We start from the raw sequence: 57,671 nt of genomic DNA on the forward strand, positions 1-57,671 counted from the left end.
AAAACCTACAGATCATTAAAGACAAGTTATCTGAAAATAGTATCTACTACGAAATGTACGCCAAGCACTTATATTATGACCGTGAAGAAGTGACAGTGCATTTAAGAGTTCTAGGTAATAAGTAAAACTAGAGACGAGATTAATAGATACGAGAGACGAAGAGTTTTTTATCGGTATTGTTATTCAGCATCGTTTATAACAATACTGGCTCTTAGTTTCTCGTTTCTAAAATAGGAGCCGTTGGCTCCTTTTTTATAACCTCTCTAACAACGCTTCGGTGAAGTCCGTAGTGCCATGTTCGCCGCCTAAGTCGCGAGTTGTACGATCGCCAGACTCAATCACATCAGTAATAGCATTTCTAATGGCTGTTGCCTTATCATTCATGCCCATGTATTCAAGCATTTGAATTGCAGCTAATATTACTGATGTTGGGTTAGCTAAGTTTTTGCCTGCAATGTCTGGAGCGCTGCCGTGAACCGCTTCAAAAATGGCACAGTCTTTGCCAATGTTCGCACCTGGCGCCATCCCTAAACCACCAACTAAACCTGCACATAAGTCAGATATAATATCACCGAACAAGTTAGTTGTTACAATGACGTCAAATTGTTCAGGATTCATGACAAGCTGCATACAACAGTTATCTACAATCATTTCTGTTGATTCAATTTCAGGATACCGAGCGGCAACTTCACGAGCTACTTTTAAAAATAAGCCTGAGGTAGACTTCAATATGTTCGCTTTATGAACGGCAGTAACCTTTTTGCGACCTTCTTTAATGGCTGTTTGATACGCAAACTCAACTATTCGTTCAGCGCCCTCACGAGTAACTAAACTCATTGCTTCTGCTGTTTCACCATCTGCTGATACCGTTTGACCAAGGCCCGAATACATACCTTCGGTATTTTCTCGTATTGTTAAAATATCAATGTGATCATAACGCGCACGAGTACCTTTGAATGAAATGACAGGGCGAAGGTTAGCGTATAATTTGAATTTTTTACGAAGAGTAACGTTAATTGATGTGAAGCCTTCACCAACAGGAGTTGTAAGAGGGCCTTTTAAGCTAATTTTATTTTTTTCAATAAGGCGTAATGTCTCTGTCGGAACTAGTTCACCGTGCTTTTCAAAAGCCGCTAAACCAGCATCAGCAAACTCGTAATTAAAGTTACAACCAGCTTTATCTAATACTTTAATGCATGAGTCGATAATACTTGGGCCGATGCCATCGCCAGGAATAACGGTGATCGTTTGCTTAGTCATGAAGGTTGCCTATTAATAATATGTGTTCTAAATAGTGTTTAATTAAACTATGAACATAAAAAAAACGCCATTAAAGTGTGGCGTTTTTATATCATGGCTCTACTTTCATATCTAGTTGCTTTACTTGTAATAGTCGTTATTTCGGCTAATTTAAAGTCAAACTAGACTAAAGTATGAGGGGGTACGACGAAATTTTAAATTTAAACAGTTAGATTTAAAATTTCAAATGACAATTACTCAATCGCTTTTAACTGTTTATAATCTGAATATGCACTGTCGCCGATGCCTACCAAAATATCATCTTTAAATAGAAGCGGGGTGCATTCATCTTGAGTCGTTATGCCATCAGAATGTTTATGTTGGGTTCGAAAAAACATGACTTGGTAATTGCCGGTGCTAACTTTTTTCGCTTCAGTTAAATCTGGGCTACCAATATCAATAATTATTTTATCAAGGTTGGCACTATCTAGTTTTAATTTAGCGATATACTGGCGGTTGAAGCCCTCGCGTTCATCCCACTCCATTTTTACCGGAGTATCTTTATAAAAGTGCATTACCGCAGCTGAAAAAATAGCATAAATAATAACTGCAATAACAATGCGAGAGACAACTTTGGTGTTCATAACAATCCTTGAAAGATATAGATTATATATATTTTTTTAATTATAAAAATGTGATTATAAAGTATCTATAAGATACATGGTTAAAAAATTGTAACAAATTTTTAATTAATACCAATCGGTATAAGTACGTGGTTTATTTCTGAGTGAGGAAAAATGGATAAATACAAGGCATGAAATTTTATAAGTAGTTATCCTACATAAAAATTTTATAACGCAGTAGTTATTCGTTTTAACCATTCAAAATGATCAGGTATTTATGCCGGTTGGTATAACCTCTTCATGTAAGCGAATATCTTTAAGGTTAAAGCCTAAAGGTATATCTTTTTTCAAATTAAGCAGTTGTTGGCTTAATTCAAATTGCAATTGAGTATCAGCAAATTTTTTGGCAACCGATTTTTTCAAATCAGTAGCGGCAAGTATAGCTTTTAAAGAGCCGTAAGTATTTAACAGCTCTGATGCGGTAACTTGTCCTATACCCGCTACTCCAGGGATCTTATTCGTGGTATCCCCAGTTAACGTCCAAAAGTCGATAAGTTGTGCGGTTTTTACATTGAATTTTTGTTGTACATATTCATCATCAAAATAACGTTTTTTGAAGTAATCATAAACTTGTACGTGGTGTCCAAGTAAGGGCAAAAAGCCTTTATCAGTTGATATTATGGTTGTGTTTTGGCCATTAAGTGCCATTTTTACCGCTAAAGTTGCAATTAAGTCATCAGCTTCATCATGCTCTGACTCCAATGAATCAACACCTAATGCTAAAAACCCATCCTGCATATCGGACAAGCTTTCAGCTAGGTGCTCAGGCATTTTCTTTCGACCCTTTTTATAATCGGGAAATATTTTATAACGCCAGCACAAACCTTGACAGTCAAATACAGCTAAAGCATGACTTGGCTCATGCTCTTGAATGATTTTTTGTAACGCTTTAGTTGCCGCTGTTTTGGTGTTGTGGATGATTTGTTGTTTGGTTTTATCTGACAAGTCGCCATTTAACGGGTACAACCGTTCTTGAGCCGCGTATATTCTGCGGATCAAATTCATGGCATCAATAAGAACTAAGTGAGCTTGCATCGTCTATATTTATTATTTTAGTTATATTTATTCGGAAACGATTTTATAACAAGGCGTATATTTACCTTGTAACTTCATCCGTCCCTGTTTAACAAAAGATGATAGCAGGTTATCCATGTGAGTCATAATCTCTTTATCGCCAGATATCTCATATGGACCATTTTTTCGAATGCTTTTAACCCATTCAGGTTTCACATTGCCAGCGACAATACCTGAAAATATTTTACGTAAATTTGCTGCTAACTCATTTACCGGTAAATCCTTATTTAGATTAATTTGAGCCATATTTTTATGACTGGGCTCAAAAGGCTGTTGAAATTGAGCTTCGATTTCTAGGGTCCAGTTATAGTGATAGGCATCGCCAACCGCTTTACGATAACTAATTACCGAACTTATATGTTCTTTTAAGTATTTAGCTACCGCTTCGGTATCATCAATGATTATGGTATAGAGTTGTTGCGCCTCTGCTCCTAAAATTTCACCAATAAATGTATCTAATGCTTTAAAATATTGCTCCGCGTCTTTGGGACCGGTGAGAACTATAGGGAGTTTTTGCAGTTTATTTTCCGGATGTAATAATATTCCTATTACAAATAGTAATTCTTCAGCGGTTCCTGCACCACCTGGAAATATTATTAAACCATGGCTTAAACGAACGAACGCTTCTAAGCGTTTTTCAATATCAGGCATGATCACCAATTCATTTACTATGGTATTTGGCGGCTCGGCAGCAATAATACTGGGTTCAGTTAAACCAATATAACGGCCAATGCCACTACGCTGCTTTGCATGACCAAATGTTGCGCCTTTCATTGGTCCCTTCATCGCACCCGGGCCACAACCTGTACATATGTTGATATTACGTAAACCTAGCTGGTAACCTGTTTCTTTAGTGTATTTGTATTCTTCATGTTTAATCGAGTGGCCGCCCCAGCAGGTTATAACTCCTGGTTCACTATCTAACTTTATCGCACCTGCATTGCGAATAATATCAAAAACTATATGGGTAATAAGTCCAGCAGGACGTGGTGGTGGGCTACTTAAATATCGACTTGAGATAAACAAAATATCTCGTAAAACAGCTGATAGTTGCTCTTGAATACCTTTAATTATTTTCCCGTCAACAAAAGCATGAGCAGGAGGGTTGATCAACCGTAACTTTACTCCTCTTTCACGTTTTAATACTTGGATATTAAAATCTTTGTAAGTTTCATAAATTGCTTCTGCATCATCTGTGGTACTCCCTACATTTAATACAGCAAGTGAGCAGTTACGGTAAAGTTGATAAAGTTCACTATTAGCTGAGTGTTGAAGTTGATCAACCTCAAGAGGGGAAAGTAGGCACATGTTGCCTACAGGGTTTAATTCAATTTGCATAAGCCACCTCGAAAATGAATACAGATAATTAAAATTTTTATAAGGAAAATAACAACTTAGACCAGGATTCGATATCTATAGTTTGAGTGTAGTCTATAAAAGAGCAGATAAAAAGGTGAGCTGGGAGAAACGAAGAACAATAGACGAGAAACAAGCCCGCTGTTCGTTTCTCGAAGTTATATAAACGAAGAATGAGTTTATATAACTGTTCTAGTTTCTAGTTTCTAGCATTATTGTCTTAGTGTTCTATTTTGTGGCGCAAAAATATCTTCACTGCTTCTAAAAGGATTAATATCTAGTCCTCCTCTTCGCGTATAACGAGCAAATACAGTAAGTGATTCAGGTTGGCAAAATTCCATAATGTCAGTGAATATACGCTCTACACATTGTTCATGAAACTCATTATGCTGGCGAAATGAAATTAAATATTTAAGCAATAACGCATGATCAATTTGTTTACCAGTATAAGTAATATAAACACTACCCCAATCAGGTTGGTTGGTAATTAAGCAATTAGATTTTAATAAATGGCTTACTAAATATTCGCTCACGTCCTTACCTGCAGTAATTGCTGCCGCTTGCGATAAAATAGTTCGATCAAATTCATAGCTATCAATGCTAATGTCTATATCATCAATTTTTACTGCGTCGATATTACTAATAGCAAGGGCAGGGCAGTTATCAACCGCAAATAATGTAACCTTTACTGGAGCTTTAGCCGTTTCAGATAAATCTTTAATAAGGGCATTTTCAACATCTTGCCATGAATCAAAACAAGTTTGATTGAAACTATTCAAGTACAACTTGAATGATTTTGATTCAACTAAATTTTCACTTGTACAAGGCACACGAAACTCAGCCACCGCAACTACTGGCTTACCATTAGGCTCAAGCCAAGAAAGTTCATAACCATACCAGACATCTTCACCATAAAAGGGCAAAGAGTCTTGCAGGTTTAAATCATCTCTATTTAATGATCTTGGTACACCTTGTAAAAGATCTGGTGCATATATACTTTTGTACTCAGTACTTTTTCCAAGTAACAAAGACTTTAATTCTGATGCATTGTTGTAGTGAGTCATATTCTCTTTTTACTTACTTTCCAATATACTGTAGCAGTATAAGTATTATTTAAATTTAAGGCGTATTTTACCTGATGAATACCACAGCGCAAAGCATTGACTTAGCTATTAACCAGTTTACAGAACAGTACAAGCAACATTGCATTAAACAAACAGGTAAATTACCTAGTGTTGAGCATGATGATAGCTGGCCATCTCCTTGTGAAACAGGTGCTATTGATGCTGACGGTTTTGTTAATTGGCAACCGGTAGCTATTGATGAAACCCTTGATTTCAACAATGTTGAGCAGGCACTTGGTTTTACTATTCACCAAGACGTACATACTTATTTTAGTCAAATATATTCTGAAGCAATCCCTGCAAGCTGCAGTGAAGGTAACTTAGAGTTATTATTTGCTTGGAATAAAGAAGATTATGAACGTTTACAGCAAAATATTATTGGTCATGTGATGATGAAGCAAAAATTAAAGCAAGAAGTGACCATATTTTTTGCTGTAACCGATGAAGATGACATTAATTTAGTCATTAAAAACAATAATGGCGAAGTTTGGGTAGAGCCCGTAGGCTGCGAACCATCTAAGTTTATTGCGGCGAGTTTAACTGAGTTTATTAATGGTTTAAGTTTTCAAAGTTAATACCAATTTCGTTCAATAATTGCTCACTTGTGCTGGTTTAAATACTCCATGACTGCGTTGCTCTCAATTCCGATAGCCTGCTATCGGTAAATCGAGAGTCTTGCCCTGATTTATTCACTTAATTTAGCTTTCAGCAGTTCTATCTCTGCCTGTAGTGGTGCAATCGCTTGTTTAATTAACAATTCAACGTCTGTTAATGTAAATGGCTTCTCATTGCTGTTTTTTTGAATTTTAATTTCTGGTTTACTTGTTTCTGCAATTTTTGGATTGTTTTGCCAAGTCTGTAAGCCTTTAATAACTCTAGCTAATGGTAAGCTTTGGCTTAACCTTGCTTTAATTAAGGCAACAGTTGGAGTTTTATTTTCTGCAGCTAGTTGCGCGGCTATTTGGTAAATTTCGTGATCAGAGCTCATTTTTTGCACATATGTTGTTAAATTGCGTAAATAGTAGCGAAATTAACTAATTAAGTCATCATGTATTTTGAATGTTTTGAATAAAACCTATATATAACAATTAGTTATAAAGTTGGCAACGTATTTGCTTTATAACGTATAGCTTTTATCAAGTAATAAAATTAACTAATAATTTAAAATAACTAACTTTAAAAAGGGAATCCCATGAAAAAATCTTTAGCAACCTTACTGCTTCTTGCCCCACTTACCTTAGGTTTAACCGGTTGTATTATTGTTGCAGACGGTAATGGCGAGCATGGTAGTTTTGTCACTGATCATGAAGATCGTGAATTTGAAAACCGTAAAAAAATTGCCCGCTTAGAAAGTGGCATGGCTTATTTGGCTGCACAAGATCACTTAGGTGTACCTGACTTTAATGAAAGCTATGATAAAGATGGTGAGACGATTCAAGTATTGTTTTATCGTACTAACAGAGTTCACTCAGACAGCATGACTACCAAAGATGAATGTACACCACTTATATTTAAAGCTGGAAAGTTAACTAGCTGGGGCGAAAGCGCTTATAAAGAGCTTTAATAAAACGTTCTAATTATATTGGCTAATATTGGTTTCTCCCCTAATATTAGCCAATTGTCTATTTATTTCTAGCAAAGTTATTAGCGAAGTAAAGCATCCAACACATCTACTATTTCACTCCAATCAGAATCCAATTTAATTGCATCAGATAAAAAGCTACCCTGTGATTGATTCCAAAAACTTGCATCTGCTAACTTAGTGTTTGCATCTAAACCTTTATTGATAGCAATAAAATCTTTTATGCCATTATCTGTTGTATCTAAACCAAGTTGGGCAAACAAGCCTTCTAGGTTATGTAATGATAAGTCCAAAGTAATAATTCCCAAAAAATTCGTCCGTTATTTCAGTATAGCTACATTATTTGTTTAGCGTAATTTAGAATAAAAAACCAACAACTTTAATTGACTTAAATTCAAATTAATTGATATGGTGGTTTTCCAGCGAAAAAAGTACCTAAAAAACAAGCCTCAAAATAGTGGTATTGGTACATCAATAATAACAACTAATATGCTGGAAATATTAAAGACAAAAGTTTAAAAAAGGGCGAGTTATGAATGATGTAAAAATCGCTACTGATTGTGAGATCAGAGCTGCTTATTTAACTGCACCAGAGCTAAAACTTGCTGCGTCACTTATTTACCAGGCTTATCATGATGACCCTGTATTCATCGATATTTTTTCTGGTTCAGGTGATTATGAGCAAAAACTCAGAGCTTCTATTAGAGAAGAGTTAGCGGCTTTTTGGCAGGCCAAACAACCAATTTTAGGTATATACCTTGGGGAAGCATTGGTTGGTGTTGCATGCTTACACAGTCCTGCTGAAGGTTTTGGCTCAAATCGTTTCTGGCATTGGCGTTTGAAAATGATGTTAAGTGCTGGTTATGTTAGCACTAAGCAAATGATCCAAAAAGAAGAGCAAATTATTGAAGCTGTACCAATGGACTGCTTCCATATTCTATCTTTTATTGCGATTCATCCACTGCATCAGCACCATGGTTTTGGTCACTACTTAATGGCTGCGGTTAATGCTGTGTTTGAAGATGAGACTGAAAGTGAAGGTGTCGCTATTTACGTAACTTCCGATAAATATAAAGAATTTTTCAAAGAATGTGATTACGACATAATTAAAGAAATTACAGTGGGAAATGTTACGGGCCCATTAATGGTTCACTATAAAGATTCTTAAATAACCTAGTTTAGAAATTATGAAAGAAAAACAATTTAAGTCATTTAAAGAGTTTTACCCATTTTATTTAAGCCAGCACAATAATACTGTCTGTCGTAACTTACATTACATTGGCAGTATTTTAGTGTTGGTTATGCTTTCATACAGCCTACTATCTCAACAATATATACTACTGTGGAGTTTACCTTTAATTGGTTATAGCTTTGCTTGGATAGGGCACTTCTTTTTTGAAAAAAATAAACCTGCTACCTTTATCTACCCTTGGTATAGCTTTGTTGGTGACTGGGTGATGTTGTTCGATTTTTTACGCGGTAAAAAACATTCCTAAAGTAAACGAAGCTAAAGTCAGCACGAATTCTCTGATCAATTAAATTACTTGATCTAAATTAACTTTATTCTATCTATTCCCAATTAAGTTTGAATTTCCATTCTTAAAGATGTATTTTAAATGCATCTTTATTTCTTCGCTCGTGGTCAATATAAATGCACATAACTAGATACACAGATTATTCATTGCGAGTATTAATATATTTAGCGATAAACACTGAGCACCTAGCCACAATTAATGAGATTGCTAAAAGTTACAATATTTCTAAAAACCACTTAATGAAAATTGTTCAGCAACTTAACTTAAAAGGCTATTTGCTAGCCATACGTGGCAAAAATGGTGGTATTAAATTAAACAAATCCCCAGAGCTAATAAACATCGGTATGTTGGTGCGAGAATTGGAAGACTCAAACAAACTCGTGGAGTGCTTTGGTGATAACAATCAATGTGTAATTACTTCAAGCTGCAAGCTAAAACAGGTTTTTGCACAAGCGCAACAAAGCTTTTATCAAACATTGGATAAATTTACTTTAGCCGATTTGGTAGGTAGCGATGAACAGAGCCAATTAGGCAACATACTTGCGTTGAAGGCTGTATAAACTTCCAATTGCAAATTACTTTCCTTTAACAGGACTATAACTATGATTAACATAGACAACGCTAAAAATTCTTCATCTGCAAATAAAGGCGAACCTACAGCTTTTCTCGAATTGGCATTTCGTCCATTTTTTTTATGTGCTTCACTTTTTAGCATGATCAGTTTGCTTATTTGGGGGGCAATACTTAATGGCAGTGTAACCATTGATGTATATGGTGGGGCACTTTGGTGGCATAAACATGAAATGATGTTTGGTTTTGTTACAGCAATCATCGTGGGCTTTTTATTAACCGCAGTGCAAAATTGGACTGGTGTACGTAGTATCAATGGTAAAAGTTTGTTAGCACTATTCATACTCTGGTTGCTAGGAAGAGTGTTATTTTTAATGCCGGGTATCATTTCTCCATGGTTTGTTGCCCTTGTTGATATTGCCTTTTTACCCATTGCTGCTGCCGCTCTTGCTTACCCTATAATTCAAGTGAAGTTGTGGCGAAACCTAATGTTTATCCCAATTTTGCTAGTGATGACATTAATCAATATTGCAACGCATTACTCTTTAGCTGCCGAGTCGCCGCAGTTAATGACAGTAGCAAGTACAAATATGGTGCTACTAATCACCTTGATAATGACCATTATGGGTGGGCGAGTATTTCCTATGTTTACTGCTAACGGCACTCAAACTCAGCGTGTTAATGCTATTCCTTGGCTAGAAAAGCTTGTGATTGTTTCAACCCTGTTGGCATTAGTTATTAGTTTCAACATAATTGAATTATCGGTTGCGGCAAAAGCTGGTATCTTTTTTATCGCGGCATTGGCGCACGCCATTCGAGCATTTCGTTGGAAAATATGGGTAACAATCAAAACCCCTCTAGTGTGGTCATTGCATTGCAGTTATTGGAGTATAGCCATAGGATTGTTCTTATTTGGTGTAGCAGAAACTAGTGCATGGGTAAGTCAATCACAAGCAGTTCATTTACTTACTGTTGGTGCTATGGGAACTATGATTTTGTCGATGATATCACGCGTATCCTTAGGACATACAGGTAGAGCGATAGTTGCAAGTAAGGTGATGACGTTTGCTTTTATAGCAATTATTTTAGCCACCATTATTAGAGTGTTTGGTAGTTACTTTCTTGTAGATTACAGTCTGGTTCTCAACTCGGCAATTGTGTTGTGGCTGCTTGCTTATGGTTGCTTTGTTGCCATTTATTTCCCAATACTGACCAAAGTAAAAGCAGGTTGATATGACTTCTGTAGAGCAAAACAATTCATTGGCTATTTTCCCAAAAAGGATGAGTGAGCAAGAAGCTGGCAGAGTACCCGGCAATATTCCTATCTGGGTGGGTATTCTTTCAGAGTTAACTGAGTTTGGTATATTTTTTATTGCCTACTTCATTGCTAAGTTCAACTACCCTGAAGCTTTTGCCAGTGGACCACTCAGCTTGAATACACCTATTGGCGTGTGTAACACCGTCATTTTATTGACTAGCAGTTACTTTATGGCGAAAGCGATGAGTAATGTTCGTAAAGATAACCTGAAAAAGTGTGAGCGTTACCTGTGGTACACATTTATCTGTGCATGCATGTATTTATCTTTAAAAAGCTATGAATTTCATTGGAATGACCTGCAAGGATTCAGCACCAAAACCAATGAGTTTTTTACTGTTTACTATTACATGACATTTAATCATTTTTTACATGTAGGTTGGGCTGCTTGCGCCATTTTATGGGTTATTTTTAGATTACGTAATGGCGCATATTCGGCTAAAGAAAATTCTGGTTTAGAAGCCTTGGCTGTTTATTGGCACATGATCGATTTGATGTGGATTTTGATTTTTCCACTGTTATACGTATTACATTAGGAGTGATTCGATGAGACGTTTTGGCAAACTTGAATATTACTGGGTCGCGTTAATAGCGATAACGTTCAGTAACACTATTTTAGGGGAAGGCTTTGACTCCACCGTGTTTATAACTACTTTCATTGCATTAACGGTAATGTATAAAGGGTTGGTTGTTATTGATCATTTTATGGAATTAAAAGACGCTAATAAATATCTAAGATTAATGATGCGTACCTATTTTTTCATTTTTCCTTCGTTGATTATTGTCTCTGGTTTCTTTTAATTTTAAGTAATAGCAAAAGTTGTAGGATTAAATTTAATCATTATGACTTTTGCTAATATTTATTGTGCGGTGTTAGCGCATGGAAAATGCCATGATTTATATATTATTTCCCCCGCTAAAAGCATCTATTTCTTCAATTTGTGTAATTAACTCAAGACTATTGCCGCGAAAACAACGATAATTCCCGCAATTAAGATCAATTCGCTAATTGTTAGCTTTTTAACCTCCTGTATGAACAGGGTTAAAAAGCTTCCTTTTACAGCGCACAACTGTGGAATACATTTAATGGAAATCAAAGTTAATTTTCTCGACAACCTTCGACTTGAAGCTAAATTTGATGACTTTACGGTCATTGCTGATCAGCCTATTCGCTACAAAGGTGATGGCTCAGCACCTAGCCCTTTTGATTACTTCCTAGCTTCTTCAGCTCTTTGTGCTGCCTACTTTGTAAAGGTGTATTGTAAGGCTCGAGACATTCCTACTGAAAATATTAGGTTGTCACAGAACAATATTGTTGATCCGCAAGATCGCTACAATCAAATTTTTCAAATTGATGTAGAGCTACCAGAAAGTATTTCTGATAAAGATAGACAAGGTATCTTAAGATCGATTGATCGCTGTACTGTTAAAAAAGTTGTGCAAACAGGGCCCGAGTTTAAAATTGAACACGTAGAAAATCTCGACGAAGATGCACAAGCCATGATTATGGGGCAGCCGGATGGTGATTCCTCAACTTTCATCTTAGGTAAAGACTTACCACTTGAACAAACTATCAAGAATATGACTGGTATATTGGCAGATCTTGGCATGAAGATAGAGATTTCTTCATGGCGCAATATCGTTCCTAATGTGTGGTCTTTACATATTCGTGATGCAGCTTCGCCTATGTGTTTTACTAATGGTAAAGGTTCAACCAAAGAAAGTGCACTTTGTTCTGCATTAGGTGAGTTTATTGAGCGACTTAACTGTAATTTCTTTTATAACGATCAATTTCTAGGCGAAGATATTGCCAATAGCGACTTTGTTCATTACCCAAATGAAAAGTGGTTTAAACCTGGGGCAAATGATGAACTGCCATCAGGAATTTTGGATGAATATTGTTTAGATATTTATAATCCAGACGACGAACTTCAAGGTTCACACCTGATTGATACCAACTCAGGAATGAAAGAACGCGGAATATGCTCTATACCATATGTACGCCAGTCTGATGGTGAAACCGTATATTTTCCATCTAATTTAATTGAGAATTTATTCTTAAGCAACGGTATGAGTGCGGGCAATAACTTGCATGAAGCCGAGGTGCAATGTTTATCTGAGATTTTCGAACGTGCGGTTAAGAGACAGATCATAGAACAAGAAATTATTTTGCCAGACGTTCCACAACACGTAATAGAAAAGTATCCAAGCATATTAGCGGGTATTAAAGGCTTAGAAGAACAAGGTTTTCCTGTAGTAGTTAAAGATGCGTCATTAGGAGGTCAATTCCCTGTGATGTGTGTCACGTTAATGAACCCAAGAACAGGAGGTGTTTTTGCATCATTTGGGGCTCACCCAAGCTTTGAAGTAGCGTTAGAGCGCAGCCTTACAGAACTATTACAAGGTCGAAGCTTCGAAGGATTAAATGACGTACCTAAGCCAACTTTTGACAGTTTAGCTGTGTCAGAGCCAGAAAACTTTGTCGAGCATTTTATTGATTCAACAGGTGTTATTTCTTGGAAATTCTTTAGCAGCAATCATGATTATGAATTCTGCGAATGGGATTTCTCTGGCAGCAATGAAGAAGAAAATAATAGCTTAATGGCTATTCTAGAAGATCTTGGTAAAGAAGCTTATATCGCTGTTTTTGATGGTCATGGAGCCACTGCTTGTCGTATCTTGGTACCTGATTATTCAGAAGTATATCCGGTTGAAGATCTTATTTGGGACAATACCAATAAGGCGCTTAATTACCGCGAAGATATACTAAATCTTCATGCTTTGAGTGATGATGAGCTTGCAGGTTTATTAGAGCGTTTAGAGGAAAGTCAGCTAGATATCTATATTGATATCAGAACTTTGATCGGTATAGAGTTCGATGAAAATACTGTTTGGGGTCAACTAACCATTCTTGAACTTAAATTACTTATTTATTTAGCCCTAGGTGCTCTTGAAGAAGCACAAGAGTTAGTTGGCGAGTTCTTGCAGTATAACGACAATACAGTACAACGAGGCTTGTTTTATCAAGCAGTTAATACCGTACTAGAGATTGCTTTAGATGACGATTTAGAATTTGAGCATTATATTGCTAATTTAAATAGAATGTTTGGCGAAGAAACCATGGAAAACGTGATCGGTTCGATCAACGGTAATGTGAGGTTCTTTGGTTTAACCAAAACTAGCATGCAGCTAGAAGGATTAGACAAACACCAAAGATTAATTGAAAGCTATAAAAAGCTTCATCAAGCCCGTGCGTTGAAAGCGGCAAATTAAACACTACGCTGTACAAAAAAAAGCTATCTTCTGATTTCAGTAGATAGCTTTTTTTACTTCCGGGAAATGAAAGAAAATTCTCAAGAGTCATTAGCTTCTGGGAATCTACTTCCTGGGATATATCATTGCTTAAGAGAATCTCTTTCATCCAAATGTCAGGAGGGGGAGGGAGTATAAATTTTCTAGAAATTTTTTGCTGTCTTTGGATATGAGATTTTGCTGCATTTATTTCCTTACTAAAGAGGCTAGAAGAACTAGCCCCGATAGTAATCGTTTCATAATGTAACGTTATTTAGCTTTTTGAATGTCCGGTAAGAGCCAAGTACGGTCTTGAACTTCTTGTTTAGGAGAGTAGAAGCGGAAGTATGGGAACCAAGCTTTATCATCCATAGTTTTAACCCAATTGGCAGCGTTCACACCATCTGGTTTAACAGGTGAGAAGTACATGTCAACAGAACCATCGTCGTTGTATGTTAAGTTCATACGACCATCGATACCTACTTTGTCAGTGCCGTTAAGAATCAAGCAGCGTTGTTCGACATCATAGATAGAGATAGACCAAAATGTATCAACAGGTGGCGGTGTATCAAGATGTAACACATAAGCATTCTTACCATTTAAGTAATCACCATCAGTATCAGTGTAAGTAGATAGGTAAGCTTGACCCCAACCAGTAGTCATAGCATGCATTGCAGTATCAGCAGTGATTGCTTCATAGAACCAAGCAGCACGACCATCTAGCGCATCACTGTTCTCAAAGCGTTGGTCAGATGGGCTAGTAGTAGCAATCTCCCATTGAGAACCATCAGAGTAATGAGCTAGTTCTAAGCGATCTGTACCTGCAAAGTCCAAAGCTTTAGCCATTGACTCTCCAACTATTGAAGCATCTTCAAGCATAGCTTTTTGCTCTTTGGTAGGGTTATAAGTGAGACCACGACCAATACCAAAAGTACGAAGACCATCAACAATCAAGCGGTCACGTTCATGGATTTCTCCACCATTATTTAAGCCTTTAGCAAGTAAGCGGAAGAAGTCTTCACCATGAGGACTATGACCCTCCCAATTTTCAGTAGGGATAACTAGTGGCTTCATAGTAGGGTTAAGGTGGTCAGTGACAGAGTAGAACTTAATTGAAGCTAAAGTCTTCTTCTGTTCTTCCATGTCAGGAGCCATTACACGAATGATAACTAGAGCTCGGTTAGTGTCAGACTCCATAACAGTTACATCAGTCATGTCGAAGTCAGCAGGGATAGTACCACCTTTAGGCATAAGCAAGTATTTACCTGCCTCAGTTAATTGACCTAAACCAATTTGCCACATGCTATGAGCAGCACCACGAACACCATCAGGAATCTCAATAACCATTGGAGAATCAGTAAGGTCGACAGTAGTAACAGCGTAAGGTGTTGTATGGTTAGCTGTTAAACCACCAGAACGAGCCACCCTATCAGGCATGTAAAGCAATTGCCCATCAGTCATACCTTGAGCTTGCATACCCTCTTCAAAAGCTAAGAAACTAACGTAAGGTATAGCCCAAAGGTAAGCTTGAGTAGCACGTTGTCTGTCCATGTCTTTGAACAGTTTCTCAGCAGTAGCAGCAGTAGGATAACCTGCTTCGAATGAGTGAGTGAATTCGAGTTTACCAACAGAAGTATCGATAGTGTCAGCCATTACAGTAGTTGAAAGTAAAGCCGTAGTAGCTAGAGCAAGTAATGTTTTAGTGAATGCTTTCATAATAAGTTCTCTTTAGTAAGTAGGTCTTAATTAAATTGTAGTAGCTCAGACCTGATCTGACAGTTACCAACTTTTCATAAGATATCTGTCAGTTTAATTTTGAGCCAAATTCTTTTCAGCCCAAATCGTTTTTCCATCAAGTAATGTTTGCGGCGCTGAAGCAAATTCTGTCTGGCTGCCAACAACTGCAATTGCCAATAATGTTTTAATAAATTTACCTTTCATCATAATGTTTACTCGTACTTGATTTAAGTTAACGCAAGCTTATCTGAAACATTCAGGCTAGGTAATGGCAGAGCCGAATAGTGTTTATATCAAAAATGAATAATGACTTTAAACAGACTTAAAGATTTACAGCTACAGTTAATACAACTGGTATAAGTATTTACGGAGGCTATGTGTCGACAAGAGATTTTGATTTAAATTTATTAAAAGTGCTTATTGCCTTATTACAAGAAAAAAATACGTCTCGGGCAGCTGAGGTACTTGATACTAGCCAGCCTTCGGTGAGCCGAGCTCTGGCAAAATTGAGAACACAGCTCAATGATCCTTTGTTTTACCGAGACAAGCAGGGCTTAAAGTTGTCTCCCAGAGCACAGTCGCTTGCTGAATCCTTACCTGCCAGTTATCAAAGCCTGTTAGATACTTTTGAAGAAAGTATTTTTCAGCCTGAAAACTATAACGGTAAAATAAAAATTGCCATGAATGCTTATATATCAGAAATATTTGGTTCAAAAATCTATTTACAGCTTAAAAAAACAATGCCTAAGCTGACTATTGAAATATTAAGCTGGAATGAACGTTCCACCCAGCAAATTTTAGAAGATCAGGTTGATATGGCAATCAGTTTTTTGCCGATGAATTTATTAAAAGGTATCTATGAAAAACACATTACAACATTAAATTTTGGTTTTATCGTAAATAAACGTTTGTTTGGTGATTTATCTTCTATTGATATCACCGAGGCCGTCACGCATCCATTATGCACAGTTCTGATCCCTGAATATAATACCCAATCCTTACGCTTTGAAAATCAAGCAAAAACGAAATTAGGTAAGCTCAATATTATTTTAAAATGCCATAGCATTACCCCTATTCTAGATTTAGTGGAAAAGTCAGACGCTTTATTTGTTGCGCCTAAAAAATTATTTAAGCTTATCGATCAAAATCTGTTTCATTATATCGACATCGATAATTTAAATGCCAACGTCACCAACGCAAATATTGGTTTAATGTACCATGCAAAAAAACGGACTTCACCGGTGTTTAAATGGTTTGAACAAGAGATCACAACGTCTCTTCAAGAGGAAAATAAAGAATAACATACTGAATAGGATCTCTGTGTGGGGCTGGCGAAATGAGGGCAGATTATGTCGTTACTGTTTTGCTTATTAGCCTTGTAAACAGTGATAGTCGAATCCATCAAATCAGGCTGGCACTAGATATCACGTCTATTTATTTTTCAATGTTGGCCAAACAAAGGGAGCGGGCCTGGTGGAAGTCGTTTCTGCTGCTACTGCTGTTTTCTGAGCGAGTATCGACCTGATTAATTTCCCCGTTGCCTTATGCTTACTACAAAATGTTTTAAGGTATAAAATTTCAACTCTACTGCGTGCCCAAGGGGTTGTACGCAGAAATTTTAAACTGGATTTAAGACGCGGTTTATTGGTGAAGCAACGAATATTAAGTAACTCACCCATCTTCTCCCAACCAATTTTCTTCTCAAGTTCGATTAGAATCTGTTCAAGTTTCACGCCGTGTAGCGGCTCATTACTATTATTCATAGGTTCCTTAAAATCAAAAATAGCATTGTAACAAGTTTCCTAAATATTAACAGACTTATAGGTTAACTCAGGTAAAGCCATAGGAGTGCTTATAGATGTTTGTTTTGTTAAGTTTGGCAGATACAAAATATAATCTGAACCACAATCTCAACTCAATTACTTAATGTCTCGAATGTGGCATTAGTTAAAACTAGCTAATGCCACAAACCATCATTACGCCTTTAACCTTTTATCTTCATTCTCCTAAAAATATTTCGAATGAAAGAGATTCTCTTCCCGAGTGACATATCCCATACCATTTTAGTGTTGTAGCTAAATGCCTCAAGGTATGTGCGACATATCTCACAATGTTGTGGGATAATCCCATTAGTTTTATCTTCTATTTCCTACACATAATCATAAGCCCTTATAAAACAAGGCATTCGAAGGAACTCAACATAATTCAATATTATTGCGATTAAATTATTTAACTTTATGGGTTATGAAATGTAACCAGTTTGTTAATATTTGTCTTGTCAGGAGACATCAGGTTTAGGATGAACCGGCAAGGATGCAATTATTTTTGTTAATACCATAGATGGTAATAACTTTATGGACAGCTCGCTATACAATATGGATATTGTTTTACATTAAATTGGACTTTAATGTGACATAGCTTAAAGCTCACAGGACTGAGTATTTCAGGATGAAAGCAAGGAGCAAAGGGAAATAAGGACTTTAAATCGCGTGGGGCGGTGATAAATGGATTATTTTAGGACCCAACTCAAGCTGGAAGCTTAAAGTTATTTTATAAATGAGACACTATGGTGTCTCATTTTTTTTTGCACAAGGATGCGCTTATCCTCCCAGGCCATGGATGGCGAATAGGGAGGGTTGTCAAGGTTTCAACCTCGCACTAAATTCTCACCTACCTGATTATTGAAATTGAAATTGAAAGAATGTTCAATAATTTTGGGTCTAAATTTGATCTATAGAATATATAAGCCATAATTTTATTTAAGGAATGAACGAGTAACTTTAGAGGGATTTTATGCAGAGGCACTTTTATCTTTGCGACGATATAGCTGATTTGAAGCTTATATCTTCAGAGCTTGAAAATAATGGCTTTTCAAAGCCACAGATACACCTTATCTCAAAAACTCAAGGTATTCAGCACCTTGATACCTTTATGCCAATTTCGGATGAAATTTTTAAGTCATTACTATTAGGTAACTATAACCTTTATTTTTCGGTATTCATTGCGGTGTTAATTACCATAATTTCTTATTTTTATGGATTTATTCTTTTTGGCCTTGTTTGGTTTTCATTAGCTGTTGTTGTGTTATTTTTTACTTTCTTTACCAATCAAACTCATAATTTATTTATAAATACTAACAATACTGTTGACCCTGACATGATTAAAAGTGAAATTGAGTCTGGTCGTTTTGCTTTATTAGTTGAACTAAGCCCTCGCCAAGAGCCACAACTTAGAAGCATAATAACCAAACACCCCGAACTTAAAGTAGCCGGAAATCATGAAGTGTTTCTTAATTGAATACTTCAGTCAAACAGCATAAAAAGCCTACCTTTTTTATTTAGTTTTTCTATATTGCTTTAAGTAATTGTTGAGCTTTTTCAAAATCATAATCACTTACTGCTGTTGCGATTAGCTTAAGTTGTTCAGTTATTGGATCAGCTAGTTGAAACGTTTGTAACTCAGTAAGTAAATCTTGAGCTTTAGTGTCACAGTTATCTAATAACTCATCTAATTCAACAAAACGTTTGTTTAATTCTTTATCTGTAATGTTAATTAAATTACTCGTTTGGTTCGGTGCAATTATTGGAAGTTGTTCAAGACTTTCTAATACTGGCAGTAGTTGTTCCATTAAATACTCTAAATGAGATTTTATGATGGCTTCATTTTCGTTATTCAAACAAGATATTTCTAATGTTTCAGCCGCCGATTGTACCTTTGTTGCGCCAACATTACCGGCAACTCCTTTTAAAGTATGTGCACAACGAGTTGCTTCGTCATCGTTATTGTTTGAAAGCAAATCTATTTGAGAAAAACGTGCCTCAAAGTCGAGGTTGGTGTCTCTAAATTTCACCAACAGGCTATGGTATAACTTAGTATTACCTTGTGTAATTGACAGGCCTTGTTGAATGTTTATACCGAATAATGAATCAGGAATTAACGATTGTGCTGAATCAATCTCATCGGAGCTAGTGTGTGTAATTTCTTTTTTCGGGGTGTTATTTTTAGGGGATATCCACTTCGCCATAGTAGTGAACATATCGCGTATATTAATAGGTTTTGAAATATGATCATTCATTCCTGCTGCGATAACTTTTTCTTTATCACCAGCCATAGCATTAGCTGTCATCGCTAATATTGGCAAATTTTTAAATCTTTCTTCTGCTCGAAGATTTCGAGTGGCTTGATAGCCGTCAAGAACTGGCATTTGGCAATCCATTAATACGCCATCAAATACTTGCTCTTGTAAAATATCAATTGCTTCTTGGCCATTATTTGCTACAACAACACTCATGCCATTGGTCGTAAGTATTTCAACAGCTAATTCTTGGTTTATTTCATTATCTTCAACCAAAAGCAGGTGAGCACCTTTTAAGTGTTCTAGCACTTTATTTGAAACTTCAGCCCGGCTTTGTTGCGATCTTTTTTTAATTTCATGACCTAGAGAAAGCATGATTGCTTCATATAAACTTGAAGCGGTAACTGGCTTTGACAGTACATTGTCGATATTTGCTTGCTCTGCTGCAATAATTGCTTCCTCTTTACCATAAGAGGTAGCCATAATAAAGCTTGGTTGATTACTGATGCCTTTATGGTTTTGTATTGCTTGTATTGCCGAAACGCCATCCATTCTAGGCATTTTCCAGTCCATAACGACTAATTGATAAGGGATGCTATCATTTGCATCTACTATTGCATTTATTGCTTTATTGCCACTATTAACACTGTCAACGATGAAACCAAAACTGCTTAGCATCGAAGACAATATTTCTCGGGCAGAGCTGTTATCATCAACCACCAAAACTTTTAAAGCTTCCAACTCTACTGTTGTATCTATTTGCTGATTTTGTTGCACCTGTTGTTTTGCAAAAACGGCGGTAAAGTGGAAAGTACTACCATGGCCTTCAATAGAATCAACACCTATTTCACCTTGCATTAATTCCGTTAACTTTTTACTTATGGCTAAGCCTAATCCTGTCCCGCCAAACTTGCGGGTAGTAGAGCTGTCTGCTTGTGAGAATGATTGGAAAAGCTTTTTCTGTTGCTGCTTATTAATACCTACGCCGGTATCGCTAATGGCAAAGCGTAACATCACTTTATTTTCATCTTCTTCGATAATACGCACACTAAAAATAACTTCACCTTCTTCGGTGAATTTAACGGCATTGTTACCAATGTTTACCAAAACTTGACCAAGTCTTAGTGGATCACCAATTAGCGCGGTTGGAATATCCGTTGGGATATCAAACAATAACTCCAAGCCTCTATCTTCGGCATTAAATCCGACTAAATTTGCGAGATTATCAAATACATCTTCTAATCGGAACTCAATTTTTTCCATATCAAGTTTGCCAGCTTCAATTTTAGAAAAATCTAGGATGTCATTAATAATGCCAAGTAATGATTCTGATGAACGATGCACTTTCTCAATATAGTTTCTTTGCTTATTATTAAGCTCTGTTTTTAACGCCAATTGCGACATACCAATAATGGCATTCATTGGTGTTCGTATTTCATGTGACATATTGGCAAGAAAATCACTCTTAGAAGCACTAGCTTGCTCAGCTAATAGCATAGCCTGTTCTAATTTATCTTTTGTTGTCTCAATTACTTGTTTTTGATTTTCAAGATCTTCTGCTTGTAATTGAGTTTTTTGTAATAAATTTTCTGTGTGGCTACGATGACGAGCACTGACTACTGCAATTGCTATGTTCTCATCTACAAGATCTAATAATTCTTTATGTTGTTCTGTAATTGGCGTTAAAGAAACAAGTTCGATAACAGCCAGTAACTTACTGTCGTAAATTAAAGGAAAAAGTATTAAATGATTAGCGTCAATATTGCCAGTTAAAGAAGCAACATTAAAATATTGTTCTGGTAAATCATTGACGATTAAAGTTTGTTTGTCGGCAAGAACTTGCCCAGCTAACCCTTGATTTTTTTCAACGACTTCATACTCACTAGCAGTTTTATTTAATGCATAGCCAGTTAAAAACTCAAGAGTATCGTTTGCGGTGTTATGACTATAATAAACACCGCCTCGCATGTTCATATGCTGACAAAGAGCACTTATAATGCTATTGGATAATTGCTCTTCCGAAAGGTTTCCCCGTGCCTCATCATTTACAATACTTTGGCCTGTTTTTAGCCAGTGTTCCATTGCTGATTTTTCAACGTTTTCTTGCAAAATTCTTGTCATTCGCGCTAGAGATTGCATGAGAATATCTTTATTCGAGCGAGGTATTATTTCTACATCATAATTACCACTGGCAATGATGTCGGCCTTTTCAGCAATTTCTCTCATATCGATGATCATTTTGTTCAGCATTAATGATAATTCATCTTCATCTGACTCAGCTTCAACATTAAAATCTACACTACCTAAACTGATTTCTTTTAACGCTTTTTCTTTACTTAATAAACTTTTAAGCATCATTTGGAAAGACTGGCCTAAAGAGTCCTTAGCTGATAATAATGATACTTTGGTTGATAAATTACCACGGGCAACATTTTTGGCTACTTCAGCTTTTACATCTAGGCTTTTTAAAAATCGATTAAAGGCATCAGAAATTAATCCAACTTCATCTTTATTATTATTTTCAAAACGTAACGATAAATCCCCGGTTTTTTGAACATTTTCTACTACTTTTACTAAGCCCTTAATCGGCTTAGTTATGGCGCGAATAATAATCCACCCCATGATAATTGTAAGTATTAATACAATTGAAGAAGTGAAAATAACCGTAACCACGCTTTCATCATTACGCTTTTGAACTTGCGGGCCTAAAGTATCTTGAGCTTTTTTTAAGGAAAGTTTAATTTTCTCTGATATTTCTGCAATTTTTTGATCATGAGGTAACATCTCTTGTGAGACCAATTCGTTACGAGAATAAATTATTTCTACCATTTGCTCAAAAGATTCAAGATAAAAAAGACGAGCATCAATAAATTCAGCTAGCAATAACTTGCGCTTAGGGTTATCAATATTGTCTATTATATCTTGCAGTGTTTCTTCAAAGCCTTTACCTAATTCACTTCGAACACGGTCCACATTAGCTTTTTTATTTTTGTCTAAGAACTTTAAAACGTAAAGGCGGCCAAGCAGTACACCTTCTAACGCTTTACCTGCATGATAGGATGCGGTTGCATCTTGATCCGCAAAGGCTGATATCATAATTGATTCAATATTTTTACGCATTTTGATCCCTTGTGGATCTAAGCGTTGAGTTAAAATGATGTCACGCTGGCGAAGAAGTTTGAATACTTGCAGTGAAGCGCTGCGATATTGGTCAATACTGTTTACTAAATCGATACTGAGTGCTTTACGGGTATCATCATTTAATACGTCTTGCTGTTCAACGGCGAAACGCTTTGCTTGTGCTATGCGATTTTGAAAAACATCATAATAATTCTCATCACGTGTTTTGAGAAAATTTCCTGCAGCTCTTGAGGCCATCAACATATTGGCCTGCACTCGACCTGAGAGCACACTTTTACGGGCAAAATCACGGTAAGACTTAAAATCTGCGCTACTCATTTGCAGGTCTTTTATCGATAGACCAACACTAAATAACATTATGATAAAAACTGTGGAGAAAACTAGCGTCATTTTTGCGCCAATATTTAATCTAGAAAGCATTGAGTATTACCTGAGACTGGAATACTTAAAAGATATACCCTTTTAACAAATTTATAAAGTTTGTAACGCATTGTTTTCGATAATGATTAAAATACGAAGAGAGTTTTATTTATAAAGACAAATTAACAGCTCAAGATTTTTGTCAATGCTTCGTTTTGAATTTAGGTGTACCTGACTGTACAAGGGGGATAAAGAGTAAGTTTTGTTGTGATGATTTTTGATGTCAGATATTCGTTTGGTATCAAAAATACGATTAATGATGCAGTGTATCATTAATCGTATATGGAAAAATAATTAGTCCCTTCGGTATTTTGTTGACGATGATTTACGTCTCATAATGCTACTATTTTATTTCTCTAACTTTAACGGAAAGTTCCTCTAATAAATTCTTAAGTGTGTTTATGGATTCAATGAAACTATTTTCATTTCTTTCATAATAAGATTTTTCGACCTCTGTACAGCAATTAAAAATAAATGTAAGGCATAAATTTCCAGATGTGCCTTTAATAGAATGAATATGTTCGTAGCAAGTGGTCCAATCTATGGGAATTGAAAATAACTTAGGATCAACACTAGGGTAAGCATCACAAAAGCCATTCAACAGGTCGAAGTAAAAATCAACATCATCTGTCATATCTATTGCTGCGGCCAAGTCAATTCCAGATAACGATGCCAGTTTTGTTTCTAATGATGTATGGGGCTTATCTGAAACTTCCTCACTTGTTGAGAGAGATAAATGATTAATATTGTTGTCTGTAATAATCCACTTTGCCATAGTTTCAAACATAACAGGTATATCAATGGGCTTATTAATAATATCATTCATTCCTACAGAGATGACTTTCTCTTTTTCGCCGACCATTGCATTAGCGGTCATGGCAATAATAGGAAGTTGTGAAAATTCTGGTTGTTCTCTGATAATTTTAGTTGCTTGATAACCATCCAGAACAGGCATCTGACAATCCATTAATACCCCGTCATAAATTTTCTCTTTGATCATGTTCACAGCCTCAATACCATTATTGGCAATATCAACATTTATCCGATGACGCTGTAATATATCTTTTGCAAGTTCTTGGTTAAGTAGATTATCTTCTACCAATAAAATATTAGCATTTAGCAGTTTATCCACCGCGGCTTTATTATTTTTTTCTGTTGACTCTTTTGATAACGAAATTCGTTTAAAATCGGTCTCTGATATTAAGCTTTTCTTTAGCTGTAAAGTGAACGTAAAGGTTGAACCGTGATTTACGGTGCTAGACACCGAAACATCTCCCCCCATAAGTTCGACGAGTCGTTTAGAGATAGCAAGACCCAGTCCAGTGCCACCATAGCGACGAGTTGTAGACATATCAGCTTGGGAGAACGATTGAAATAATTTGTTTAATTGTTGGGCACTCATACCAATGCCATTATCTACAATGTTAAACTCGAGTTCGACGTTATCTTCAGTTTGATGAGATAAGTTAATATTAATTGCAACTTCTCCCTGTTCACTAAATTTGATGGCATTACTGCTCAAGTTTAATAATATTTGCTTTAATCGTAATGGATCACCAATTAACTGTTGAGGTACGTTATTTTCAACACTAATCTTTAATTCGATCCCTTTTTCTTCTGTATCAATTTTCACTAGGTTAGCGACATCATCTAGTACTTGAGTTAATGAAAAGTCGATAGATTCTATTTTTATTTTATCTGCTTCTATTTTTGAAAAATCTAAAATGTCATTGATAATATTTAAAAGAGATTTCGCTGAATAGTTGACCTTGGTTATATAATTGCGTTGTTGCTTATCAAGCCCACTGTCTAACGCTAAATGGCTCATACCTATTATGGCGTTCATTGGTGTTCTAATTTCATGACTCATATTCGCTAGAAATTGTGATTTTGCTTGATTAGCCTTTTGTGCTTCGGTATGCGCTTGACTTGAAATCGATGTTAAATGAATTAATGCTAGCTGTGATTTACGTATTAAAAATATTAATAGTGTTATAGCGATAAAAAATAGAATTCCAGCGTACATCATATAATTTGCTACTCTTCTTTCTTCTGCCATCTCTTCAAATCGCTGCCCTCTGATTTCAAGCAAAGTATTACCTGCGTTTTCTGCAGATTTAACCATATTAGAAGCAATATCATCTAATTCAGATACAACAGCAACAACTGTATTAAAGTTTTCTAAGTAAGATTTTACATTGGTGTATACGGATAAAAATATTTGTTTTTCATCGTCTTCAATTAACATACTTTGAATTTTTTGAATATCTAAAAGTGAAGTGTTCAATGCTAGTTTTACTTGTACAGCGTAAGACTTTTTAACCTCCAAAGTTGGGGCTAGTGCAAAGTCACGATCTAGTTGTCGAGCAAAGCTTATTGTTTGTGAAAAGCCGGTTACTTCTTCAGACAAAGCTAATCGTTTCGCCATTAACTCTTCAATATCACTGACTTGTTGTTGAATACTTTCTAGCACTAACATTTCGTTATTACGTAAATCAAAAGATAATTGTGTTAGGGCGTCGGCCTTCTTAGATAAATTAAGGACAATGGGGTGTTCGGCAAATATTTCTTTTTCATTTTTTAACGCAAGTAAGTCTTGTAAAGATAGGCGGTATTTCTCTTTGGCTTTTTGTAAACGAGTTAGTAGACTTAAACTTCTTTCGTTTTTAATACTGCTAGATAACTTTAATATATTACTGTTTAATTTTCCTAATTCGACAATTAACTGTTCATAGTTACTTTGATTTCTAAATAGTAAATATTCTTTGCCATAATTTTTAATCGCACTAATTGATAAAGATAATTCATAAGACAGCGATGCATTTTTAGTGATTTCTTTCATTTTTTTGCGGTTTATTGATATTGAATCTTTATCTAAATTTATGTATTTAGACTGTAAATTCTGAATCGATTCAGCGCTTAGAGAGGCTTTTCTGGCTTGTTCAACCATCATTTCTCTGCTATGAGTTTTATTCTTATTAAGGGCTACATAACTTTCGAAGCCTTTTTGATATTGTTCTATCCAATTAACTAGTTTTGCCGTTTCATCACCATAAGCAAGGTCTTGAACATGAAAATCATTAACTAATCGTAGAGACTGGTTAATTGTTTCTCTTGATTTTTCTGCTTCGATAGAGGAGTTATCTCGGGTAAAGGTTAATTCGTGTAATCGAGCTTGGTCGAGGGTGATTAGAAGTTGTCCCGCTTTTGCATAACGATCAATTGATGTAAATAAATTACTTAAACTCCACCAAGCAACAAAACCAATGCAAAATAAAAATAGGGTAACGACTACAAAACCTTGCATAATGTTTTTAGATTTTTTCTGTGTGTTGTATTCGGTATTATTTTGAATATTATTCATAAGCTTTAAGGGTAGACTTAAATATATAAATCGAGAATACATTTTTTAAAATAAGCCAACAAGCCAAATACAATACGACTTAATATTGATAACTGGTTTTGAACTCAATGCTTTATAATTTATGATAAATATCAATAAGTAACAGGTGAGTTTAAGTATGCGTATTTTTGTAATTTAAATGTAACATATGTGCTATTTCGCTATTGTTTGTAAACCTGTAACTTCGTTTACACAGCCTTGAGTGACTTTTGCGAACATAAAACCATAAAAAGAATTCGACATTGAGAAGTTGCACTAAATTATTTGTTTGATTGAACACTCATGTAAATCCCTTTGGAAGATGGACTTCAAGTTAAGTCTCAATTTTTCCTGAAAAACGATATTCACAATGCCTTTCGACATCTGTGGTTTCAATATCAAGTTTTCTGCAATTATTTTCCTCTGCGGAGTTAGCTTACTGGTGAAACTTTACAGTAGTTGTTTGAATAATTTTAAGTGGGTACATATAAAATATTGCTCATATTAATCTAAGGGTAAAGAAACGGTGAAAACCGTGCCTTTATTTACATCACTATCGACTGATATGGTGCCTCCATGTTTTTCAACAATGCTTTGAGAAATAGATAATCCCAAACCGATGCCTTTGCCAATTTCTTTAGATGTATAAAATGGATCGAATATCTTCAATATATCGTCTTCAGTAATACCTAAGCCTGTATCCGCAACGCTTATATTAATTGCCATATCGGTTATTTCACTTGTTAAACTCACTTCACCTTTAACGCCTATCGCGTGACCAGCATTAAGCAAAAGGTTCATGATAACTTGCCCTAATTCACCAGGACGACACTTATACTTTGGCAATGGAGCCAATGATTTGTTCAACTTACATTTGTACTTCAACTCGCTCCACACTATACGAAGTGCAGTTTCTATTACTTCTTCATTCAAATCGACCCATTTTAGTCCCGTATCATCAACCCGGGAAAATTGTTTAAGATCCATCACTATTTTTTGAATTCGGACAGTGCCATTAATAGAATCATCTAGCAACTTGGGTATATCCGACAATATATAATCCAGATGCTGTTGCTGCTTTATTTCCAAAACATTATTTAATAATTCACCTATCTCTGACTCATTTAGTATTTCCTGATGTAGCATAAGCGCTTGTTCTAATTCGGAGTACACTTGAAAAACGGCGTTAATGCTGTTTTTGTAATCGGCTAATGCTTCTAAATTACTTTTAACAAATCCGTTAGGGTTATTAATTTCATGCGCCACACCCGCGGCTAACAGACCAACAGAAGCTAATTTTTCGGAATGCACCAGTTGCCTTTGCTTGTCTTTTAATTTTTGATGAGCTTTGATTAATTCGGCTTCATAGGTTTTACGTTCGGTTACATCCTCAACAATCGTAAGAATTCTCTGCCAAGTATCCTCATCACCACTGACAAGACGGGTGATCAGACGTACATCAAATATAGAACCATCCATGCGACTTTCTTTGAGTTCTTGATAGTTAATCTTATTAGTACTGGCGAGAGCTGAAATCTCAGATGCGTAAAGATTTTCCCATTCTTCATCCCACCAACCTTCAGCATTTTCCTCCGCCTTAAGAAATTCAGCCTCGGAATTCGCACCGTATATTTTCAGAATACTATCATTAACACAGTTAATTTTGATTGAATCTACTAGGCTGCGTAAAAAAAGTGGGTTATTTTTAAAATACAGAGGTAAATTTTCAATTTCTTCAGCATTTAATTTATCAATTTTCTTTTTAATCATTGACCAATCTTGCTCAATAACTCCAAGCGGCAATTCAGAAAACAGAGAATGGTGACGTTGTTCTCTTTTACTGATTAATTTACCTGATTCATTGTCACTCATATCATGGTTCTCCTATAGACATGATAGCAACGCCATATTTAATGGAAAATGTCACTCGTTTATTACAACCTCTAGTAGTAGCATCATATTTAATACTTATAACTCAATATAGCACACACAAAATATATACTTATGTTACCGCAGAGTTAAAAATAAACAATTTCAAGGCGGTACTGCTGACTTATAAGACATATTGAGGCTTGTTCAAATTTAAGAATAAGTTTTTTACTAATCGATAAATTCATTTACCCTAGGTAAAATTAGTACTCTAGCTAGGGCTTGTTGTAAATGGTTCCGACTCGGCTTTGGCATCCTGCGTCGCTCTACCTCCTGCATCCATGCAGTCGTGCCTAGGGATTGAGTCGAACTGCCGCTCTTATACTGGCTACTGATTCAATCAGTAGGCCTGTTCATATAATTATTTTAGACAAATAAAAAAGCCTCAACATTTCTGTTGAGGCTTGGTTATGAATGGTGATGAGTGCCTGGGGATTGAGCCGAACTATTTTTGTTCGACTTTATTGCAGACGAAAAAAAACCTTAGCGTTTAAACTAAGGTTTCTTAATGAATGGTGATGAGTGCCTGGGGATTGAACCGAACTATTTTTGTTCGACTTTATTGCAGACGAAAAAAAACCTTAGCGTTTAAACTAAGGTTTCTTAATGAATGGTGCCGACTGCCGGAGTCGAACTGCCGCTCTTATACTGGATACTGATTCAATCAGTAGGCCTGTTCATATAATTATTTTAGACAAATAAAAAAGCCCTAGCAAATGTTAGGGCTTTGATATGAATGGTGCCGACTGCCGGAGTCGAACTGCCGCTCTTATACTGGATACTGATTCAATCAGTAGGCCTGTTCATATAATTATTTTAGACAAATAAAAAAGCCCTAACAAATGTTAGGGCTTTGATATGAATGGTGCCGACTGCCGGAGTCGAACTGGCGACCTACTGATTACAAGTCAGTTGCTCTACCAACTGAGCTAAGTCGGCACACAAAACTGTGTGCGATATTCAAACCAAATCTAAAACTTGAGTTATCGTATCTTGGCACCGAAACAACAATAAATCATTGTCTCTGAAATTAATGGTGCCCCGACCCGGATTTGAACCAGGGACACGCGGATTTTCAATCCGCTGCTCTACCAACTGAGCTATCGGGGCGCTTCGTTGACTAAGCTTTTGGCTTTGCCTTGAAGACGGGCGCTATTAGACTGTTTTTCTGTTATTCAGTCAACTACTTTTTTCAAATAAATGTTTGTTTGGCTATTTTTAATTCAATCTAGTGGTTTATTGACCAAAATAAGACGATTAATTAGCGTTTTTTTTACAAAGCTTATTTTTTCTCTGGAGTATAACCTTCAATCTCTGGCTCTTTACCTTCAAATAAATAGGCAACCATAGTTGTTTCTAAAAAACTTCTATCTTCAGGATTCATCATTGATAGCTTATGTTCATTAATCAGCATGGTTTGTTTCTTTTGCCACAATCCCCAAGCTTCTTTACCAATGTTATCGAAAATGTTTTTTCCAATATCACCTGGGTAAAATTGAAAATCTAAACCATCATCTTCTTTATTGAAATGCTGACAGAATACTTTACGGCTCATAATTGCTTCTCTTTGATTGATTGTTCAATAATACTTTCATTGATTAATGATAATAACGTTTTACTTGATGCGGCTAATCCTACATTTGCTCCGCGTTGCAGATGGTACCAAAGCTGTTGATCATTTTCATTAATAATTATGTTATTTGCATTGTCATTAATATTCCCAATTACCACTTTTAGAGGCTTAATATCTAAGTGAAAATGGGAAAAGGTATGCCTAAAACCATTTAGTTCAGTTTGGCTGGTTATGCTAAAGCCTAGTTCAGTTGTAAGATCGGCTAATTGATTGATGTCTTGTATTTCAAAAAAGCTCCATAAACCACCCCAAATACCGGTTGGTGGGCGTTTATACATTAATACCGAATCTTCATTGGTAAATATCACCATGATTGTTTGCTTAACTGGCTTTTCTTTTTTAGGTTTTTTACCCGGAAATTCAGCTTGTTTTTCATGGAAAAATGCTTGGCAGTTTGCTTTTAGTGGGCATTCAGTGCAACTTGGTCTGCTGCGTGTACAGCGCATAGCGCCTAAATCCATCATTGCTTGATTAAAATTAGCAACGCCTTGCTCCGGAGTCAGTTTTTCTGATAACAGCCACAGCTGCTTATCAAAGGAACTTTGCCCAGGGTATCCGGATACCATATGGTAGCGAGCTAATACTCGTTTAACATTACCATCAAGAATAGGGTGGTGCTGATTAAGCGCCAGAGATAATATTGCGCCAGCGGTGCTTCTGCCAATTCCAGGTAAGGCAATAACGTCATCAATGTTATCAGGGAATATACCATTATAATCATCACGAATTATTTTTGCTGCTTTATGTAGGTTACGAGCTCGTGCGTAATAACCAAGTCCTGTCCAGTGGTGCAATACCAAGTCTTCATCAGCATTGGCTAGATCTGAAATAGCAGGAAAACTACTCATAAATCGTTGGTAAAAGGGGATAACAGTAGCCACTTGAGTTTGTTGGAGCATTACTTCTGAAATCCAAACACTATAAGGAGTTTTACTTTGCTGCCAAGGTAAGTGTTTGCGGCCTTGGCTTGCAAACCAAGTTAATACGTTTTCGCTAAAAGACATGATGATCATTATTGTTATTATATTGCTCTAACCGCGAGTGTAGCGCTTTTACATGCGTTGATCCACGACAAATATATTTGCAAATGTGACTAATAATACTTGGCAATTTATTCATTTAGCACTATTCTTCGCCCCATACAGTACATTATTCCTATTATTTAATTTGAAATAAGGAATTACTGAATTTTATTTCTACATTTATTAAGGTTTATCATGACAGAGAAAGTAAGTAATCGTAGCCGTCGTTTACGTAAAAAAATGCGAGTTGATGAGTTTCAAGAGTTAGGCTTTGACTTAGCTTGGCAATTTGCTGAAGGCACTACTGATGAAACGATTGATGAATTTATGGATAAATTCTTTGACGAAGTTATTGAGCCAAACGGTTTAGGTTTTGGTGGCGAAGGTGATTTAATTTGGCATGGCTTGGTATGTACTCAAAAGCTTGGTAAGTGTACTGAAGAAAATCGCAAAGCCGTTGAAGCATGGTTAACTAATGCTGGCGCTAAATCAGTAACAGTATCTGAACTATATGATGTTTGGTGGGCCTAGTTTCCATTAAGTATTAAAAAGGACTTTTATAAGTCCTTTTTTTTCCTCTACGATTCCATAGCTAGAATTGCTAAGCAATTAATGAACGTGGTATTATCCGCGACCTTATCTTCGGTATGAAGCATTTTTCGACCAAACTAAACGATTTTATGAGTAACTCTATGAGCAACGATACGCCAAACGACAACCAGCCTAAACAACAGCACAAAACCATTGAGCAAGCAGAAGCGGAAGGTAAATACATTCGTAAAGTGCGCAGTTTTGTTAAGCGTGAAGGTCGATTAACGAAAGCCCAAGCTCGTGCATTAGACACTCTGTGGGATACTATGGGCTTAAACCATAGCGACGGCATAATAGATGTTGAAACATTATTTGGTAATAATAATCCTATTACCTTGGAAATTGGCTTTGGTATGGGCAAGTCTTTAGTTGCCATGGCCAAAGCAGCACCAGAGCAAAACTTTATTGGAATTGAAGTACATCGTCCAGGTGTTGGTGCGTGTATAGCCGAAGCCGAGGCTGAAGGCGTAACAAACTTAAAAGTGTATGAGCATGATGCAATCGAAATATTAGCCGAGTGTATTCCAAAAGGCATTGTTGATACAGTGCAATTATTTTTCCCGGATCCTTGGCATAAAGCTAAGCATCATAAACGCCGCATTGTAAAACCTGAGTTTATTGAAAGCATTCGTGGTGCGTTAAAAGTTGACGGTGTATTCCATATGGCAACAGATTGGGAGAACTACGCTGAATGTATGTTAGAAGACATGAAAACGGCTCCTGGGTTTAATAACTTGTCTGACACTCAAGATTATGTGCCACGCCCTGATTCACGCCCATTAACTAAATTTGAAAATCGCGGTCAAAATTTAGGTCACGGTGTTTGGGATTTACAGTTTAATAAAATAGACTAGCCGTTCGAAAATGTCACAAATATAAAAAAGGCAGAGTTAATAACTATTTAACTCTGCCTTTTTTTACTTCAGGGATGAAGGAATGTCAATTTGCCATGGATGGCTGGTAATTGACTCACTTCAGCTGATTAAGTTTGTAATAACCATACAAGTTTAATTATGTATCCAGGTGTTAATTACGTTTTCAACAACTGGCGTGATTGAAAACGTGATCATGTAATCAGGAGTGTAAAGATCATTCTTTTCTACATAATAATCAAAGTCCATACCAAACTTCCAAGCACGACCACCTAAAATCGTGGTTTTACTGACCGTAAAGTTAACTGGTAATGTTAATTTGTCATCTTCAATCTCGTGATTATATTCAACTTTTGGTGCAGAGCCCCAAGTCCAACCACCTTGCTCAATGTTTATCCACATTAATTGTGAAGATGTTACGCTCATTTTACCGGCGTTACCTAACTCACCTTCATCGATACTTTCAAGGTGAGACGTATATGCACCGATTAAGCCCGTACCATCTGCTTTAAATTTACCTAAAAATAATGCAGGACCAACAGCTGTTACTTCACCACCACCAACATCAGAGCTGCCTGTTGGTAAAGAACCAACCATACCGAAAGCCATTAGAGACGTTGGGTCTTCTTGCTTTGGAGCGAACACTAAATCGAAACCAATATCACCAATTCCAGATTCATCAGAACGATTATCATGAATAATTGGAACTGCAGGCCGAAAAATAACTTTATCGCCACTGTCCATTGTAAACGGTAAAGACGGTTGGAATAACGTCAGTTTAACTTCGCTGCCATCATCATAGGATTTATATTGATTTTTAAATGTCATACTTGCCATTGCAGTATTTGGGTTAGCGAGCTCTTTTGCCGCTTCATCAGCACTTACTTCTTTAGCAATTGTATTGCCACTGGCAATTAAAGCAACCAATGTTGCTGCAGTTAATAGTTTGTTCATTTGCATAGGGGTTACCTGTAAACTTATCTAATTTATTAATTGGGCGTATCTTAGTTGTAAAAATAGACAAGTTCCATATCATTTTACGCCAAGACAATTTTTTACAGGTTGTTGATTTATATGTTAAATAATTGTAATTTTATGTTTTCAGGCTTGAGTGTGGTTAGAGTAGAGTTAACTAGTTTTAATATATTTAAACAAATAAACCAAAATTTAAAAGCGTTTTATTACATGGTAATACATGGAAAAGGGACGAACATCGTCCCTTTGTAAATCTATAAACATTTCAGGTATAGAACAATAATTAAAACCAATTATTAATTACATTTTCTACAACCGGGCCTACGGTAAATTCAATCATCCAATCTGGGCCAAACTCTTCGTTGTGTTCAACATAGTAGTTGATACCAACGCTGAATTTCCAAGCGCGATCGTTCAGCATTACGGTTTTACCTACAGAAAGGTTCACTGGAATTGTCCATTGGTCTGCTACGTGATCATAGGCAATATCAGGACTTGTACCAATATTGTAACCACCTCCAGGAAGGTAGACAGCAATCACCTTGGTATTCGTGCGACTTACATCGATATCACCACTTACATCCCATACGTGCGAAGAGTGAACACCCAAAACAGACGTTTTACCTAGTTGAGCTACAATAAACTCAGGACCGAAAGCTGTGGTTTCTCCCATACCTAAATCTTTATCACCAGTGGGCAATGAGGTAAGCGCACCTGCCCCCCAAATCATGCCTGTTTTAGTTGCACCGCCGTACATTAAATCGAAACTTATGTCACCAATACCAGTTTCAGATTGCCAGTTGCCATTACCATCAAGGCCTGTATGCAGGTCAACCATTAATGGGATTGCCGGACGGAAAAACATCATATCGCCGTTATCTAATGTAAATGGCATAGATGGTTGGAAAACAATAGTTTGATTTGCTTGCCCTGTTTTCATTTCCTGATATTGGTATTTAAAGTTTAATGTTGCATTTGGGTTGTTTGGATTAGCTAACTCTTTTGCCATTTCATCAGCTGATTTTTCATCAGAAGCCAATGCCGGTATTGAAGTTAAAGCCGCTACTAATGCGATTGCAGTAATTTTATTTACAAGTTTCATCTTTATTTCCTTGGAACATGTCTGCTAGACAAATTAATTGCAGGGATTATAGAGATATGAAATTGTAAATGTATATCATTTAACGCCATTACATGCGATTGCATACCATAACATTCTTTAATATCAAATCGTTGAAAATGCAGGTCATTTTGTTGTGTGTGGGCTAAATGGAGTGAGAAAGCAACCTGTTAATTAGAATTTAGCTATGCTGTTTTCTATATTGGCTTGGTGACATTGAGGTTGCAGCGCGAAAGGCACGGCTAAAATTATTATAGTGGCTATAATGCAAGTTCTCGGCAATCATTGAAATTGTATAGCGGCTTTCTTTAAGCAGTTGCTTCGCCATGTTTATACGTAATAACTCAATTAATTTTCGGTATGTAAGTCCTCTATCATGTAAATAGCGTTGTAAGCTGCGCTCACTTACACCTGTGATCAATGCCGCTTGTGGCAGGGTAGGTATAAAGTCCTGTAAGTATGGGGTTAAGACCAGGGTAAGCTCGCCAATAATATCATCGCGATAAACAGGTAAATCAGAACGCTTTATACCTGTCGCATTAGGAGCCTTGTTTAATACATCTTGTTCTACAAGTATCCGGTTACTGCTGTGATTTAAATACAACTGTGCCTTGCTAACATAGTCATGCTTAAGCAAACTAGGAATGTCTGAGGTTAGTCCAACCTCTTTTGGAAGCCATTCACTGGCAGTATAATAACGAACAATTTCGATGAAGGTTGCGATAAACATTTGTTCAAATGTATGAAATTGGGTATCAGAATATTGACGTTGACTAAAACAAAACCAAAGACCAGATGGAGACTTTTCATAATACATTTCAGCGTTATTGGCTGAATCGTTATTAAGTTCAATAAAACCTTTTAACGCATCTTCAACCGTAGCACTGCTGGCTGCAATATAGTTTAGATAATGGCTAATGTGATGGATTTTAACTTTAGTTATTAAGTCAAAACCAAAATCAACAATGCCAATTTCTTCTTCAATAATTCTAAACATTCGGCGAATACAAGCCCAACTGATCACAGCATCATCTTTTGATATGGCTGATTTGGGAAACATAGCTTTGTCAAATGTCTGTTTAATATCTATCTGATGCTCTTGCAGTAGATTTCTTACTGGCTTTAAAACCCAAGAGGACATAAAAAATACATTTTTCATGGAAAATACCTAGCGAGTTGTTAATTACTATAGTTATTAGAAAAATCTTCAACCATTTGCCAAACCCTAAATACATTGCCTGAAAGGATTTTTTCTATATCCTTCTCACTGTAACCTCGTTTTAATAAACCATCTATCAGGTTAGGGTAGCTAGATACATCTTTTAAACCAGTTGGTAAGCTGTCCCCAACACCGTCGTAATCTGAGCCAATCCCTACATGATCAATACCGATAAGGTTAACTACATGGTCAAAATGGTCGAGAACATCATCAGTTGAAGCAAATGGAAAGGGCGTGTTAACTAGGTATTCTTGTCTAAATGCTTTTACTTCATCGCTGTTAGGTGTAACCGTATTTTGCGCCATAAACTCATTCAACTTTAATTTATAAGCGTCTTTGTGCTCTATGGCCGCTTGCGAAATAAATGAAGAGCCAAAGTTTATTTGAATTACACCACCGTTTTCTTTTAACTTCAGCAACATATCATCACTCATATTTCGTTCAAAACCAGGAGTGAATTTTCGCGCAGAGGAATGAGATGCAATAACAGGAGCTTTAGATATACTCATGACTTGATAAAATGCATCATCAGAGATATGTGATACATCTATCATCATACCAATGTAGTTCATCTCTTTTACTAAACTTTTTCCAAAGTTAGTAAGGCCGCTCGCTGGGCGTAGGGGATCATATGATGAATCTGATATATGGTTCGTTTTTGAATGGGTCAAGGTTATGTAGCGCACACCACGGTCATAGAAATGTTTTAAATTTTCAATTTTACCTTCTATTGGGCTGCCGTTTTCCATACCCATAGGCAGTGATATTAAGCCTTGCTGAAAGTGTTTTTTTACATCGCTTACGCTGGTAGCTATTGCAAATTTTTCAGGTGCACTGTTTACAATAGACTCAACCGAATCAATTAATTTGTCGGCGACTTGTTTAGATCCACCACTAAGTTCAAAAGCAGGCGGAATATAAATAGACATAAATGGCGCGTTTAAGCCGCCGGATTTTGCTCTTGGGTAATCAAAATCTCCGCCATCAGTGGCTTTAGTAACATCAGCCCATTGCTCTTCCAGTCGGTAGGGGACGTCAATATGACCATCTATAATTATATACTTTTGCGCGATTTGTGCTCCATCCAGAACCATTTTTGTTTCATTTTTTGTCGGTTCGGAACACGCTAGTAAGCTAGATAGGCTGAAAGCTAGCGCGGATATTTTAAAAGCAAAATTTGTCAAAATAATTTCCAAGGTTCAAGAGTTAAATTTATAAATTTACATTACTACATTAACGGTAAAAAAGCCTATAACAGTAGAAAATAAAAACCTATTTACGTCTAGTGTACAGATTTCAAGGCACGCTTTGTTGTGTTAATTTATCAAAATAATGCAAATTTAGCGCCAAATTTGTTAGCATGCGCTCGAATTCTTAATAAACGGTAAAGTATGTACGATTATATTGTGGTAGGTGGTAGCCAAGCAGGGTTAGCTATGGGTTATCAATTAAAAAAACTAGATGTTAGTTTTTTAATTGTCGACAGTGGTAACGAAATTGGCAGCGCTTGGTTAAATCGTTGGGATTCTTTAACGTTATTTACGCCAAAGCAGTATAACGGTCTTCCAGGTCTTCCTTATCAAGGCCCTAATGAATATCCAACGAAAGTTGATGTTGCCGCTTATTTAACTAATTATGTATCAAAGTTTAAGCTACCTATACAGCTTAAAACGACCGTTCAAGCATTACATAAAAATAACCAAACCTATACTCTAGATACTTCTATGGGCGAGCTGCATTGTAAAAATGTAGTTGTCGCTACAGGTCCATTTCATACGCCTTTTATTCCTGATTGTGCAGCTAATATCGACGCTGGTATTACCCAATTACATAGTTCAGCCTACAAGGGCCCTAAGCAATTACAACAAGGGGACACGTTAGTTGTGGGAGGCGGAGACTCTGCTGTACAAATTTTAGCTGAAATTTCTGAGACTGATCGTACTTGCTACAGCTCTGGCATAAATAGCTTAGCGTCATTGCCACAGTCATTTTTAGGCAAAACGTTATGGTGGTGGCTTAAAAATATCGGTGTTTTATCTTTGTCGAAATACTCATATTTAGGCAAACAAATTGCTAAACGCATGCAACCAGTTATTGGCACAAATGTTAAAAAACTACTCAAAAAAAGTAATATTAAGCAAGTTGGCCGAACCGTTGCTGCTACGTCTAATTCAATCACGTTTAGTGATACAGAAGTGCACAGTATAAAAAACATTGTTTGGGCAACAGGGTACAAGCCAGATTTTTCTTGGTTAGGTAATGTAAAGCTTGATGAGCAAGGTTACCCTGAAAATTATCGCGGCGTATCTGCCGTGCAAGGATTATATTTTATCGGTTTACCTTGGATGCATACTCGAGGTTCTGCGACTCTAGGTGGAGTAGGGAAAGATTCTGAATACTTGCATCAGTACATTACTAACTTAACAGCAACTCCTGACAATGTTCCTGCTGGAAATTTTGCTTAAGCTATTCACCTTTGGCTTCGCCATTACGCGCGAATAAATTCACGCCAACCAGCGTTTATATCCGGTTAATTTCCATGGTTGGTCCGAATTCATTCGGACGTAAAAAAGGCTATAGATATCATCTATAGCCTTTTTAAAATGAGCCTGTTGAATGTGCTACTAGTAACTTTCGTTATGCACCGCTTGTACAGCACGGCCAGAAGGATCAGCCATATTTTTAAAGCTTTCATCCCAAGCAAGCGCTGTTTCAGTCGAACAAGCCACTGATTTACCACCTGGTACACATTCAGCAGCAGATGCTAGAGGAAAGTGTTCTTCAAAAATAGTGCGGTAGAAGTATGCCTCTTTTGTATCTGGTGTGTTGTGTGGAAATTTAAACTCTGCATTAGCCAATTGCTTATCAGATACTTGTTCTTCAACATGTTCTTTTAAACTATCAATCCAAGAGTAACCAACACCATCAGAGAATTGCTCTTTTTGACGCCATAAAATCTCTTCTGGTAAATAACCTTCAAACGCTTCACGCAGGACGTGCTTTTCGATCTTGCCATCTTTACACATTTTGTCTTCTGGATTAATGCGCATCGCAACATCCATGAACTCTTTATCTAAAAATGGTACTCGAGCTTCAATACCCCAAGCCGACATAGACTTGTTGGCACGTAAACAGTCAAACATATGTAGTTTATCTAATTTGCGAACTAATTCTTCATGGAATTCTTGTGCATTTGGTGCTTTATGGAAGTATAAGTAACCACCAAAGATCTCGTCGGCGCCTTCACCTGACAACACCATTTTAATGCCCATTGCTTTTATTTTACGCGCCATTAAGCACATAGGTGTTGATGCGCGAATTGTGGTTACGTCGTAGGTTTCAATGTGATAAATCACTTCTTTTAACGCATCAATACCATCTTGTACGGTAAAAGTAATACTATGATGAATAGTACCAATTGAATCTGCTACTTTTTGTGCAGCAATTAAATCAGGGCTACCTTCTAAACCACATGCAAATGAATGAACCTTTGGCCACCATGCTTCAGAAAGGTCATTTTCTTCAATACGTCGAGCGGCAAATTTTTGTGTAATTGATGATATTAATGAAGAATCTAAACCACCTGACAATAATACACCGTAAGGTACGTCTGTCATTAAATGAGCTTTAACAGAGTCTTCTAACGATGTTCTTAATTCAGCAATATCAGTGGTGTTATCTTTGATTGCATCAAATTCAGTCCAGTCACGTTTGTAGTACTGTTTGATTTCACCATCATTGCTGTCTAAGTAGTGCCCCGGAGGAAACTCACTTACTGTTTTACAAATAGGCATCAACGCTTTCATTTCTGACGCTACAACAAAGTTACCATGTTCATCATGGCCCATGTACAAAGGAATAATTCCCATATGATCACGAGCAATTAAGTAGCTATTACTCGTTTCATTGTATAAACAAAAAGCAAACATACCTTGTAGTTTATCAATGAAATTAACACCGAATTCTTCGTATAAAGGTAAAATCACTTCACAATCTGATTTAGTTTGAAATGCGTAATCAACATTTAAGTTAGCTTCAAGGTTCTTATGATTGTAGATCTCGCCATTAACAGCTAACACATTATTTCGATTTTGATTGTATAAAGGTTGTGCGCCATTTTCGGTATCAACAATCGCTAAGCGCTCGTGCACTAAAATAGCATTGTCATTTGAATAAACTCCAGACCAATCGGGTCCTCGGTGTCTTAATAAACGAGAATGCTCTATGGCTTGTCCTCGTAACGCGCTGGCATCTGACTTGATGTCCAGAATACAAAAAATTGAACACATAAAATATGCTTCCTTAAATAATCAAAATCGAAATAATAAACCTTTATAAAAACTTCAAGGCGACAACAATAGCTTATACGGGCTTAGTTGAGCATTAGTATAAATAAAAGGCCGCAGTGATTTTCACACAGCGGCCCCTGAGAATCTAATATTTGTTGATAAAAATCAATAGCAATTTCGTCTAAATTAGAATATTTATTCAAATTTTTACTTTTGCATTACCTACGGTCACCTATTTACGTTGAAATTCACTGTTTTTAGACCATTGCGGCCAATCTTTTGAGTCTGCAACTTGATAAAGTACATCAAAGGTAACTTGTAGATCTTGTCTTGCGCCAGAGAAATCCCACTCAGGATTATATTCATCACACAATTGGTGATAACAACTGCGCATTTTTGGTAATGTTTTCTTACGATATTCTGCAGTTTTTGCGTCTACTGGATTACCGCCGCCACCTGCGTATAACGAAGGTACACCCACTTTAGCAAAATTGAAATGATCTGAACGGTAATAACTACCCGCTGCTGGATTGGTTTCTTTTACTAACACTCTATTTTGCTTTTTAGCTGCAACTTTAAGGTAATTTTCCATTTCTGATTTACCTAAGCCATTGACCACTAAATCTTTGGTTTTACCTAAAATATTCAAGCTATCTAAGTTTAGTACGCCAACTGTTTTTGCTAATGGGTAAACTGGGTTTTCAGCATAATATTTAGAGCCTAATAATCCTTGCTCTTCAGCTGTTGTCGCTATTACGGTAACTGAGCGTCTTGGCGCTTTATCTAAACTGCCAAGAGCTCTTGCTATTTCAATGATACCGGCAATACCTGTAGCGTTATCATGAGCACCATTGTATACCTTGTCGCCTGCTAAATTGTCATCACTACCCATATGGTCCCAATGGCCGGTTAATAGTAATTGCTCATCTGGAGTTTCACTACCCGGTAACGTTGCAATAAAGTTATGTGATGTAGAGCGCTTAATAGTACTTTTTACTGAAGCTGTCGCGGTTAAACCTAATGATTTGTTAATTGGTCCAAGCATGGCTTTATTTTTATAGGTGTTAAAATCTAAACCTGCTTGGCTAAATAATTCTTTAGTACTTTGGGTGGTTAACCAACCTTCAATTTGCACTCTACTTTTATTGCCATCTTCGGCAAATAATTTATATTGCGGACCAGACCAGCCATTTTTCACTACAGACCAACCGTAAGACGCAGGCGCGGTTTCATGAATAATAATGGCTGCTGCAGCACCTTGTCGGCTTGCTTCTTCATATTTATAAGTCCAACGACCATAGTATGTCATTGCCGAACCAGTAAATAGGCTTGGAATTTCTGACGCAAAGCCAGGATCGTTAACCAGCATTACTACTGTTTTTCCTTTTACATCAACGCCTTCATAATCATTCCACTTATACTCAGGAGCATTGATACCATAACCGACAAAAACAATTTCTGAATCTGTAATAGTTTCTAACTCACTAACACGAGATGTGCCTAATACCATTTCGGTTAAATAATTTAACTCATTGGTTTTTCCCTGACCCTTTATTGAAAGGGTTGTGTCATCACCAGCCGTTATTTCAGATAGCTCAACGGCTTGTAAAAAACTGCCGTTATTACCAGGTTGCCAACCGCTATTTTTAAACTGTGTAGTTAGGTAGTCGAGAACCTTCTTCTCACCGTTAGTAGTAGGTAAGCGGCCTTCAAATTCATCAGAAGCGATAACCTTTACATGTTGATGTAATTTCTCTGCAGAAATATTGTGATATGCCTGTTCGAACGTTTCAGCGCTTACTGCACTGGTAACTGTCACAGTCAATGCACTGAAAAGGCTAATTAATTTAGATTTTGTATTCATAAGGATATAACTCTTATTATATTAAGATGATGTAATCTACCCGTTGTTAAGGCCAAAATAAAGAAGTTGTTACAAAGAGTTAATTTATGTTGCTCAATTTATGTTTGTTTTATTGCTTTGTCATAAATGACCGTTACACTTAATGAAAAACTCTATTCTCCATTTCTGTCAATCCAAAGGGATTTAAATGATATCAGTTGAAAATCTGAGTAAAGCATTTCCAATAAAAGCTCATAAAAAAAAATCAAATAGCCACAAACAAGATCCCCGAGAGCAAGGTAGTCAGTTTCACGCATTAAGAGATGTTAGTTTTCATTGTGACAAAGGAGAAGTATTAGGCTTATTAGGACCAAATGGCGCGGGTAAAACAACTGCCTTAAGGATCTTGTCTACGGCACTAAAACCGGATTCTGGCGCTATTATTGTCAATGATGTAGATGTGGTTAAATCACCAAAGGTCGCTAAACAAAAAATTGGCTTTTTATCTGGTAAAACAGGCTTGTACGGACGCCTAACTGCTAGAGAAAATATCGAGTTTTTTGCAAGGCTGCATGGTGTAACAGACGAATTTTTGAAAAATGAAGCTGATGAAATTTATCAAAGCTTGGCCATAACCAGTTATTTAGACCGAAGGGTTGAGCACCTATCTACTGGTATGCAGCAAAAGGTGTCTATTGCTCGAGCCGTTATTCATAAACCAGAAGTACTTGTACTTGATGAGCCAACCACCGGCCTCGACATAATGGCCACAGAAACAATTATGGAATTTGTGCAATTAACCAAAGAGCAGGGCACAGCTGTTATTTTTTCAACCCATCATTTAGATGAAGTCGCGTTACTTGCCGATAGGGTTTCTGTAATTTATCAGGGGATTAGTTGTTTTGATGGCAGTGTTGGTGATTTTCAACAGCAATCTCGCGAGCTTGATTTACGTAAAGCCTTTATGAATGTATTAAAGGGAGCACAATAATATGTGGCAAGTGTTTATAAAAGAATTAATCGAGTTGTTACGAGATAAAAAAACGCTATTTTTTATCATCGCGTTGCCTATGGTTATTTTCCCCGTTGTCTTTGGTGTCATGGGCTTTTTAGGTACGAAGGCGGCAATTACTGAACAAGAAAAAGTCATTCGCTATGTATTAGTTAATGAGAGTGTTGCACCAGAGTTTGCCACATCTTTGTTTTATCATAATGATTTCAAATCAATGAAAATTGAAGTTGAAAATGAAGAAGACATTATTAACAAAATAAAAGCTGATGAGTTAGATCTAGTTATTGTGCTAAACAAAGACTTTAGAGCACAACTCACTAATTCAGAGCCTTCTGTATGGAAAATTTACTTCAATGGCTCCAACCTCATTGGCGGAACTAAACGTAAAGTTGAAGAAGCGCTAGCTACTTTTAGTGAAACTTTGCAAAAAGAAATGTTGGTTAACTTAGGTTTTGATGAGTCACAATTTGAGGTATTCAAAAAACCGATAGAAATTGAAGAAATTGATACTGCCGATGAACGTGAAAGCTTTGGCGAACAGTTAGGTGGTTTTATTCCTTATTTACTTATTCCATTATGCCTTACTGGTGCAATGTATCCGGCTATTGATTTAGGCGCAGGTGAAAAAGAACGGGGCACAATAGAGACACTATTGCTAACTCCGGTGTCAAGGTTTGCACTGGTGATAGGTAAGTTTTTATGTATTTTTACTACCGCGATTATGACGGCAATGATCACCATTTTTAGTATGGTATTCTGGACTTTTATTGTAGGGCAAGTTTTTGATGTAAAAGAAGTTTCTGAAATATTGTCATCGGTAGGGTGGTTTGAATATTCCTTGATTGTACTCTTGTTGGCTCCTGTTGCCGCAATATTTTCCGCCACGTTATTGGCAATATCAATTTATGCTAGCAGTTATAAAGAAGCACAAAATTATATGGGACCCATGTCAATATTTGTGATCTTTCCGGTCATTGTTGGTATGACCCCGGGCATTAGTCTAAATGCAACTTGGGCATTAGTGCCAATATCTAATGTAGCGTTAGCTATTAAGGAGTTACTCAAAGGCACTCTGGAATATAGTTTGCTAATTCCAATATTTGCCTCAACCGGAGTTTTCGCGTTTATTTCAATACTTTTTTGTGTTTATTGGTTTAATAAAGAGTCGGTTTTATTTAGATGATAGGGCTCAGGCATAAAAAACGTAAAAAATAACAAAAAAATGCTTATTTTTTCTATGTTAGCGGTAATTTTCGTGTAAAATTACCGCTTTTCTATTTTAGGACATTTGTGTCCACAACTAATACTCAACAGCGATAAATAACTCGCGCGAGGGAACATGAATTTAGATGACATTATCTTGCAGGCAGAACAAGCCGTAGCAAGCGCAGCAGATCCAGTTGCACTTGACCAAATTAGGGTTGAGTTTTTAGGTAAAAAAGGCAAGTTAACTGAGCAATTAAAAGGCTTAGGTAAATTAAGTGCCGAAGAACGTCCTAAAGCGGGTCAGTTAATTAACGTGGCTAAACAGCAAGTACAAAAAGCTATTCACTTAAAAGGTGAGCAGTTACGCGCTGAACAAATCAAACAAAAACTAGCTGCGGAATCTATTGATGTTACTCTTCCTGGTAATACTATCGAACACGGTGGCTTACATCCGGTAACGCGCACAATCGAACGTATTGAAAGCTTTTTTGGTGAGTTAGGTTTTGAAGTTAAAGCCGGTCCTGAAATTGAAGATGACTTCCATAACTTTGATTCGTTAAATATTCCAGATCATCACCCCGCGCGTGCTGATCACGATACGTTTTATTTTAACCCTAAGTTAGTGTTACGTACACAAACTTCAGGTGTACAAATTCGTACGATGGAAACTGAAAAGCCACCATTACGAATTATCTCTCCAGGTCGTGTATACCGAAATGATTATGACCAAACGCACACGCCAATGTTCCACCAAGTGGAAGGTTTAATGGTTGATAAAGACGTTAGCTTTACTCATTTAAAGGGTATTTTGCATGACTTCTTACATAACTTCTTTGAAGAAGATCTTGAAATACGTTTCCGTCCATCATATTTCCCATTCACAGAGCCTTCAGCTGAAGTTGATGTTATGGGAAAAAACGGTAAATGGTTAGAAGTATTAGGTTGTGGCATGGTTCACCCTAATGTTTTACGCAGTGTTGGAATAGACCCTGAAGTTTATACCGGTTTTGCTTTTGGTATGGGAGTTGAGCGATTAAGCATGCTACGTTACGGCGTTAATGACTTACGTTCATTCTTTGAAAATGATCTTCGCTTCTTAAAACAGTTCAAGTAGGAAAGCCATAAAATGAAATTTAGTGAATCTTGGTTACGTGAGTGGGTAAATCCTGCGATATCTGTCGATGAGTTAACTCATCAAATCACCATGGCTGGTCTAGAAGTAGACGGCGTAGATCCTGTTGCGGGTGAATTTACCAATGTTGTTGTTGGTGAAGTGATCGAATGCGGGCAACATCCAGATGCCGACAAACTACAAGTAACCAAAGTAAATGTTGGTGATGAAGTTGTTGATATCGTCTGTGGTGCTAAAAACTGTCGTTTGGGCCTTAAAGTAGCTGTTGCAAAAGTTGGTGCAGTACTTCCTGGTAACTTTAAAATTAAAAAAGCTAAATTACGCGGCGCGCCATCATACGGCATGCTTTGTAGTGAGTCAGAAATTGGTTTAGCAGAAAGTTCAGAGGGTATTCTTGAATTACCAACTGATGCGCCAATTGGTACTTGTATTCGTGAATACTTGAACTTAAACGATGTAACTATCGATGTAGATTTAACCGCTAACCGTGGTGACTGTTTAGGCATTAAAGGTATTGCTCGCGAAGTAGGCGTATTGAACAATATTGCCGTTACTGAAGTTGAAATTACTGAACAACCAGCAACAATTACCGATGCATTAGAAGTAAACATTGTAGCAGGGCAAGCATGTCCACGTTACTTAGCTCGTGTTATTAAAAATATTGATGCACAAGCAACAACACCACTTTGGATGATTGAAAAATTACGTCGTTGTGGCGTGCGTTCTATTGATCCTGTGGTTGATGTAACCAACTTTGTTTTGTTAGAGCTTGGTCATCCTATGCACGCATTTGATTTAGCTAAAATAGACGGCGCAATTAATGTTCGTTTTGCTAATGAAAATGAAGAGTTAACACTTTTAGATGGCAACGACGTTAAGCTATCAAAAGAAACACTGGTCATTGCCGATAACTCTAAAGCGTTAGCAATGGCTGGTATTTTTGGTGGTCAAGATTCAGGTGTAACTGAAACAACGACTGATATCTTATTAGAAAGTGCGTTCTTTGCGCCGCTAGCAATTTTAGGCAAAGCGCGTCAATACGGCTTACACACAGATGCTTCTCATCGTTATGAACGTGGTGTTGACCCACAGTTGCAACGTCAAGCTATTGAACGTGCAACAGCATTATTATTAGATATTGTTGGTGGTGCCGCCGGTCCTGTTGTTGAAGGTATCAGCGAAGAGCATATTCCAGCACCGCGCGTGGTTACTTTACGCCGTAATAAGTTAGATTCTCGAATTGGTATTCACATTGAAACTGAGCAAGTTACTGAAATTTTAACTCGTTTAGGTTTAACAGTTGAATTTAATGATGGTGTTTGGACAGCTACTGTACCAGCGTATCGTTTTGATATTTCAATTGAAGAAGATTTAACCGAAGAAGTTGCCCGCGTATACGGTTACAACAATATTCCGAATGTATCTCCTAAGGCTAAGCTTACAATGCGTAGCCATAAAGAAGCTAAGCTGAATATTGCTAAATTCCGTAATACCTTAGTAACTCGTGGTTACCAAGAAGCAATTACTTATTCATTTGTTGATCCAAAGGTACAATCGTTATTGCACCCTGAAGAAGAGGTCATGGTGTTACCGCATCCTATTTCTTCTGAAATGTCGGTAATGCGTTTAAGTTTATGGACTGGTTTAATTCAATCAGTTGTAAACAACCAAAACCGTCAACAAAGTCGTGTACGTTTATTTGAATGTGGTTTACGTTTTGTTCCAGACTCTGATGCTGAAAATGGAGTTCGTCAAGAAGCAATGATTTCAGGTGTAATTACCGGTCTTAAAACTGGCGAACATTGGAACCTTGAAAAAGCAGCAGTAGATTTCTTTGATGCAAAAGGTGATGTTGAAGCGTTGCTTTCTTTAACTGCTAATGCCAAGGCATATGAGTTTAAAACAGCTGACATTCCAGCATTACATCCAGGACAAACTGCGGCAATATACCGTGGTGATGTTCTAGTTGGTTATGTTGGAACTATTCATCCAGAGCTTGAACGTAAGCTTGGGCTAAATAGTCGTACATTAGCTTTTGAATTATTACAAAGTGAAATTTTGGAGCAAAAAATACCGCAAGCAGGTGCTATTTCTAAGTTCCCTGCGAACCGCCGAGACATAGCTGTAGTGGTTAAAAATGAAATAAATGCAAAAAAAGTGCTACAACTCATTGAAAAGGTTGGCACAAATCATTTAGTTAGCCTAGAATTATTTGATGTATACCAAGGTAAAGGTATCGAACCCGGTTTTAAGAGCCTTGCAATAGCATTAACATTGCAAGATAACGAGAGAACACTTGAAGACAAGGATATCTCTGAAGTCGTAAATACTGTGGTCGATGCATTAAAAAGCGAACTTGACGCATCACTAAGAGACTAACAACATGGCGCTAACCAAAGCAGAAGTATCAGAACACTTATATGAAGAACTCGGTTTAAGTAAACGAGATGCCAAAACATTGGTAGAAGAGTTTTTTGAAGAGATCAGAGGAAGTTTAGAAAGTGGCGAACAGGTTAAATTATCAGGTTTTGGTAATTTTGATTTGCGCGTTAAAAATGAACGACCAGGACGAAACCCAAAAACGGGTGAAGATATTCCTATTTCTGCACGTAAAGTTGTAACTTTTAGACCGGGGCAAAAATTAAAGAACCGCGTTGAAGAAGCTAACAACGGTTAGGGGATATAGTTATTTCATTGAAAAGGCTGCATTTTGCAGCCTTTTTTGTTTTTTACGTCCGAATAAATTCGGACCAATCTTATTTTCTAAGTTGGTTGGCGTGAATTTTAAATCATGGATGATTTAACTTAGAATTGCCACGGATGGTATAAATTCTGTATTCGCGCGTTATGGCGTAGCCACTTCTTTCATCTAGCTGGTTTTTATGGGTTAACTAGTTCCGGTTACATGGAACTGGGGTCAGAGCAAAACCCTATCTAAAAATAATAGGTTTTGGTCTGACCCCGTGTATCTGCACCTGCTAGTTCTTCGTGATTCGTTACCAAACAGAAGACCTGAGCCTTGCAGTTTTGAGTGATTACCGCTAGGTTAAATAAACAACGATAAAATAATTAAGGCTTCCCTGTGTCTAATCAAGATAAACCCTTAGGTTTTTGGACTACCACATCTTTAGTTACTGGTAATATGATCGGCAGCGGTATTTTCTTATTACCGGCATCGTTAGCATTATATGGTGGCGTAAGCATTTGGGGCTGGGTATTTTCAGCGTTGGGTTCACTAGCGCTTGCCTATATGTTTGCAAATTTAGCTCGAAAGATAAAAGGATCAGGCGGTCCCTATAATTATACCCGAGCTGAGTTTGGTGACTTTATGGGGTATTTAGTTGCTTGGGGCTACTGGGTTTGTATGTTTACGGCCAATGCCGCGATCGCTATTGCGTTGGTCAGTTATTTATCGGTATTTATACCTGAGCTGAAGCAGCAAGGGATATTTACTTTGTGCGTGACTTTGGGGACTGTTTGGTTTTTAGTATTTATAAATCTGCGAGGCGTTAAAGAAGCAGGGCGAGTGCAGTTAATTACTACTTTGCTGAAAGTTTTTCCACTACTGATCATTGCCGTAGTTGGCTTGTTTTATCTACAACCATCACATTTTCAGCCATGGAATTTGTCGGAACAATCTGATTTTTCAGCAATCGCCTCCACTGCTGTGTTGACATTATGGGCATTTCTTGGGTTAGAGTCGGCAAGTATTCCTGCGGATGAAGTTGAAAACCCCGAGAAAAATGTACCTCGAGCAGCGGTTTTAGGAACGCTTATTTCAGCCTGCATATATATACCCGGAACGGTTGCTGTAATGGGGTTAATCGAACCCAGTGTGTTAGCGCAATCCAATGCGCCATTTGCTGATGCTGCAGCTTTGTTGTTTGGTGATTGGGCGTATTATTTAGTCGGAGGTGTTGCTGTAGTGTCGTGCTTTGGTGCGCTAAATGGCTGGACTTTATGTGTTGGTCAAGTACCGATGTCGGCGGCGAAAGATGGCTTGTTTCCACAAGTGTTTGCCGAGCAATCAAGTAAAGGAGTTCCGGTTAAAGGTATTGTAATATCGTCAATATTAGTTTCTCTGCTAGTTCTAATGAACTTTGAACAAAGGTTGGTCGATCAGTTTACCTTTATTATATTGCTATCAACCTTAACTTCAGTTTTGCCATATTTAGTATGTGCAGTGGTGAATTTCAGAATGCTCATGCGTGACTCCAAATCTGCTAAGTCTAAGCCTTCAACAATAACACTACTATTAGCTGTAATAGCTATATTATTCTCAATTTGGATCATTGTGAATATGGGAATAACCACAATTATTTGGGGTTTTGTTTTACTTGCTGCTGCAATACCATTTTATTTTATAATGAAAAGAAGCCCTCAATCAGTACCGGCCGCAGATAAGTCTTGATGTAATAACTGATGGAATAAATGTTCACCAGCTTCTTTAGATACTGATAAACGACCGGTATCATAACCTTTAGAAGCTAATCCTCGTTGTACCGACTCGCATACATAAGAGTCTTCACCTTGCACTTTATTAGCAATTGTTACGCTGTTGTCTTTAAACTCCAGAGTGTTTTTGGGGTTGCTACCATCAAAGAAGTAATCAAAAATCACTCGGCACGAATCAACATTGATAGGTTCAACAATCATTATTCCCATTATGCCATCGTATAAATTAAACATAACATTAGGGTATTGCCAAAAATAACGGGCTGTACCGGTACGTACAGCTGAGAAGTCATTATCTCTTTGTTTGGTTGGGCAAGATTGTAAGCAATATTTGTCTTTGATTTCAATTTTATAAAATTTTCCATCAAGGGCACTGTTTAAGCCTTTGTGTAATATTGGTACGTGATAGCCGCCATCTAAATAATTATCAACATACACTTTCCAATTACAATTCATCTCGTAACTAACACGTTTATGAAAACTCATTTTTGCGCTGTTCAATGGTTTAAATTGATTGGTTAAATCACCTAAAAATTCAAGCAACGGTGGCGCGTTTTCATTTAAACAAATAAAAACCCATTGCTGCCATATTTCAGCTCTAACTTCTTTTAAACCATTTTTACTTTTATCAAAATCGCACACACCTTCAAATTTTGGTGTTGTTGCCAATGACCCATCAAGTTTATAACTCCAGGCATGATAAGGGCAGGTTAGAGCTCTTGCGCAACCAGAGCCTGTCTCCATAACTTGCGCCGCATGATGACGGCAAACATTATAAAAAGCTTTAATTGTTTCAGAACGAACGATAACAATGGGCTGACCGGCTATTTCAGTCGCCACATAATTACCTCGTTGTTGCAGTTGCTCAACACGAGCGGCAATGAGCCAATTATTAGCAAATACGGTGTCTTGTTCTAAATTAGCTATTTCAGCATTTGTATACCAGGCACTTGGTGGGGTCGAAGCTTGTTCAAGTGGAATTGAGCTGTTGTAATTGTTAATAATATCTTTGATATTCATTCACTATCTCTTTTTATTCTTATTAGCAATAAGTTGCAATAAAAACAGTATAGTAAATTTTAAAGGAGTCAGTACCCTTCAAACCCTATTTAGGCTTGGCGTTGTTTTTTCGCTAGATATTTAGTCATTGCTTTACTTACAGCAAAAAAAGCAAAGCTAGCGGTAACATGTGTTGCTGCGCCAAAACCGCCACTGCAATCTAAACGCATTCCGCCATCATTACTTTGTTTAGCATGACAAACACCACCTTCGCTAGTTGGGTACATTAACTGCTCAGTGGAGAATACCGCATCAATACTAAATTTTCGTTTTACATTTTTAGGAAAATTAAAATCACGACGTAATTGATTTTTAACTTTCGCTAAAAGTGGGTCTTGATAGGTTTTACTTAAATCTGTAATTTCTATTTTAGTAGGGTCTATTTGACCGCCAGCTCCACCGACAGTAATCATAGGTATTTTTTGACGTTTACAATGAGCAATTAGCGAAGTTTTTACTTTAACCGAATCAATGGCATCTATAACGTAATCGAATTTATTGGTGATTAATTCAAATAAATTCTCTTGGGTGATAAAATCTTCAACTTCATTAACGACACATTCAGGGTTGATTTGTTTTATGCGCTCAGCCATTACCTCAACTTTGCCTTCACCTATAGTGTCAGCTAACGCATGAATTTGGCGGTTCGTATTGGTGATACAAATATCATCTAAGTCGATTAAGGTAATTTGGCCGATACCATTTCGAGCAAGCGCCTCAGCGGCCCATGAGCCAACCCCACCTATGCCGATTACGCAAAAGTGTGCTTGTTGGATATGCTTAGCGCCATCAACGCCATATAAGCGTTCAATACCACCAAAACGTAATTGATAATCAGACATTTAAAACCACTGTAATAATTGATAAATAAAATCCGCGCTATTATACCGAAAAAACTAGGGTCAGAGTCAAGTTAGATCCTGAAACAAGTTCAGGAAAGGTAAAGGGAGTTAGGGAAACAACAGGATAAAAAAGAGGGTGGCAATAAAAGGCCGCGATATTTTATTTGCATAAAATATCACTGCCCTTTAACTTGACTCTGACCCTAGTTTTAACTTATTTGTCTAGGCTTTGATCACTTTGCTGATGATGTTTTTGGAATTGCCAATTAATTTTGAGGTATAGGCTTTTAAGCGCAGCAGTAAAACATAAGCAAGAGGTACTAGATATAAACTGGTGACAGTTGAAAACGTAAGGCCGCCAATTATTGCAATTGCCATTGGTGCATATGTTGGACCATCACCGCCAACTTGCGTGTTGCCAAGTGCTAATGGGATCAAGCCTAAAATGGTGGTTGATACAGTCATCAAAATAGGGCGTAATCTGTCCTTACAGCCTTGCATTACTGCCGCTTCTATTTCTTGCCCATTTTCAATTAATTGATTGATCCTATCGACTAACACAATACCATTGTTAACGACGATTCCCATCAGAATTAGCATGCCAATCATACCCATTACCGACATCGTACTACCGGTTATTAAAAACGCCCAGAATACTCCAACAAAAGAGAATAACAAAGAGGTGATAACCGCGGTTGGTAATAGCAAGCTTTCAAATAAAGCTGCCATAACAATGTAAATCATACAGACGGCAAGTAACATGTTTAGACCCATGACATCTTCAGTTTCATCTTGGCGAACAAAGCTGCCATCTAGGTTGTAATTGTAACCCGATGGGAGAGCAATGGTAGATAACATTGCTTCAAGCTTTTCTTTTGCATCATCTAAAGTCATATCATCTAAATTTGCTTGTATGGTGATTGCTGTTTGGCGATTGTAACGACGGATTTCACTTAATCTTGGTTTAATGTTCATAGTCGCAACGTTATCTAGCGTAATGATTTTTCCGTCGTGTTCTATTACCGGAAGTTTTTTTAATTCATCGATAGATTTTTTTACTTTTAGATCATAATTAAGCCAGATATCTAATTCACCACTATCACCATGACGATAGGTTCTAAGTGGCTGTCCACGTAGCGCTAAGGCAATTGCACTAGAAACGTCTTGAGTACTTAGACCATGGCGAAATGCAGCCGTTCTATCGACAGTAATTTGCATTTCTTTTTTCTCACCACGGATGTCAGAAGTAACATCGGTAATGCCGTCAATATGCTCAATTAATGGTATAAGGTTATTTTTTAACTCTATTAAAACGTCAGTAGATATACCGGTTAAGTTAATTTGGACGCCGCCACCATTACCTTGATCAAAACCAAAGCGAGGAGTAGCTCGAACAAATTTAGGCAAATTTTCACGGATCTTTTCTTTTAACTCATTCATTGATATTGGTAACTCACCATCATGCAAAATCAATGTTGTTTGTAGGCTGTGAGCAGCGTAATAGCTATAAACAGAATCAATTAAAAACTCTTCTTTATTGCTATACAGGTAGTCTTCCATTTTGCTTATTATTTTTTCTGATGTGTCGAAATTGAACTGGTCATTTATTTCCCAGCTAATAAACAGACGATTATCATTAAAATTTTGCTCTTCATCACCGGTAACGAACTGCAACGGAATCGCAATACTGAATAAAATTAATAGGGCAATAATTGATGTCGCTATTTTATGATGATGAGTCCAACGTAAACTTTTTAAATAAAAGTTCTCAAGTCGATTGGCTTTGGCTTGGTTCTGACTTGGCTTTATTTGCGATTTGATTTTACTTGTTAGTAAAGGGATTAACGTTTGGGCAATCAATAGTGACGCAAATAATGATATACAAATAGCAATGGCGACGTGTTCTAAGAAAATGGTGATGTCTATTTTTTTACCGACAATATTTGGCAAGAACACAATCATGGTAGTTGCTGTACCTGCGATCACCGCAAGGGAAACTTTATTTACGCCTTTTTTAGTCGCTTCAACAATATCGTCAGTTTTTTGCTTTTCTTGAAATATTGATTCAGTTATCACTACTGAATTATCAACCAACATACCTACAGCCAACAATAAGCCCATCATTGATAAAATATTTAAACTATAACCGGCAAAGTACATAACCCCTAAGGTAATACAAATTGAAATAGGCACTGATAGCACCACAATCATGGTGGTAACAAAATGACGTAAAAATATATACAGCATACCTACGGATAAAAGAGCTCCTAGCATGCCTGCGTTTAATAAATCAGACAAAGAATCGGTTACGCCTTTTGCCGTATCATCCATAACGTAAAGGTTTATGCCATTAAACTGCGGGTTATCATTAACTTCTTCAATAACTTTTAATACGCGCTTTGAAACATCAACCAAGTTGGCATTTGACTCTTTCAGAATGTTCATGCCTATGGCGTAGGTTTGATCTAAATGTCTTCCTTCCCAGGGAATAGGTAGCGTCATTTCAACACTGGCAATATCTTTTAAAAGGATATTATCTTGTACGATCAAATTTTTAATTTCATCAATGCTGCGATACTCGCCCACTGGATTAACCATTACTTTTTTGCCGTTGTCATAAAAATGACCGGCTGCCATTGAGAAATTATTCTCATTTAGGTTTTTGACTAGCAGCGCTCTATCAATATGTAAAGCCACTAATTTGTCCGGGTCTAAGCGAATGCTTATTTGACGTTTATCAACGCCATATAGCTCTACTTTACTTACCCCTTGTACTCGTTCTAATGGGCGCTTTAAGTTTCTATCAAGTAAGTCATAGGCCATTGATAAATCTTGTTCTGATGAGATCCTAAGTTGAAAAATGGGGAAGTCATTGGTGTTAAATTGGTAAACTAGAACTCGTTCAACATCACGGGGTAGCAAATGGCGAATTGCATCTACGTTTTCACGAGCTTCAATACTTTTTGCATTGATATTATCATCCCACTCAAACTCTAATTGTATGTCTGCGCCGCCTTCATGAGAAGTCGAACGCATGCGTTTTATACCTGATATGGTTGCTAATGACTCTTCAATTGGGCGAGTTATCAAGCGCTCTACTTCTGCTGGTGATGCATCGGGGTAGGGAACATTAATCCAAAGTTGTGGAATGTCGATACCTGGAAACTTTTCCAGCGGTAGTAAACGACTAGAAATAATGCCGGTCAGTAATAAAGACAAAAATATCATGATCACGGTAACGGGGCGTTTTAAAGCAAAAGTCGCGAGTGTTGCACCAAGTGTTTCTTTCTTCTCGCTCGCAGTAAGATTAGATTGCATTTTAGAACTAGGCATTTGCTTCTCCAAAACGCTTGCGGTCAAAAACGCTGTATAGAACAGGGATGAAAAATAGCGTTAAAAGCGTGGCAAATAACAAGCCAAAAATTACCGTAATAGCCATTGGTGCTCTGATTTCAGCGCCGTCACCAGAACTTATTGCTAATGGTAGTAAGCCTAGGGTTGTGGTCAACGTTGTCATTACAATAGGGCGTAAACGAGATGTCGCTGATGCCATAATAGCATCACCTTTAGCCATACCTGACTCGCGAAGTTGGTTAATGCGATCAACTAATACAATGGCGTTATTAACCACTATACCGGCTAGCATGATCAGCCCGATAAAAACAATGACACTCAGTGACGTTTGGGTAATATACAGGCCATAAATTGACCCTGCAGCAGCTAATGGCACGGTAAACAATATGAGTAACGGATGCAGTAAAGATTCAAATTGCGAGGCCATCACTAAATACACAAGAAAAACCGCAAGTAGCAAGGCATACATAAGCGAGGTAAACGACACATCCATTTCTTCATTTTGGCCGGTAATGTTGGCACTAACGTTTAAAGGAATATTTAATTCATCAATAATGCTTTGTACCTCTTGTACAGCGGCATTGATATCACCAAAAGCAAAATTAGCCGAAATAACCGCTGCTCGTTGTTGTCCGATGCGAGTAATTTCACTAGGTCCAACTGAAAGCTTTACCTCGGCTACCGCTGAAAGAGGGATAGCTTTATCACTTTGTGGATTAATAATAATTTGTTTTATATCGTTAACCGAATCTCTACTTGCTTCATCGGCGCGCACTAAAATATCAACCTTCTTATCTTTTATCGAATATTGACTGGCAATTGTGCCACCAACTTTGGTTGATAATAATTTTGCCACTTGCGGCGCCGTTAAACCAAGTTGTGCTAAACGTTGATGATCGAAAAATACTTTTATTTCAGGATGACCATTTTGCAAAGAAGTTTTTACATCAATAAAGCGTTTATTATCATTAAGTTTGTTAGTGATCACATCGCTATAGTGTTTAAGTAAATCTAAATCAAAAGCCGAAAGTTCAATTTCAATTGGTGGCTTAAAGCTAAATAGTTCAGGGCTTGAAAATTTCATTTGAATCCCTGGAATTGTTTGCAAATACTTGCGCAAGTGCATCATAACCAATTGTTCATCGGCTTTCGTGCTACCTTCTTTTAGTACCACATTTAATCGACCCCAATAATCACCACCTTGAGCTGGTGATGCGTTCATTAAGCTACCTGTTCCGGCTAAAGCATAGCTTCTATCAACTTGTGTTAACGTTGCTGCTTCGTTAGAAAGTTTGGCCAAAGTACTATCGGTTTGTTCTAAAGGCGTACCGGGTTGTTGGCTAATTTCTACATAAAACTCACCTTGTGCTAAAGACGGGATCGCTTCGACATTTAATTGTTTAACTAATGGAATAGCCGATGTGCTCATAGCAATGATAATAATAAGTACAGCAACTCGTTGGTTTAAGGCAATAGCCAAAAGGTTTTGATATAAGCTAGCTAAGCGATTATAAACTTTATCGAATATCCACAACAGTGGCGTAAAAACTTTGCTTAACAGTAGTTTTAAACCCCTAAACGTAAAGGTAATCACCATAGAAATAAGTAATGGTAGGTAATAAAATAATCCTCTAAACAACCAAATAAACGGTGTAGCTAAGTGATATTTTACTTTTTGAAATTTACTAGCATTAATGGTTAATTGGCGCTTACTGGTGATGTCTTCATCAACACTTGATTGCTTAAACTCACGTGATGACAACATTGGAATAAGGGTCAAAGCAACGATAAGCGAAGCTAATAAGGCAAAAGTAACCGTTAACGCCTGATCTCTAAATAATTGTCCTGCGATACCTTCGACAAACACCAACGGAAAGAAAACCGCCATAGTGGTTAATGTCGAGGCCATAATTGCCGTAGATACTTCTTTTGTGCCTATTACGGCTGCATTTTTATTGGCAGCGCTTTCTGAGCCATCTAATAATTCTTTTTGGCGAGCGATGTTTTCTAATACTACAATAGAATTATCTACTAATAAGCCTACCGCTAACGCAATTCCACCTAAGCTCATGATATTCAGACTAATATCATTACCATACATTAAATTAAATGTGGCAATTACCGACACTGGAATTGAAATAGATATTATTGCAGTTGCCCAAATGTTTTTTAAGAAAAAGAATAAAATCAGCATAGATAATAAGCCACCAATAATTGCGGCGTTTTTTACTTCACTAATGGCGTTAGCGATAAACTTTGATTGGTCATAAACTTTAACAAGCTCTAAACCTTCGGGCAGTTCCTCGGTTAATTGTTCCACTCGAAAATCCACACTTTTGGCAACTTTAACAGTATTTGCATCACCTTCTTTATATAAAGCGATTTCTACTGCTTCAGCACCGTTAACACGGGTAATTGACGTACGCTCTTTGTGTGAATCAATAACTTTGGCAATATCAGACAAGCGAATGTGTTTACCATCTACACTGGTAATATAGACATTGCGCATGTCATTTAAGCTTTTGAATTGGTTTAAGGTGCGTACTAGATATTCTTGTGTGCCATCTTCTACACGACCGCCCGATTGGTTGATA

The 57,671-nt window shown here is 37.0% G+C and carries 46 protein-coding genes and 2 tRNA genes (2 of these 48 cut by a window edge); 21 read left to right on the plus strand and 27 right to left on the minus strand.

What is annotated here, in order from left to right; genetic code table 11:
- Window positions 1–125: the 3' portion of a 23S rRNA (cytidine(2498)-2'-O)-methyltransferase RlmM gene (rlmM, locus tag RGQ13_RS06960; RefSeq protein ID WP_348392834.1), read on the plus strand. 964 nt of this gene lie to the left of the window's left edge; the window shows 125 of its 1,089 coding nt (coding positions 965–1,089); its start codon lies off the left edge, out of view; its stop codon occupies window positions 123–125.
- A gap of 127 nt (window positions 126–252) precedes the next feature.
- Here the strand turns inward: rlmM and RGQ13_RS06965 are convergent, their stop codons facing one another.
- The 5 genes from RGQ13_RS06965 to queF form a co-directional block, all read right to left on the minus strand.
- Window positions 253–1,260 (minus strand): isocitrate dehydrogenase, encoded by a 1,008-nt coding sequence (locus tag RGQ13_RS06965; protein WP_348392835.1) that lies wholly within the window; start codon window positions 1,258–1,260, stop codon window positions 253–255.
- Window positions 1,261–1,493: 233 nt separating this feature from the next.
- Window positions 1,494–1,883, minus strand: coding sequence for a DUF3192 domain-containing protein (locus tag RGQ13_RS06970; protein ID WP_348392836.1), 390 nt, complete (start codon window positions 1,881–1,883; stop codon window positions 1,494–1,496).
- 246 nt (window positions 1,884–2,129) lie between these two features.
- On the minus strand, window positions 2,130–2,957 hold the full coding sequence (gene xni / locus RGQ13_RS06975; protein WP_348392837.1) for a flap endonuclease Xni: 828 nt from the start codon (window positions 2,955–2,957) through the stop codon (window positions 2,130–2,132).
- A gap of 27 nt (window positions 2,958–2,984) precedes the next feature.
- Window positions 2,985–4,334: a nucleotide 5'-monophosphate nucleosidase PpnN gene (gene ppnN, locus RGQ13_RS06980; protein ID WP_348392838.1), complete on the minus strand. Its 1,350-nt coding sequence runs from the start codon at window positions 4,332–4,334 to the stop codon at window positions 2,985–2,987.
- Window positions 4,335–4,564: 230 nt separating this feature from the next.
- The gene (gene queF, locus RGQ13_RS06985; RefSeq protein WP_348392839.1) at window positions 4,565–5,416 is read right to left on the minus strand and encodes an NADPH-dependent 7-cyano-7-deazaguanine reductase QueF; all 852 of its coding nucleotides are present in this window, start codon (window positions 5,414–5,416) and stop codon (window positions 4,565–4,567) included.
- Window positions 5,417–5,490: 74 nt separating this feature from the next.
- On the opposite strand from queF, the gene syd reads away from it, so the two are divergent.
- A complete protein-coding gene (gene syd / locus RGQ13_RS06990) occupies window positions 5,491–6,051 on the plus strand; it encodes a SecY-interacting protein (RefSeq protein ID WP_348392840.1) in 561 nt (186 codons plus the stop codon).
- A gap of 110 nt (window positions 6,052–6,161) precedes the next feature.
- Here the strand turns inward: syd and RGQ13_RS06995 are convergent, their stop codons facing one another.
- Window positions 6,162–6,464 carry a hypothetical protein gene (locus RGQ13_RS06995; protein WP_348392841.1) on the minus strand — a complete coding sequence of 101 codons (303 nt, stop codon included), beginning with the start codon at window positions 6,462–6,464 and terminating at the stop codon, window positions 6,162–6,164.
- Between the two features lie 204 nt (window positions 6,465–6,668).
- Here RGQ13_RS06995 and RGQ13_RS07000 point away from each other — a divergent pair, with 204 nt between their 5' ends.
- Window positions 6,669–7,040 carry a DUF3192 domain-containing protein gene (locus RGQ13_RS07000; protein ID WP_348392842.1) on the plus strand — a complete coding sequence of 124 codons (372 nt, stop codon included), beginning with the start codon at window positions 6,669–6,671 and terminating at the stop codon, window positions 7,038–7,040.
- 80 nt (window positions 7,041–7,120) lie between these two features.
- Here RGQ13_RS07000 and RGQ13_RS07005 read toward each other — a convergent pair whose 3' ends face one another.
- Window positions 7,121–7,351, minus strand: a complete 231-nt coding sequence (locus tag RGQ13_RS07005; RefSeq protein ID WP_348392843.1) for a DUF2789 family protein — start codon at window positions 7,349–7,351, stop codon at window positions 7,121–7,123.
- Window positions 7,352–7,590: 239 nt separating this feature from the next.
- On the opposite strand from RGQ13_RS07005, the gene RGQ13_RS07010 reads away from it, so the two are divergent.
- From RGQ13_RS07010 to RGQ13_RS07040, 7 genes are all read left to right on the plus strand, one after another.
- The gene (locus RGQ13_RS07010) at window positions 7,591–8,226 is read left to right on the plus strand and encodes a GNAT family N-acetyltransferase (RefSeq protein WP_348392844.1); all 636 of its coding nucleotides are present in this window, start codon (window positions 7,591–7,593) and stop codon (window positions 8,224–8,226) included.
- 19 nt (window positions 8,227–8,245) lie between these two features.
- A complete protein-coding gene (locus RGQ13_RS07015; protein WP_348392845.1) occupies window positions 8,246–8,554 on the plus strand; it encodes a DUF962 domain-containing protein in 309 nt (102 codons plus the stop codon).
- Window positions 8,555–8,709: 155 nt separating this feature from the next.
- Window positions 8,710–9,153 (plus strand): RrF2 family transcriptional regulator, encoded by a 444-nt coding sequence (locus RGQ13_RS07020; protein ID WP_348392846.1) that lies wholly within the window; start codon window positions 8,710–8,712, stop codon window positions 9,151–9,153.
- A 42-nt stretch (window positions 9,154–9,195) separates the two neighbouring features.
- Window positions 9,196–10,395, plus strand: a complete 1,200-nt coding sequence (locus RGQ13_RS07025) for an NnrS family protein (protein WP_348392847.1) — start codon at window positions 9,196–9,198, stop codon at window positions 10,393–10,395.
- 1 nt (window position 10,396) lies between these two features.
- A complete protein-coding gene (locus RGQ13_RS07030) occupies window positions 10,397–11,014 on the plus strand; it encodes a cytochrome c oxidase subunit 3 family protein (protein ID WP_348392848.1) in 618 nt (205 codons plus the stop codon).
- A 10-nt stretch (window positions 11,015–11,024) separates the two neighbouring features.
- Complete coding sequence (locus RGQ13_RS07035) at window positions 11,025–11,279, plus strand: cytochrome C oxidase subunit IV family protein (protein ID WP_348392849.1); 255 nt, start codon at window positions 11,025–11,027, stop codon at window positions 11,277–11,279.
- Window positions 11,280–11,564: 285 nt separating this feature from the next.
- Window positions 11,565–13,751, plus strand: a complete 2,187-nt coding sequence (locus RGQ13_RS07040) for an OsmC domain/YcaO domain-containing protein (RefSeq protein ID WP_348392850.1) — start codon at window positions 11,565–11,567, stop codon at window positions 13,749–13,751.
- A gap of 288 nt (window positions 13,752–14,039) precedes the next feature.
- Here the strand turns inward: RGQ13_RS07040 and RGQ13_RS07045 are convergent, their stop codons facing one another.
- Window positions 14,040–15,485 carry a DUF1214 domain-containing protein gene (locus RGQ13_RS07045; protein WP_348392851.1) on the minus strand — a complete coding sequence of 482 codons (1,446 nt, stop codon included), beginning with the start codon at window positions 15,483–15,485 and terminating at the stop codon, window positions 14,040–14,042.
- Window positions 15,486–15,578: 93 nt separating this feature from the next.
- On the minus strand, window positions 15,579–15,713 hold the full coding sequence (locus tag RGQ13_RS07050) for a hypothetical protein (protein ID WP_348392852.1): 135 nt from the start codon (window positions 15,711–15,713) through the stop codon (window positions 15,579–15,581).
- Between the two features lie 170 nt (window positions 15,714–15,883).
- On the opposite strand from RGQ13_RS07050, the gene RGQ13_RS07055 reads away from it, so the two are divergent.
- Window positions 15,884–16,807 (plus strand): LysR family transcriptional regulator, encoded by a 924-nt coding sequence (locus RGQ13_RS07055; protein WP_348392853.1) that lies wholly within the window; start codon window positions 15,884–15,886, stop codon window positions 16,805–16,807.
- Between the two features lie 129 nt (window positions 16,808–16,936).
- Here RGQ13_RS07055 and RGQ13_RS07060 read toward each other — a convergent pair whose 3' ends face one another.
- Window positions 16,937–17,269 carry a VF530 family protein gene (locus RGQ13_RS07060; protein WP_348392854.1) on the minus strand — a complete coding sequence of 111 codons (333 nt, stop codon included), beginning with the start codon at window positions 17,267–17,269 and terminating at the stop codon, window positions 16,937–16,939.
- 1,030 nt (window positions 17,270–18,299) lie between these two features.
- Here RGQ13_RS07060 and RGQ13_RS07065 point away from each other — a divergent pair.
- Complete coding sequence (locus tag RGQ13_RS07065; RefSeq protein WP_348392855.1) at window positions 18,300–18,803, plus strand: hypothetical protein; 504 nt, start codon at window positions 18,300–18,302, stop codon at window positions 18,801–18,803.
- Window positions 18,804–18,852: 49 nt separating this feature from the next.
- Here RGQ13_RS07065 and RGQ13_RS07070 read toward each other — a convergent pair whose 3' ends face one another.
- The 7 genes from RGQ13_RS07070 to mutY form a co-directional block, all read right to left on the minus strand.
- On the minus strand, window positions 18,853–23,142 hold the full coding sequence (locus RGQ13_RS07070; protein WP_348392856.1) for a hybrid sensor histidine kinase/response regulator: 4,290 nt from the start codon (window positions 23,140–23,142) through the stop codon (window positions 18,853–18,855).
- 343 nt (window positions 23,143–23,485) lie between these two features.
- Window positions 23,486–26,506, minus strand: a complete 3,021-nt coding sequence (locus RGQ13_RS07075; RefSeq protein WP_348392857.1) for a hybrid sensor histidine kinase/response regulator — start codon at window positions 26,504–26,506, stop codon at window positions 23,486–23,488.
- 522 nt (window positions 26,507–27,028) lie between these two features.
- Window positions 27,029–28,396, minus strand: coding sequence for a sensor histidine kinase (locus RGQ13_RS07080; protein ID WP_348392858.1), 1,368 nt, complete (start codon window positions 28,394–28,396; stop codon window positions 27,029–27,031).
- A gap of 920 nt (window positions 28,397–29,316) precedes the next feature.
- A tRNA-Thr gene (locus tag RGQ13_RS07085) sits at window positions 29,317–29,392 on the minus strand.
- 95 nt (window positions 29,393–29,487) lie between these two features.
- Window positions 29,488–29,563 (minus strand) — tRNA-Phe (locus RGQ13_RS07090).
- Window positions 29,564–29,735: 172 nt separating this feature from the next.
- Window positions 29,736–30,008, minus strand: coding sequence for an oxidative damage protection protein (locus tag RGQ13_RS07095; protein WP_348392859.1), 273 nt, complete (start codon window positions 30,006–30,008; stop codon window positions 29,736–29,738).
- Window positions 30,005–31,090, minus strand: a complete 1,086-nt coding sequence (gene mutY / locus RGQ13_RS07100; protein WP_348392860.1) for an A/G-specific adenine glycosylase — start codon at window positions 31,088–31,090, stop codon at window positions 30,005–30,007. Before mutY ends, RGQ13_RS07095 begins: the two co-directional genes overlap by 4 nt.
- 213 nt (window positions 31,091–31,303) lie before the next feature.
- Between mutY and RGQ13_RS07105 the strand changes: the two genes are divergently transcribed.
- Complete coding sequence (locus RGQ13_RS07105; protein ID WP_348392861.1) at window positions 31,304–31,639, plus strand: YggL family protein; 336 nt, start codon at window positions 31,304–31,306, stop codon at window positions 31,637–31,639.
- A gap of 161 nt (window positions 31,640–31,800) precedes the next feature.
- Window positions 31,801–32,553 (plus strand): tRNA (guanosine(46)-N7)-methyltransferase TrmB, encoded by a 753-nt coding sequence (gene trmB, locus RGQ13_RS07110; protein ID WP_348393387.1) that lies wholly within the window; start codon window positions 31,801–31,803, stop codon window positions 32,551–32,553.
- A 153-nt stretch (window positions 32,554–32,706) separates the two neighbouring features.
- Here the strand turns inward: trmB and RGQ13_RS07115 are convergent, their stop codons facing one another.
- From RGQ13_RS07115 to RGQ13_RS07130, 4 genes are all read right to left on the minus strand, one after another.
- On the minus strand, window positions 32,707–33,531 hold the full coding sequence (locus RGQ13_RS07115; RefSeq protein ID WP_348392862.1) for a hypothetical protein: 825 nt from the start codon (window positions 33,529–33,531) through the stop codon (window positions 32,707–32,709).
- Between the two features lie 298 nt (window positions 33,532–33,829).
- Window positions 33,830–34,648: a hypothetical protein gene (locus RGQ13_RS07120; protein WP_348392863.1), complete on the minus strand. Its 819-nt coding sequence runs from the start codon at window positions 34,646–34,648 to the stop codon at window positions 33,830–33,832.
- Between the two features lie 199 nt (window positions 34,649–34,847).
- A complete protein-coding gene (locus tag RGQ13_RS07125) occupies window positions 34,848–35,825 on the minus strand; it encodes a helix-turn-helix domain-containing protein (RefSeq protein WP_348392864.1) in 978 nt (325 codons plus the stop codon).
- A 20-nt stretch (window positions 35,826–35,845) separates the two neighbouring features.
- Entirely contained in the window at window positions 35,846–37,069 is a 1,224-nt protein-coding gene (locus tag RGQ13_RS07130) for a dipeptidase (RefSeq protein WP_348392865.1), read from the minus strand.
- 207 nt (window positions 37,070–37,276) lie between these two features.
- Between RGQ13_RS07130 and RGQ13_RS07135 the strand changes: the two genes are divergently transcribed.
- Window positions 37,277–38,350, plus strand: coding sequence for a flavin-containing monooxygenase (locus tag RGQ13_RS07135; protein WP_348392866.1), 1,074 nt, complete (start codon window positions 37,277–37,279; stop codon window positions 38,348–38,350).
- Between the two features lie 159 nt (window positions 38,351–38,509).
- On the opposite strand, the gene asnB is transcribed toward RGQ13_RS07135, so the two are convergent.
- Together asnB and RGQ13_RS07145 are read right to left on the minus strand one after the other, a co-directional pair.
- Window positions 38,510–40,174, minus strand: a complete 1,665-nt coding sequence (gene asnB, locus RGQ13_RS07140; protein WP_348392867.1) for an asparagine synthase B — start codon at window positions 40,172–40,174, stop codon at window positions 38,510–38,512.
- Window positions 40,175–40,406: 232 nt separating this feature from the next.
- Window positions 40,407–42,038, minus strand: coding sequence for a M28 family metallopeptidase (locus tag RGQ13_RS07145; protein WP_348392868.1), 1,632 nt, complete (start codon window positions 42,036–42,038; stop codon window positions 40,407–40,409).
- A 187-nt stretch (window positions 42,039–42,225) separates the two neighbouring features.
- Here RGQ13_RS07145 and RGQ13_RS07150 point away from each other — a divergent pair, with 187 nt between their 5' ends.
- From RGQ13_RS07150 to RGQ13_RS07175, 6 genes are all read left to right on the plus strand, one after another.
- Window positions 42,226–43,008 (plus strand): ABC transporter ATP-binding protein, encoded by a 783-nt coding sequence (locus RGQ13_RS07150; RefSeq protein ID WP_348392869.1) that lies wholly within the window; start codon window positions 42,226–42,228, stop codon window positions 43,006–43,008.
- Window position 43,009: 1 nt separating this feature from the next.
- The gene (locus RGQ13_RS07155; protein ID WP_348392870.1) at window positions 43,010–44,212 is read left to right on the plus strand and encodes an ABC transporter permease; all 1,203 of its coding nucleotides are present in this window, start codon (window positions 43,010–43,012) and stop codon (window positions 44,210–44,212) included.
- Window positions 44,213–44,368: 156 nt separating this feature from the next.
- Window positions 44,369–45,349, plus strand: a complete 981-nt coding sequence (gene pheS, locus RGQ13_RS07160) for a phenylalanine--tRNA ligase subunit alpha (RefSeq protein ID WP_348392871.1) — start codon at window positions 44,369–44,371, stop codon at window positions 45,347–45,349.
- A gap of 12 nt (window positions 45,350–45,361) precedes the next feature.
- Window positions 45,362–47,746: a phenylalanine--tRNA ligase subunit beta gene (pheT, locus tag RGQ13_RS07165; protein ID WP_348392872.1), complete on the plus strand. Its 2,385-nt coding sequence runs from the start codon at window positions 45,362–45,364 to the stop codon at window positions 47,744–47,746.
- Window positions 47,747–47,750: 4 nt separating this feature from the next.
- The gene (gene ihfA / locus RGQ13_RS07170; protein ID WP_348392873.1) at window positions 47,751–48,044 is read left to right on the plus strand and encodes an integration host factor subunit alpha; all 294 of its coding nucleotides are present in this window, start codon (window positions 47,751–47,753) and stop codon (window positions 48,042–48,044) included.
- A 405-nt stretch (window positions 48,045–48,449) separates the two neighbouring features.
- Complete coding sequence (locus RGQ13_RS07175; protein ID WP_348392874.1) at window positions 48,450–49,778, plus strand: amino acid permease; 1,329 nt, start codon at window positions 48,450–48,452, stop codon at window positions 49,776–49,778.
- Here RGQ13_RS07175 and RGQ13_RS07180 read toward each other — a convergent pair.
- The 4 genes from RGQ13_RS07180 to RGQ13_RS07195 form a co-directional block, all read right to left on the minus strand.
- A complete protein-coding gene (locus RGQ13_RS07180) occupies window positions 49,748–50,842 on the minus strand; it encodes an aromatic ring-hydroxylating oxygenase subunit alpha (protein ID WP_348392875.1) in 1,095 nt (364 codons plus the stop codon). The two genes, RGQ13_RS07175 and RGQ13_RS07180, sit on opposite strands and share 31 nt — an antisense overlap.
- A gap of 89 nt (window positions 50,843–50,931) precedes the next feature.
- On the minus strand, window positions 50,932–51,723 hold the full coding sequence (tcdA, locus tag RGQ13_RS07185; RefSeq protein ID WP_348392876.1) for a tRNA cyclic N6-threonylcarbamoyladenosine(37) synthase TcdA: 792 nt from the start codon (window positions 51,721–51,723) through the stop codon (window positions 50,932–50,934).
- 222 nt (window positions 51,724–51,945) lie between these two features.
- Window positions 51,946–55,056: an efflux RND transporter permease subunit gene (locus RGQ13_RS07190; RefSeq protein WP_348392877.1), complete on the minus strand. Its 3,111-nt coding sequence runs from the start codon at window positions 55,054–55,056 to the stop codon at window positions 51,946–51,948.
- Window positions 55,049–57,671: the 3' portion of an efflux RND transporter permease subunit gene (locus tag RGQ13_RS07195; RefSeq protein WP_348392878.1), read on the minus strand. It continues 647 nt past the right edge of the window; 2,623 of the gene's 3,270 nt are visible here — the last part of the coding sequence; the start codon falls outside the window, past its right edge — the gene reads right to left on this strand; its stop codon occupies window positions 55,049–55,051. The genes RGQ13_RS07190 and RGQ13_RS07195 overlap by 8 nt, the downstream gene beginning before the upstream one ends.

The sequence above is a fragment of the Thalassotalea psychrophila genome (assembly GCF_031583595.1).
Classification (GTDB): Bacteria; Pseudomonadota; Gammaproteobacteria; order Enterobacterales; family Alteromonadaceae; genus Thalassotalea_A; species Thalassotalea_A psychrophila.

Excerpts from the sequence above, each read along its gene's own strand:
- RGQ13_RS07065 (WP_348392855.1), top strand. The coding sequence starts at position 18,300 with ATGCAGAGGCACTTTTATCTTTGCGACGATATAGCTGATTTGAAGCTT.
- xni (WP_348392837.1), bottom strand. The coding sequence starts at position 2,957 with ATGCAAGCTCACTTAGTTCTTATTGATGCCATGAATTTGATCCGCAGA.
- tcdA (WP_348392876.1), bottom strand. The coding sequence starts at position 51,723 with ATGTCTGATTATCAATTACGTTTTGGTGGTATTGAACGCTTATATGGC.
- mutY (WP_348392860.1), bottom strand. The coding sequence starts at position 31,090 with ATGTCTTTTAGCGAAAACGTATTAACTTGGTTTGCAAGCCAAGGCCGC.
- RGQ13_RS07035 (WP_348392849.1), top strand. The coding sequence starts at position 11,025 with ATGAGACGTTTTGGCAAACTTGAATATTACTGGGTCGCGTTAATAGCG.
- ppnN (WP_348392838.1), bottom strand. The coding sequence starts at position 4,334 with ATGCAAATTGAATTAAACCCTGTAGGCAACATGTGCCTACTTTCCCCT.
- RGQ13_RS07155 (WP_348392870.1), top strand. The coding sequence starts at position 43,010 with ATGTGGCAAGTGTTTATAAAAGAATTAATCGAGTTGTTACGAGATAAA.
- RGQ13_RS06965 (WP_348392835.1), bottom strand. The coding sequence starts at position 1,260 with ATGACTAAGCAAACGATCACCGTTATTCCTGGCGATGGCATCGGCCCA.
- RGQ13_RS07150 (WP_348392869.1), top strand. The coding sequence starts at position 42,226 with ATGATATCAGTTGAAAATCTGAGTAAAGCATTTCCAATAAAAGCTCAT.
- RGQ13_RS07020 (WP_348392846.1), top strand. The coding sequence starts at position 8,710 with ATGCACATAACTAGATACACAGATTATTCATTGCGAGTATTAATATAT.
- syd (WP_348392840.1), top strand. The coding sequence starts at position 5,491 with ATGAATACCACAGCGCAAAGCATTGACTTAGCTATTAACCAGTTTACA.
- queF (WP_348392839.1), bottom strand. The coding sequence starts at position 5,416 with ATGACTCACTACAACAATGCATCAGAATTAAAGTCTTTGTTACTTGGA.
- RGQ13_RS07015 (WP_348392845.1), top strand. The coding sequence starts at position 8,246 with ATGAAAGAAAAACAATTTAAGTCATTTAAAGAGTTTTACCCATTTTAT.
- ihfA (WP_348392873.1), top strand. The coding sequence starts at position 47,751 with ATGGCGCTAACCAAAGCAGAAGTATCAGAACACTTATATGAAGAACTC.
- RGQ13_RS07075 (WP_348392857.1), bottom strand. The coding sequence starts at position 26,506 with ATGAATAATATTCAAAATAATACCGAATACAACACACAGAAAAAATCT.
- RGQ13_RS07045 (WP_348392851.1), bottom strand. The coding sequence starts at position 15,485 with ATGAAAGCATTCACTAAAACATTACTTGCTCTAGCTACTACGGCTTTA.
- RGQ13_RS07025 (WP_348392847.1), top strand. The coding sequence starts at position 9,196 with ATGATTAACATAGACAACGCTAAAAATTCTTCATCTGCAAATAAAGGC.
- RGQ13_RS07060 (WP_348392854.1), bottom strand. The coding sequence starts at position 17,269 with ATGAATAATAGTAATGAGCCGCTACACGGCGTGAAACTTGAACAGATT.
- RGQ13_RS07095 (WP_348392859.1), bottom strand. The coding sequence starts at position 30,008 with ATGAGCCGTAAAGTATTCTGTCAGCATTTCAATAAAGAAGATGATGGT.
- RGQ13_RS07050 (WP_348392852.1), bottom strand. The coding sequence starts at position 15,713 with ATGATGAAAGGTAAATTTATTAAAACATTATTGGCAATTGCAGTTGTT.
- RGQ13_RS07125 (WP_348392864.1), bottom strand. The coding sequence starts at position 35,825 with ATGAAAAATGTATTTTTTATGTCCTCTTGGGTTTTAAAGCCAGTAAGA.
- RGQ13_RS07190 (WP_348392877.1), bottom strand. The coding sequence starts at position 55,056 with ATGCCTAGTTCTAAAATGCAATCTAATCTTACTGCGAGCGAGAAGAAA.
- RGQ13_RS07115 (WP_348392862.1), bottom strand. The coding sequence starts at position 33,531 with ATGCAAATGAACAAACTATTAACTGCAGCAACATTGGTTGCTTTAATT.
- RGQ13_RS07040 (WP_348392850.1), top strand. The coding sequence starts at position 11,565 with ATGGAAATCAAAGTTAATTTTCTCGACAACCTTCGACTTGAAGCTAAA.
- RGQ13_RS07105 (WP_348392861.1), top strand. The coding sequence starts at position 31,304 with ATGACAGAGAAAGTAAGTAATCGTAGCCGTCGTTTACGTAAAAAAATG.
- pheT (WP_348392872.1), top strand. The coding sequence starts at position 45,362 with ATGAAATTTAGTGAATCTTGGTTACGTGAGTGGGTAAATCCTGCGATA.
- RGQ13_RS07070 (WP_348392856.1), bottom strand. The coding sequence starts at position 23,142 with ATGCTTTCTAGATTAAATATTGGCGCAAAAATGACGCTAGTTTTCTCC.
- RGQ13_RS07135 (WP_348392866.1), top strand. The coding sequence starts at position 37,277 with ATGTACGATTATATTGTGGTAGGTGGTAGCCAAGCAGGGTTAGCTATG.
- RGQ13_RS07030 (WP_348392848.1), top strand. The coding sequence starts at position 10,397 with ATGACTTCTGTAGAGCAAAACAATTCATTGGCTATTTTCCCAAAAAGG.
- asnB (WP_348392867.1), bottom strand. The coding sequence starts at position 40,174 with ATGTGTTCAATTTTTTGTATTCTGGACATCAAGTCAGATGCCAGCGCG.
- pheS (WP_348392871.1), top strand. The coding sequence starts at position 44,369 with ATGAATTTAGATGACATTATCTTGCAGGCAGAACAAGCCGTAGCAAGC.
- RGQ13_RS07145 (WP_348392868.1), bottom strand. The coding sequence starts at position 42,038 with ATGAATACAAAATCTAAATTAATTAGCCTTTTCAGTGCATTGACTGTG.
- RGQ13_RS06970 (WP_348392836.1), bottom strand. The coding sequence starts at position 1,883 with ATGAACACCAAAGTTGTCTCTCGCATTGTTATTGCAGTTATTATTTAT.
- RGQ13_RS07000 (WP_348392842.1), top strand. The coding sequence starts at position 6,669 with ATGAAAAAATCTTTAGCAACCTTACTGCTTCTTGCCCCACTTACCTTA.
- RGQ13_RS06995 (WP_348392841.1), bottom strand. The coding sequence starts at position 6,464 with ATGAGCTCTGATCACGAAATTTACCAAATAGCCGCGCAACTAGCTGCA.
- trmB (WP_348393387.1), top strand. The coding sequence starts at position 31,801 with ATGAGCAACGATACGCCAAACGACAACCAGCCTAAACAACAGCACAAA.
- RGQ13_RS07120 (WP_348392863.1), bottom strand. The coding sequence starts at position 34,648 with ATGAAACTTGTAAATAAAATTACTGCAATCGCATTAGTAGCGGCTTTA.
- RGQ13_RS07180 (WP_348392875.1), bottom strand. The coding sequence starts at position 50,842 with ATGAATATCAAAGATATTATTAACAATTACAACAGCTCAATTCCACTT.
- RGQ13_RS07080 (WP_348392858.1), bottom strand. The coding sequence starts at position 28,396 with ATGAGTGACAATGAATCAGGTAAATTAATCAGTAAAAGAGAACAACGT.
- RGQ13_RS07010 (WP_348392844.1), top strand. The coding sequence starts at position 7,591 with ATGAATGATGTAAAAATCGCTACTGATTGTGAGATCAGAGCTGCTTAT.